The 57,671-nt window shown below is 63.4% G+C and carries 38 protein-coding genes; 20 read left to right on the top strand and 18 right to left on the bottom strand.

Translation table 11 applies throughout. The features are described from left to right. Positions 1 to 251 precede the first annotated feature (251 nt). Entirely contained in the window at positions 252 to 725 is a 474-nt protein-coding gene (locus WG899_RS19165; protein ID WP_339597264.1) for an MCP four helix bundle domain-containing protein, read from the bottom strand. Between the two features lie 122 nt (positions 726 to 847). Between WG899_RS19165 and WG899_RS19160 the strand changes: the two genes are divergently transcribed. Genes WG899_RS19160 through WG899_RS19150 form a run of 3 tightly spaced genes read left to right on the top strand, consistent with a single transcriptional unit; the run spans position 848 to position 4,193 of the window. After that, complete coding sequence (locus tag WG899_RS19160) at positions 848 to 1,093, top strand: response regulator (protein ID WP_339597263.1); 246 nt, start codon at positions 848 to 850, stop codon at positions 1,091 to 1,093. After that, positions 1,090 to 1,590 (top strand): EAL domain-containing protein, encoded by a 501-nt coding sequence (locus WG899_RS19155; RefSeq protein WP_339597262.1) that lies wholly within the window; start codon positions 1,090 to 1,092, stop codon positions 1,588 to 1,590. Before WG899_RS19160 ends, WG899_RS19155 begins: the two co-directional genes overlap by 4 nt. A gap of 11 nt (positions 1,591 to 1,601) precedes the next feature. Next, on the top strand, positions 1,602 to 4,193 hold the full coding sequence (locus WG899_RS19150) for a response regulator (RefSeq protein ID WP_339597261.1): 2,592 nt from the start codon (positions 1,602 to 1,604) through the stop codon (positions 4,191 to 4,193). Here WG899_RS19150 and WG899_RS19145 read toward each other — a convergent pair. Continuing rightward, a complete protein-coding gene (locus WG899_RS19145) occupies positions 4,190 to 4,810 on the bottom strand; it encodes a response regulator (RefSeq protein WP_339597260.1) in 621 nt (206 codons plus the stop codon). The two genes, WG899_RS19150 and WG899_RS19145, sit on opposite strands and share 4 nt — an antisense overlap. 268 nt (positions 4,811 to 5,078) lie before the next feature. On the opposite strand from WG899_RS19145, the gene WG899_RS19140 reads away from it, so the two are divergent. The 5 genes from WG899_RS19140 (at position 5,079) to truD (ending at position 12,375) form a co-directional block, all read left to right on the top strand. Continuing rightward, on the top strand, positions 5,079 to 6,821 hold the full coding sequence (locus tag WG899_RS19140; RefSeq protein WP_339597259.1) for a methyl-accepting chemotaxis protein: 1,743 nt from the start codon (positions 5,079 to 5,081) through the stop codon (positions 6,819 to 6,821). A 38-nt stretch (positions 6,822 to 6,859) separates the two neighbouring features. After that, positions 6,860 to 9,169: a putative bifunctional diguanylate cyclase/phosphodiesterase gene (locus tag WG899_RS19135; protein ID WP_339597258.1), complete on the top strand. Its 2,310-nt coding sequence runs from the start codon at positions 6,860 to 6,862 to the stop codon at positions 9,167 to 9,169. A 310-nt stretch (positions 9,170 to 9,479) separates the two neighbouring features. Further along, the gene (locus WG899_RS19130) at positions 9,480 to 9,920 is read left to right on the top strand and encodes a hypothetical protein (RefSeq protein WP_339597257.1); all 441 of its coding nucleotides are present in this window, start codon (positions 9,480 to 9,482) and stop codon (positions 9,918 to 9,920) included. A 146-nt stretch (positions 9,921 to 10,066) separates the two neighbouring features. After that, complete coding sequence (locus WG899_RS19125) at positions 10,067 to 11,068, top strand: diguanylate cyclase domain-containing protein (protein WP_339597256.1); 1,002 nt, start codon at positions 10,067 to 10,069, stop codon at positions 11,066 to 11,068. Positions 11,069 to 11,355: 287 nt separating this feature from the next. Next, positions 11,356 to 12,375, top strand: a complete 1,020-nt coding sequence (gene truD, locus WG899_RS19120) for a tRNA pseudouridine(13) synthase TruD (protein WP_339597255.1) — start codon at positions 11,356 to 11,358, stop codon at positions 12,373 to 12,375. 231 nt (positions 12,376 to 12,606) lie between these two features. Here the strand turns inward: truD and WG899_RS19115 are convergent, their stop codons facing one another. From WG899_RS19115 to WG899_RS19075, 9 genes are all read right to left on the bottom strand, one after another. Next, positions 12,607 to 15,222, bottom strand: a complete 2,616-nt coding sequence (locus WG899_RS19115) for a hypothetical protein (protein WP_339597254.1) — start codon at positions 15,220 to 15,222, stop codon at positions 12,607 to 12,609. Further along, complete coding sequence (locus WG899_RS19110) at positions 15,222 to 15,902, bottom strand: hypothetical protein (protein WP_339597253.1); 681 nt, start codon at positions 15,900 to 15,902, stop codon at positions 15,222 to 15,224. Before WG899_RS19110 ends, WG899_RS19115 begins: the two co-directional genes overlap by 1 nt. Before the next feature lie 241 nt (positions 15,903 to 16,143). Beyond that, a complete protein-coding gene (locus WG899_RS19105) occupies positions 16,144 to 17,904 on the bottom strand; it encodes a helix-turn-helix transcriptional regulator (protein WP_339597252.1) in 1,761 nt (586 codons plus the stop codon). Between the two features lie 139 nt (positions 17,905 to 18,043). After that, a complete protein-coding gene (locus tag WG899_RS19100) occupies positions 18,044 to 20,944 on the bottom strand; it encodes an ATP-binding protein (RefSeq protein ID WP_339597251.1) in 2,901 nt (966 codons plus the stop codon). 95 nt (positions 20,945 to 21,039) lie between these two features. Further along, positions 21,040 to 21,756: a proteasome-type protease gene (locus WG899_RS19095; RefSeq protein ID WP_339597250.1), complete on the bottom strand. Its 717-nt coding sequence runs from the start codon at positions 21,754 to 21,756 to the stop codon at positions 21,040 to 21,042. Positions 21,757 to 21,883: 127 nt separating this feature from the next. Continuing rightward, on the bottom strand, positions 21,884 to 22,711 hold the full coding sequence (locus tag WG899_RS19090; RefSeq protein WP_339597249.1) for a transglutaminase family protein: 828 nt from the start codon (positions 22,709 to 22,711) through the stop codon (positions 21,884 to 21,886). Between the two features lie 33 nt (positions 22,712 to 22,744). Then, positions 22,745 to 23,713, bottom strand: a complete 969-nt coding sequence (locus WG899_RS19085) for an alpha-E domain-containing protein (protein ID WP_339597248.1) — start codon at positions 23,711 to 23,713, stop codon at positions 22,745 to 22,747. Between the two features lie 138 nt (positions 23,714 to 23,851). Beyond that, a complete protein-coding gene (locus tag WG899_RS19080; RefSeq protein ID WP_339597304.1) occupies positions 23,852 to 25,237 on the bottom strand; it encodes a circularly permuted type 2 ATP-grasp protein in 1,386 nt (461 codons plus the stop codon). A 340-nt stretch (positions 25,238 to 25,577) separates the two neighbouring features. Beyond that, positions 25,578 to 27,566 carry a hypothetical protein gene (locus tag WG899_RS19075; RefSeq protein ID WP_339597247.1) on the bottom strand — a complete coding sequence of 663 codons (1,989 nt, stop codon included), beginning with the start codon at positions 27,564 to 27,566 and terminating at the stop codon, positions 25,578 to 25,580. Positions 27,567 to 27,856: 290 nt separating this feature from the next. Here WG899_RS19075 and WG899_RS19070 point away from each other — a divergent pair, with 290 nt between their 5' ends. Together WG899_RS19070 and WG899_RS19065 are read left to right on the top strand one after the other, a co-directional pair. Further along, complete coding sequence (locus WG899_RS19070) at positions 27,857 to 34,030, top strand: PAS-domain containing protein (protein ID WP_339597246.1); 6,174 nt, start codon at positions 27,857 to 27,859, stop codon at positions 34,028 to 34,030. Further along, complete coding sequence (locus WG899_RS19065; protein ID WP_339597245.1) at positions 34,027 to 34,992, top strand: diguanylate cyclase; 966 nt, start codon at positions 34,027 to 34,029, stop codon at positions 34,990 to 34,992. Before WG899_RS19070 ends, WG899_RS19065 begins: the two co-directional genes overlap by 4 nt. A 7-nt stretch (positions 34,993 to 34,999) precedes the next feature. Here WG899_RS19065 and WG899_RS19060 read toward each other — a convergent pair whose 3' ends face one another. The 4 genes from WG899_RS19060 to WG899_RS19045 form a co-directional block, all read right to left on the bottom strand. Next, complete coding sequence (locus tag WG899_RS19060) at positions 35,000 to 35,647, bottom strand: GNAT family N-acetyltransferase (protein ID WP_339597244.1); 648 nt, start codon at positions 35,645 to 35,647, stop codon at positions 35,000 to 35,002. Positions 35,648 to 35,745: 98 nt separating this feature from the next. Further along, positions 35,746 to 36,948: a GGDEF domain-containing protein gene (locus tag WG899_RS19055; protein WP_339597243.1), complete on the bottom strand. Its 1,203-nt coding sequence runs from the start codon at positions 36,946 to 36,948 to the stop codon at positions 35,746 to 35,748. 11 nt (positions 36,949 to 36,959) lie between these two features. After that, a complete protein-coding gene (locus WG899_RS19050) occupies positions 36,960 to 38,498 on the bottom strand; it encodes an AMP nucleosidase (protein ID WP_339597242.1) in 1,539 nt (512 codons plus the stop codon). A gap of 100 nt (positions 38,499 to 38,598) precedes the next feature. Beyond that, positions 38,599 to 38,892: a DUF1127 domain-containing protein gene (locus WG899_RS19045; RefSeq protein ID WP_339597241.1), complete on the bottom strand. Its 294-nt coding sequence runs from the start codon at positions 38,890 to 38,892 to the stop codon at positions 38,599 to 38,601. Between the two features lie 74 nt (positions 38,893 to 38,966). Here WG899_RS19045 and WG899_RS19040 point away from each other — a divergent pair, with 74 nt between their 5' ends. Further along, on the top strand, positions 38,967 to 39,905 hold the full coding sequence (locus WG899_RS19040) for a LysR family transcriptional regulator (RefSeq protein WP_339597240.1): 939 nt from the start codon (positions 38,967 to 38,969) through the stop codon (positions 39,903 to 39,905). A gap of 8 nt (positions 39,906 to 39,913) precedes the next feature. Here WG899_RS19040 and WG899_RS19035 read toward each other — a convergent pair whose 3' ends face one another. Together WG899_RS19035 and WG899_RS19030 are read right to left on the bottom strand one after the other, a co-directional pair. Continuing rightward, a complete protein-coding gene (locus tag WG899_RS19035; protein WP_339597239.1) occupies positions 39,914 to 41,359 on the bottom strand; it encodes a sensor histidine kinase in 1,446 nt (481 codons plus the stop codon). Beyond that, complete coding sequence (locus tag WG899_RS19030) at positions 41,359 to 42,027, bottom strand: response regulator transcription factor (protein WP_339597238.1); 669 nt, start codon at positions 42,025 to 42,027, stop codon at positions 41,359 to 41,361. Before WG899_RS19030 ends, WG899_RS19035 begins: the two co-directional genes overlap by 1 nt. A 183-nt stretch (positions 42,028 to 42,210) precedes the next feature. Between WG899_RS19030 and WG899_RS19025 the strand changes: the two genes are divergently transcribed. From WG899_RS19025 to WG899_RS19010, 4 genes are all read left to right on the top strand, one after another. Further along, positions 42,211 to 43,002 (top strand): chitinase, encoded by a 792-nt coding sequence (locus tag WG899_RS19025; protein ID WP_339597237.1) that lies wholly within the window; start codon positions 42,211 to 42,213, stop codon positions 43,000 to 43,002. A 75-nt stretch (positions 43,003 to 43,077) separates the two neighbouring features. Beyond that, positions 43,078 to 45,729, top strand: a complete 2,652-nt coding sequence (locus tag WG899_RS19020; protein WP_339597236.1) for a TonB-dependent receptor — start codon at positions 43,078 to 43,080, stop codon at positions 45,727 to 45,729. A 212-nt stretch (positions 45,730 to 45,941) separates the two neighbouring features. Beyond that, positions 45,942 to 47,183, top strand: a complete 1,242-nt coding sequence (locus WG899_RS19015; RefSeq protein WP_339597235.1) for a DUF5009 domain-containing protein — start codon at positions 45,942 to 45,944, stop codon at positions 47,181 to 47,183. A gap of 77 nt (positions 47,184 to 47,260) precedes the next feature. After that, positions 47,261 to 48,385 carry a lactonase family protein gene (locus WG899_RS19010; RefSeq protein ID WP_339597234.1) on the top strand — a complete coding sequence of 375 codons (1,125 nt, stop codon included), beginning with the start codon at positions 47,261 to 47,263 and terminating at the stop codon, positions 48,383 to 48,385. Positions 48,386 to 48,388: 3 nt separating this feature from the next. Here the strand turns inward: WG899_RS19010 and WG899_RS19005 are convergent, their stop codons facing one another. Further along, positions 48,389 to 49,216: a hypothetical protein gene (locus WG899_RS19005; protein WP_339597233.1), complete on the bottom strand. Its 828-nt coding sequence runs from the start codon at positions 49,214 to 49,216 to the stop codon at positions 48,389 to 48,391. Between the two features lie 202 nt (positions 49,217 to 49,418). Between WG899_RS19005 and WG899_RS19000 the strand changes: the two genes are divergently transcribed. The 5 genes from WG899_RS19000 to WG899_RS18980 all read left to right on the top strand — a co-directional run bounded on the left by WG899_RS19000 (position 49,419) and on the right by WG899_RS18980 (position 56,767). Next, complete coding sequence (locus tag WG899_RS19000) at positions 49,419 to 50,198, top strand: GntR family transcriptional regulator (RefSeq protein WP_339597232.1); 780 nt, start codon at positions 49,419 to 49,421, stop codon at positions 50,196 to 50,198. Between the two features lie 205 nt (positions 50,199 to 50,403). Next, positions 50,404 to 51,993, top strand: coding sequence for a magnesium transporter CorA family protein (locus tag WG899_RS18995; RefSeq protein WP_339597231.1), 1,590 nt, complete (start codon positions 50,404 to 50,406; stop codon positions 51,991 to 51,993). A gap of 53 nt (positions 51,994 to 52,046) precedes the next feature. After that, positions 52,047 to 53,297: a class I SAM-dependent methyltransferase gene (locus WG899_RS18990; protein WP_339597230.1), complete on the top strand. Its 1,251-nt coding sequence runs from the start codon at positions 52,047 to 52,049 to the stop codon at positions 53,295 to 53,297. A gap of 182 nt (positions 53,298 to 53,479) precedes the next feature. Next, entirely contained in the window at positions 53,480 to 55,534 is a 2,055-nt protein-coding gene (locus WG899_RS18985) for a TonB C-terminal domain-containing protein (protein WP_339597229.1), read from the top strand. Between the two features lie 132 nt (positions 55,535 to 55,666). After that, positions 55,667 to 56,767 carry an MORN repeat-containing protein gene (locus WG899_RS18980; protein ID WP_339597228.1) on the top strand — a complete coding sequence of 367 codons (1,101 nt, stop codon included), beginning with the start codon at positions 55,667 to 55,669 and terminating at the stop codon, positions 56,765 to 56,767. Positions 56,768 to 57,671: the final 904 nt, after the last annotated feature.

The following is a 57,671-nucleotide window of genomic DNA, read 5'->3' as shown; positions in this document are numbered from 1 at the left end:
GCCACAACGCTGGCCTGCCAGCAAGGCTTGGCAATCCAGGCCGCGACCTTTCCAGCGAAACCGCACCTCGCCAGCTATCACCGATGGCCCTGAAATCCGAGAAATACTGAAGCACCTTGGCGCTGATCCTGAAACCTTGCGCATCGCGCAGCTACGGTGCCGCGCCCAAGCGAGTGCATTGAAACTAGGACATTCGTCCGATGGCGCAAAACGCCTTGAGCTGAGAAAGTCCTGGCCACTTCGCTCCGTACTCACCTTGCCCATGAACCTCCTCTCGCTGAAGACCAGCGCCTTGGGGACCACGCTGGCAAAGCCAGCGGTTGTGCCGGCCGGGTAGGGCGACATCGCCAGCACGGTACCCCCGCGCTTGAAGAAGGCCGCTCGTCGGCGTTCTGGTTGTTGTCGAAGCGGATCAACAAGGCCTGCAACTCGCTGCGGTTCTTGCGGATGAGGTTGAGGTTGAGGTTTCCGCGGTTCTTGGCCTCGTTATTGCTGAAGGCCACATCGCGCACGCTTTGCGAGGCGATCAAGGCGGCCTTGATCAGGTCGTTCGACTGCGCGGCCTTGGGGTAGCGCTCAAGCTCCAACTCGACGGCCCCGGCTTTCATCTGCCGCAAGCTCGCATCGGCCTCCCACCAAAGCCCAGCCAGGGCCAGGATGATGATGCCAAAACCCGCCAGCAACTTGCTGCGGATGCTCAAGTTGCGATGCCAGTTGGAGTTCATGCCGGCCCTCATGGTCAAGTGCCTGCTTTTACCCAAATTTGTGCAGCTTGCCAGCCTTGTTTCCCATTCCCCGCAAGCGATTCGAAACGGGTAGCATTTGGACGCTGCCTAATTGGAACTCCATGAATCCAGCTCGCATCCTCTTGGTTGAAGACGAGGCCGTCGTCGCGCTGGAACTGGCGATGCGCCTGAAGAGCTATGGCTATGTGATCGTTGACACCGTCATCACCGGCGAGCAGGCGCTGCTGGCCGCAGTCGCGCAAGTGCCTGAACTGGTGCTGATGGACAACATGATTCAAGGCAGATCGACGGCATCGAGACCGCCCGCCAGTTGCAGTTGCGCCGAAGGGTCCCGGGGCTGTTTATGAGCGCTAACAGCGACACGGCGACGGTGGAGCGGGCGCGCTTTGAGCTGCGCTGGTTGCAGAGCGGCGGCGCGCCGGTCTGGCTGCAGCTTGATCTGGCCAGTCTGGTCTTGCCCGGCGGCGACTGTTGGATGGTCCATTGGCAAGACATTGACATACACAAGCAGGCCGAGTTGGCCTTGGTGCGCATGGCCCATTTCCATTCGCAGACCGGCCTGATCAATCGCGCCTGGTTGTTGGAGTTGGGTGCGCTGGCGTGCGCCGAGTCTGCGCTTCCGCCAGCCAAGCTGGAGCTGACGGAAAGCTACCTGATGACCGATCCGGACGGCTGTTCCGAGGCCCTGCATGAACTGCGTGCTTTGGACGTTAGCATCAGTGTCGATGACTTTGGCGCCGGCTACTCTAGCTTTGCCTACGTGAAACCGCATCGGGCGCCGCCCGCCGAGTTGCGGCCCATTTTGATGGGGCCGTTGGCGGCGGTCGGCACTGAACAGAACTGAGGATTGACGCGATGACGAGCCAGTTTGACGCATCCCCCTTGTTCGGCGACGAATCCGTCAGCAGTCTGATCCAGCCTGACGCTGTAAAGGAATCGCGCCAGGCCGGTTGGCGCATCTTGGTTGTGGACGATGATGCCGAAGTGCACCGCGCGACCGAGTTCGCTTTGCGAAAGGTCGAGATTCTCGGCCGCCCCCTTGAGTTGATCCACTGCTCTTCGGCTGCCGAGACGCGCGGGCTTTTGGCACAGGACCGGGACTTCGCGGTGGCCTTGCTCGACGTGGTCATGGAGCATGAAAGCTCAGGTCTTGAGCTGGTGACCTTTATCCGCGAGACCTGCGGCATGGACGTGTGCCGCATCATCTTGCGCACCGGCCAGCCGGGCTACGCGCCTGAGCTGGATGTCTTCAACGCTTACGACATCAACGACTACCGCACCAAGGCCGAATTCGGCCACGCACGGCTGGTCACCAGTTTGTCGGTGGCACTGCGTGCTTACGCGCAGATCAGGCGATGCATGGAGGCCGAAGCGCAGGCCCGCCAAAGCGAGTGGGAGCTCCTACAACTGAACGCCGAATTGGAGGCGCGTGTCAGCCGGCGCACCGCGGAGCTGGCGCAGGCGCGTGACGCCGCCCGAAGTGCGACCCAAGCCAAGAGCGAATTTTTGGCCAATATGAGTCATGAAATTCGCACACCGATGAATGCCATCGTTGGCATGACCGAGTTAACGCTGCGCAACACCGCGCCCAGTGCCAAGCAGCAACGCTACCTCGGCAACGTCAAGCTCGCTGCTGACGCCTTGCTGAACATCGTCAATGACATCCTTGATTTCTCCAAGATAGAAGCTGGTCAGATGCGGCTGGAATGCACCGAGTTTTCCTTGCAGCAGATGTTTGACCGGGTCGCCGCCGTGATTGGACTGAAGGCGCAAGAAAAGGGCTTGGAGCTTTTATTCAACACCCATCCGACAGTGCCTCATCGGTTGCTCGGTGACCCGCTACGACTGTCTCAGGTCTTGATCAATTTGTGCGGCAATGCGGTCAAGTTCAGTGATAACGGCGAGATCGTAGTGCTGACAGTGTCGGCCGAGCAACTGTCTGACGAGCATGTGACATTGCGCTTCGCCGTGCGCGACACCGGCATTGGTATGAGCGCGCAGCAGGTGGCCAGTTTGTTCAAACCCTTTCAGCAGGCCGACAGTTCGATAACGCGCAAATTCGGCGGCACCGGCTTGGGCCTGGCCATTAGTAAGCAGCTGGTAGAGATGATGGGCGGCAGCATCGGCGTCAAGAGCCGCATCGGCAGCGGCAGCGAGTTTGCGTTCACGCTGCGCTTCGGCCTGGTTGAGGATGCCTTGGCCAAGCCGGTGCCCGATGAAGGGCTGCGCAATCTGCGCAATTGGCGGCTGCTGGTCATCGACGACAGCGCCAATTCTCGCGAGATTTTGCAAGGCCTGCTAACTACCATGGGCTATCGGCCGACGCTCGCCAGCAGCGCCCTCGGCGGCATTGCCGCCTTGCAAAGCGCCCAGGCAGCGGGTGAACCCTTTGATCTGGTATTGCTGGACTGGCGCATGCCCGAGATCGATGGCCTGCAGGCGGCCGAACGGATACTGGCGCAGGGTTTGCTGAAGCCAGCACAGATCATCTTGGTAACAGCTTATGACGCCAATGCCTTGCTACCTGCGGCGCAGGCGCTGAACTTGGCCGGCTGTTTGGCCAAGCCGGTTTCCGAAGCGAGTTTGGCCGCTGCGCTGGATGCTGCATTTGGGACGGAATCGGGCGTTCAAGGCGATCGCGAGACCCATCGCCCCGGCGGACTCGACCCGCTCAATGACTCGGTTCTGGCGCGCATCAAGGGACAGCGGGTTTTGCTGGTCGAAGACAATGACATGAACCAGGAATTGGCGTGCGCCTTGCTGCAAGACCTCGGTGGCATGCAGGTGCAGATTGCCCATAACGGCCAGGAGGCGCTCGACCTGCTGCGTGCGCAGAGCTTTGATGTGGTCTTGATGGATGTGCAGATGCCGGTCATGGACGGGCTGCAGGCGACGCAGGCGATACGCAAAGACCCGGCGCTGGCTGGACTGCCCGTCATCGCTATGACGGCCCAGGCGATGAGCGATGATCGCTCCCGCTGCACGGCCGCCGGCATGAACGACTACATCAGCAAACCAGTGGCTTCACGGGAGCTGTTTGCGACCTTGGCCAAATGGCTGCCGGAGCCTGAAGGGGACTCTGCCGGCATGACAACGTCGCCCAGCTTGGCGGTGCTGGACCTGGACAAGGCCTTGCTGCATTGCCAAGGCCTTGGCGACTTGCGCGACAAATTTTTGCGCAAATTTCTGGCCACCCGCCTGCACGATGGCGTCGAGATCCGGGCTGCCATGGCTGCCGACCAACGCAGCACCGCCGCCCGGATCGCCCACACCGCCATCTCCACTGCCGCCATCATCGGGGCGGACGGTTTGTCGCAGGCGGCGCGTGAGTTGGAGGATCGATTGCAGCAAGAGGATGCCAGCGACTGGCCGGCCTTCCTGCAAGTGTTCGAACAGCAACTCACGGCGCTTGAGCGGGCGCTGCGGGCGGCAATCGGCGAGGCTTAAGTTTGCTGAGCTTCAGGGCTGGATCTGAGCGGTGCCAAGGCCTCGGCCAGCAGCGCCTGATCGACCGGCTTGGCCAGCAGCTTCAATTGCTCGGGCAGGCCGCCCAGGCGGGCTAGGTTCTCGCGGGTCTGGCTCGACACCGCAATGATCAAGGGTGGGGCCGCCATTGCTTGCAGTTCCCGGACCATCTCGATGCCGTTCATATGCGGCATCACCATATCGGTGATCACCACGTCGGGCGCGCTGCGCCCCACCGCCAGCAGGGCCTGAAAGCCATTTTCGGCCAGCAAGACATGGGCTTTGGGCAAGAGCATGCGTACCTGCATCTCCAGCAACTCACGGGCTATGTCATCGTCATCGACCAGCAGCAAGGTCAAGGTTTTTGCGGCAGGCGCAGAGGCGAGGGTAGGTAGTGACTCGGGCTCGCTGCCAGGCCCCACTGAGCCCGGTTTAGTCAGCAGTAGCTCGACGCTGGCGGCGTCAATCCGACGGTGTCCGCCCAGGGTCTTCCAGGCCTTCAAGTGACCCGCATCGACCCAGCGCTGCACGCTGGCCGGAGAAATCCCCAGGCGCTTGGCGGCATCGGCGGTGGTGTAGGACGTGGGGCGCGCGCTCATGTCTAAACGGTCAAAACGATCTAAGTGGTCAAAAGTTTAGCTTGTTGTGCGAATTTTGCTCGATAAATATTCACTATTGGCGCGATTTGATTGATTTAAATTTATTGGCGGATTTGAGTGATTTGACTTGAATGAATGATTTGATTGATTTAGTCTTGCTTCACCTGCCGCCCAGACTCTCAAAAAGCCGAAGCAGCAGACACAAAGTCAGTCCCGGCCCTTCCTCATTCAGCCGCCACGGCGGTGCCTACAGACCTTGGAGAACATCATGAGCAACACATTGAGCAATCTGAAGATCGGTACCCGTCTGACCCTGGGCTTCGGCCTCATGGGCGCCTTGATCGCGGCGGTGGCTACCGCTGGTTTTTACGCCAACAATCGCACCGAGAGCGCAATCCACAAGATCGTTGAGGACAATATGCGCGGCTTGAGTTTGGTCAATGACATGTCGGAATCGGTGCACATCGTTTCCCGCGTGACCCGCTCGATGGTTCTCTTGGACGACAAGTCGCTGATTGAGGGCGAGGCCCAAAAAATCGACGCGGCACGCGCCAAGTACGCGCAAGCCAGCGCCGAGATGGAAAAGATGGAAGCCAGCGCCGATGAGAAAGCCCTGCAGGCCAAGGTGCGCGAGGCTGCTGCAGTGGCCCGGCCCCTGAATACGCAGGTGATTGAATTGGCCCGCGCAGACCAGGACGACAAAGCTCGCGACTTGCTGCTCGGCAAGGCCAGCCCGGCCACCAAGATTTGGCAAGACCGCATGGACGACTTGTTGGCCTTCCAAGAGAAGGAGACTGCACAAGATGCCAATGCCGCTTTCGCGCTGGCCACGCTGATGGACCGCGTGATGCTGGGCGCGACGGTGATCGCTCTGTCCTTGGGAGGCCTGCTCGGCTGGCTGATTACCCGCAGCATCGTGCGCCCCATCATGCGCGCTGTGCAGGTGGCGCAGACGGTGGCCGCAGGGGACCTCAGCAGTGTGATTGAAGTGCAGGGCCGCGACGAAGTTGCCCAGTTGCTGCAAGCCTTGGAGGACATGAACATCAGCTTATTGAATGTAGTGTCCGAGGTGCGTGACGGCTCGGAATCGATCGCGACGGCCTCGGCGCAAATCGCCAGTGGCAACCATGACTTGTCACAGCGCACCGAAGAGCAGGCCGCCAACTTGGAGGAAACTGCCGCGTCCATGGAGGAGTTGACCGCCACAGTGCGCAATAACGCCGACACCGCTGCCCAAGCGAGCCGGGTTGCCATTGCTGCTACGGAGGTCGCCCAGCAGGGTGGCCTGGTGATCGGCAATGTGGTGCGCACCATGGACGAGATCAACACCAGCTCCAAGAAGATTGTCGACATCATCGGGGTGATGGACGCGATCTCTTTCCAAACTAACATCCTGGCGCTCAATGCCGCCGTCGAAGCAGCAAGGGCCGGCGAGCAGGGCCGTGGCTTTGCGGTGGTGGCCGGCGAGGTGCGTGCTTTGGCTCAACGCTCGGCCGCTTCGGCCAAAGAGATCAAGCAGTTGATCGCAAGCAGTGTCGAGAAGGTCGACGTTGGCACCCAACTGGTGGCCTCCGCCGGCAGCACCATGACCGAGATCGTCATGCAAGTGAGTCGCGTCAATGACTTGATCGCCGAGATCAGCGCCGCGACGGTGGAGCAAACCAGCGGCATCAGCCAGATCAATGAGGCGGTCGTCCAACTCGATCAGGTGACGCAGCAGAATGCCGCGCTTGTGGAAGAGTCGGCCGCTGCCGCCGAGAGCATGAGCCAGCAAGCGAGCAGTTTGGTCAAGACAGTCGGGGTCTTCAAGCTGCCTGAGGATGCTGTCAATGTGCGCTACATCCCCGAGTTGCCGGCCAGCTACCGCACCGGTAGCCCCGCTCAGCTGGCTCGCCAGACCTTGGTTAAGGCTGCGCAGAGTGCCACCAAGGCACGCCTGCCAGTGACAGCCCGCAGCAAGGTCGCCACAAGCGAAGGCGTCAGCTGCTCTGAAGGTTGGTCGACGGTTTGAGCGCATTCCAACGTGCTCAACTTGCACCGGAGCCGATCATGAACGCCCGCAACTTCAGCAACTTCAGCAGCCTGCAGATCCAGCTTGCTGCCAGCTGCGATGAACGATCTGCCGACAACGTTCCCGGTGAAGTCGTGGGCGAGCCAGCGCTGAGGCTGGCCGCCGACCCCAGCTGGAACGTTTTGGTGATGGAGCCCAATGTGGCATCCCAATGTGCGCTGAGTCGGGCCTTGCAAGGCAGCAATTTGTTGGGTCGGCCCCTTCGTTTGACGATGACTTCATCGGCTCAGCAAGTGATGGAGGCGCTGGAGCAGGGGGGAGAGTTTCAGCTCATCATGCTGCCAGTGGTGTTCGACGGCATTCACACCGGCCCTGTTTTGGTTGAATATGTTCGCGAAATCTGCCAACGCCGAGAAGTTCGCATCTTGCTGAGTACGCCGCAGCCCTATGGCTCGGCGCATGCAACACCGGGCCAGGGTTTCCTCAGCCGTTTTGACGTCAGCGGCTTGCGGTGCAGCAGTGACTTCAACCCGATATCACTGTTGAACGATATCGAGCCCGCCTTGCAGGCCTATGAACAGCTGATCACGATCAAAGAATGCCGGCGCGGCCTCAATCGGGTGGTTCATGCCATGGTGGATCTGATGGGAAGGCGTGGTTTGAGCAACTTCTCATCGGCGCTGCTGACGCAACTCGCCGCCTTGTTACGCCTGCCTGCCGATGGCATCGTGTGCATCCAAGCGGGAGCCGAGCAAAGTGGCCGCACAGACGCTCAAGACGTTCGCGTGATCGCGGCTGCAGGGCGCTTGTCCGAATGCATTGACCACCCCTTGAACCGTCTGCCCGATGTTCGCATCAAGGCCTTGATTGACCGGGCCTTGCGCGAACAGCAGCACATCTTCCTCGGCGATGCCACCGTGCTCCATCTGCGCAGCGATAAACATGCCATCGCCGTCTACTTGCGCTCGGCAACCTCGCTGCAAAACCTTGATTTGCAATTGATCGAGGTCTTCTGTGTCAATATTTCCTCCTGCTTTGACAATCTTCAGTTGATCGAAGAGCTGAACTATTTGGCCTATCACGACCCCTTGACCCACCTTGGAAATCGGGTGCATTTGCTGCAGGCGATCAAGAGCGCAGCCAAGTCTGAGCAAGGCATGGCCTTGACCTTGCTCGACATCCGCCGCTTTGCCGACGTCAACAATGCTTGGGGCCACGATATCGGTAACGAACTGCTGATTGCCATTGCCGAGCGGCTGCGTGGCAGTTTGCCGACTGCTTGCAGCTTGGCCAGACTCAGCGGCGATGTGTTCGGCATCGTCGGACCCAGAGACGCAGTTCACCCGTCCAAATTGCGGCAACTGTTCGACGAGGTGTTAGACATAGCGCAGCACCCTTTGAGCGTTGCCTTCGCTTGCTCCTTTGATGAGCTGAAGCATGCCAATGAGGATGCGGCCGATGTGCTCAGCCATGCCAATGTGGCGTTGGCGGCGGCCAAGGTGGCGACGCACTGCAGTCACATCAGCTATCGCCCTTCGATGGATGTGGAGTCACGCACGCGTTTAGAACTGGCGCGCCGCCTGCGAGTCGATTTCAAGGCCGGCAAGCTGGAGCTTTGGTATCAACCTCAGGTCTGCCTGCGCAGCGGTAAATTGCACGGCCTGGAAGCACTGTTACGCTGGCCCGATGGGCAGGGCAGCATGGTGGCAACACCCGATGTATTTGTGCCGCTGGCCGAGCAGTCCGGACTGATTGTTGACATCGGGCAATGGGCCTTGGAGCGGGCCTGCGCAGATTGGCGCAGCCTGCAAGACAGCCATGGACATCGAGGCGCTCCCACTCGCATAGGGGTCAACGTCAGCCTTGCACAATTCCGCAATGCTGACCTGGTGGCGCAATTGGACGCGGCCATTTTGGCGCAGCAGATGCCCGTCGGAGCACTGGAGTTGGAAATCACCGAGAGCCTTGCGATGGACGAGCCGCTGATGGTCAAACGCACCTTGAGTCAGGTACGCGCGCTCGGCGTGCGCGTTGCGATCGACGACTTTGGCACCGGCTATTCCTCGCTGTCGCAGCTGAGCGATTTGCCGGTCGACTGTTTGAAGGTGGATCGCAGCTTTGTGGCAAAAATTGGCCAAGACAACGGCAATGTATTTGCCGAAACCATTGTTCATCTAGGCCGCCGACTAGGTCTGGAGTTGGTCGCTGAAGGGGTTGAGACCGAAGCCCAGTGCGAGGCTTTGCGCGGGCTGGGCTGTCATTACGCCCAGGGCTGGCGTTATGCCAAGGCGCAGCCTTTGGCCGAGTTGCAGAGCTGGATAGAGGGCCGCAGCTATTCAGGTGCTTAGTTCTCCCGGCGGTTCCGCGCCGCAAATTTGTCGGTCGACAGCCTCGGAATGAACTGTAGGCAACCGAACCGCTGCCAGTGGCCCAAGTGAGCGTCAGCTAGATGGCGCTTACCGGAGGTTCCAGCGCCGTCGGCGACTGACAGCAGCCGCTGCACACCTGCCGGTCGCCAATGCGTTTCAGCTCCAGGCAGTCACCCCAAACCTACCCCTTGGCAACGATTCACCGGGCCCCAGGCAAAATCCGCATGATCGGGGTGAGTCTGGCGTCAGGCTTGCCCGGAAGCACACCTTGAAGAATGGAGCAGCATCTATGGCACTGACGAAGAAGGGCGAGTTCTGGTACGGGACGACGTCGGGCGACACGCAAGCCGAGTTGCGCAGCTATAGCGTTGCGAATCGCCATGAGGCCGTTCGGTTTGCCGCGTCCAAATGCGACTGCGGGTGCCGGACTTTCGCGCTGCAGACCGATGAAGAAGCCGGCGTGGCCATCCGCACCTGCACCGATTGCGGGCAGGAGCACCTGATGGGCGACAGCGCCGACCATCTTGAAGGGGCCGCGCCGGAGACGCACGAGTGCGTGTGCGAGAACGAGGTGTTCGAACTGATGTCCGGCGTCTCCGTGGTCGAGGGCACACACAAGGTGCGCTGGTACTACATCGCTTGTCACTGCGTGGAATGCAATCTGGTGGGGGTCTTCGCAGACTGGAAGTGTGAAGCGGGTGATGCGGCGGCCTTCCTCGCCAAGGTATGAGCGGCGGAACCCCGCAGAAATCAAGGAACTTGCCTAGAAGGCCCAACTGATCGCTACTCCCCGCTCCACACGCCATACTTCGCTCGGTGTAGTTGAATTTCTCTGTCGAGAGTTAGCGCCATTGCAATGCAAGGGGACCAAATCCAATGAAGATGCCACGGGAAGAGTTCCTTAAAGTGGTCATGGAGACGGCTGATTTGGACGTTTGGGAAAACGAACTCGTCAGCGGTAAGGTCACCCGAAAGGCCACCAAAGTCTATGCAGAACTCGGGTACACCGAGCAGGAGGCGGGCGACTGCATGGACAACATCTTTGCGATCATTCATCCGGAAGATGTCGACCGGATGAGAAATGCGCTCAATGACCATGCGGACGGAAAGACGGCCAAATACCAATGCGAATTCAGAATAAGAGCGAAGTCGGGCGCTTGGGTTTGGTACGCCAACAGCGGAAAAATCGTCAAACGAGCGGACCAACCGGAAGCCAAGCACTTGGTTGGCGTAACTTACAACATCCACGCACGGCGACAACAAGAGGAAGAACTGAAACGACTGAACCTCGAGCTGTCCGCCCAAAAGGAACAACTGGAACAACTGAACGCCAGCTTGCACCACATGGCAATGACAGATGCGTTGACCCAGCTTCCTAACCGCCGTCTTCTGATCGACCGCGTGAGCCAGGCTCTGCATAGCGCCAAGAGAAGCCAGCAAATCGGAGCACTGTTGTTTCTGGATGCTGACAATTTCAAGGCCGTCAATGACCAGTACGGGCATGAGGCGGGCGATATGCTATTGAAGGAAATCGCCACCCGTCTGCGGTCGGCGGTGAGAGAAGCCGACACGGTGGCGCGCATTTCGGGCGATGAATTTGTGGTGATGCTGGAAAACCTCGGCACAGACGCCATCGAAGCAGCCCAAAAAACCCGTGCTATTGCCGAGAAGATACTGGCCGCGCTGGCTTTGCCCTATGCGCTGGGTGAGGTTCGGTGCACAAACACGGTCAGCATCGGCGCGACCTTGATGAACCAAGGGCACCAAGGCTTCGACGACCTGTGCCCTTCTGCCGACGCAGCCATGTACGAGGCCAAAAAAGCGGGACGCAATACGTTCCACATGTTTGTGTCCTCCATAGAAAAAGGATTGTTTTGATCCTTAGGCATTCGCCCGCAGCAATGCCGAAGTCGGGTCGCCTTGTTCGGGCCAATGCAGGACTCATCGCCAGAAGTTCCAACCGCACTCGGGCCGTTTGTCGCCGGCGCCGTGAGTTGACGAGGTCGCCCGGAGCCCGCCAGCCTTAGCGCCCAACGGTTTCCACTGAGGTCGCCTCTGTTGACGTCTCGTCATGGCATGCGGCTAGGGGGAGAATCACGGTTTGGACTGCCCCTGGTCGGCGAGACAGCCTGTCCATTTCCACACTTGGTGCCATCAGACCACTCATGACCGACGCTCCTCAATACACGACCTTGCCGCAGTGGCCCAACGCTTATCCGGCCAGCGGCGCCAGCGCCACCTTGAAAGCCCTCAACGAGGATTTCATCGTGACCGAACTGCCGCTGCAGCTGCCTTCCGGGGCGGGCGAACATATCTGGTTGGACGTCGAAAAGAACGGGGCCAACACCGCCTTCGTCGCCCAGCAGCTGGCCGCGGCCGCTGGCGTGCAGGAATGGGACGTGGGCTATGCCGGCCTGAAGGACCGCTACGCCATCACCCGCCAGTGGTTCAGCATCTATTTTCCGAAGGGCGAGACGCCCGACCTGACCCAGCTTCAGCACCCGGAATTCAAGGTCCTGAGTCAGAGTCGCCACGTGAAAAAGCTGCGCCCCGGTGATCTGCAGGGCAACCGATTCCGCATCGTGCTGCGCGAGGTCGCCGGCGACCGCGAAGCCGTTGAAGCCAATTTGCAGGCCCTTGCGTCACACGGCGCCCCCAACTACTTCGGCGCGCAGCGTTTCGGCTTTGAGGGCGGCAACGTCGAGCAAGGCCGGGCCATGCTGGCGCGTGAGATCCGCGTGCGTAACCCGAAGAAGAAGGGCATCTACCTGTCGGCGGTGCGCTCCTTCGTCTTTAATGAAGTGCTGGCCCTGCGCATTCAGCAGGGACTCTGGGGCAAGACCCTGCCTGGTGACGTGCTGGACGAGGCAGGCCGGCCCACCGGACCGCTTTGGGGCCGGGGCCGGGTGATCACTACCGATCAAGCGCAGGCCCTGGAGAACGGTGTGGCTGAACGCAACGTCACCTTGTGCGACGGCATGGAACACGCCGGTCTTGATCAGGAGCGCCGCACCCTGGTGGCCAGCCCGGGGGAGATGTCATGGGAATGGCCGCAAGCCGATCAACTGGTGCTCACCTTCTCTTTGCCCGCCGGGAACTACGCCACGTCCGTTCTGAACGAAATCCTCCGCACCACGGAGCCTGAGCGGCACACCGGGAACAACGAGTCTGCGGCCGTCGAATGACGCTGCCTTCACCGCAACTCACCGTGGCTTGAAGGCGGTGGCCCAGTTCCTGGCACATCGTTTCCTGTCCGGTTGCTTTCCCCTCGGTGCCCGCCTTCGTCTGAGCTAACGAGGGAATTAACCGGGAATCCAAGGCCGTGTTGGCATTGGCGAGACAAAGAAAAAGGCCGCCCAACTGAACGTGGGCGGCCCGCAATGCGGAAGTCTGCGTCTAGGTGTCAGCCTTCAAGCTCACCCTTGCGTCTGCTTGGGTTGATGCTCGCAGCGGCCCATTCGCGCGCCTTTCTTGACCTGGTCCACAAACTCGTGGGGAAAGGCCGTTTCGACCGAGTTGCCATGTCGGCAGACAAAGGCCTTCTTCATGTCGACGTACCAGGTCAAGGGATAGCCCGGAATGCCGCCCACCAACTCGGTCCCGCGGCCGTTCAGCGAGGCCGGACCGTCCAGGCCAAAGCGATAGGCCTCGGCCACGCCTTGGGTGCGGAAGAAGTCGGTCAATTTGATCCAGCCCAGATCTTCCAGCCACAACATGCCGTGCATGCCGCTTTCCCAGAAGGTGCCTGCCCGAGCGATCATCACGCGGCCGTCGTCGCTGATGTCATTGGCCACCACCGGGATCGGCCCGAAGTCGCGCTCAATGGCTTCGGCGCCGCCCTCATAGCTGTCGCAACTCAGGCCGAAGTCCAAGAAGGGCAGGTCCTTGCACCACTGCAGCTTGCGGATCTTGGTGAAGGCGCCCGGATGGGTGCCCTTGTTGGCATTCCAGAACACCAGGCCATCGGCGCGCGAATGCAGCACCACGCGGCTGGCATCGGGCGTCATGGCATAACCGCCATCCACAGCGCCAATCGCCTTGAACAGGTCGATTGGACGACCTTCGTCGATCCAGGCCCAGGCTTGCTCCAGATTGCTGGTGCCCAGCACCACCCGGCCGTTGGCCGAGATGGCGTGCGCCCGGTACCAGGGTTGTTTGCTGGTGTCGACGCCGTCCAGGCTCAGCTGGCGCATGCCACCGGCCGCCGTCCAGATGAAGGGCACGATCTCGTTGCCCAGGAAGCCGCCGCTCTCGGACCAATTGCCTTCGCAGGCGCCGTCGCCATCACGGTCAATGAAGGCCGTGCCGACCGCCGTGCGTCCCTTGCCATCCAAGGCCCAGCCATAGCTGCTGGAGTAGCCAATTTGGCTGCCCCCAAAGCAGGTATTGCCATTGAGGCTGCGAAGGTCAACCACCCGTGCAGTGCGGGTGTCCCAGATGCCGGCCGAGTTGCTGGTGAGGGCCGCGCCGCTGAAGGGGTCAAAGCCCGCCACGACACCGTTCTGGTCGGTTTGCACGATCAATGAGCGGCCATCGCGTGTGATGCTGGCGTTGGTGCCCAACACGCCGGTCGGGGCCATCTCGACGCCCTTCTTGGCGTCCCAAACAAAGGGCTTGTTGTCGATGATGCCGGCCGCGCGCTCGCCGTCCTTGGACATGCTGCCCAGGAAGCCGTAGGTCACCGGGGTGTATTGCACGCCGTCTTTATAGCCGTTGAAGTAGAAGTTGGCCGTCTTGGTGACGCCGGCTTCGGCCGTGATGGCGCTGCGCGTGCAGGCCTTGTCCTTGGCCGCGTTGGACTGCTCATTCACGCTCCAGTACTCAGCCTCCGACACCAAGGCCGTGGGCGTGGTGGGGTAGCCGCCCGCCACGATCTCCTCGAGGTAGAGGACGTATTTTTGTCCCGGCGTCAGGTTGTTGATGCGAAAGCGCCCGTCGGGGCCAATCTTGCCCTGGGTCTTGTCGCCGGACATGGCGGAGATCGCGTCGCCCAAGGGGTCATTGACATTGCGCGCGATGATGTTGATGCCGCCATAAGGCGTCCGCCCGTCCTTCAGGTACAGGACGCCGGCGATGGCGCCGCGCGACTTGGCGTAGCTCGGCGTTGGATACAGATCGGAGATCGCTGCGATGTCATCCGGCCGGTCCACCGTGCTTTGCTCCAGCCCCGGGTTGTGTCCGTGCGCGTCCAGCGTGGTCGGGTTGATGAAGGGGAACATTGTCTCGATGTACTTGGGGTCGAGACGGTTCGCCGTCGGCTCCGGGTTGCGCCATGAGTGCACCGGCGCCACACAACCGGCAACGCCGGGGTACAGGTCCTGGCCATAGCCGGGCGAGCTGAAATAGCCCAGCTGACCATTGACCTGCGAATGCGACAAGTTGATCGCGTGGCCAAACTCATGGGTGAAGACACCGGCGATCCGTTTGCCGTCCAGGTCGGGCGGCGGCACACCGTTGTCCGGGTCGGCGGCCTCGTGCGAAACGATGTAGCCATTCATCACCGCGGTGGCCTTGACGATGGTCTCCGGGAAGCCATCGCCATCGCGGTCTTCGGCGATCTCGGCGAAAGCGATGCCCAGGACTTGGTCTTTCGGCGCGCCAAAGATTTCTTCAATCACCTGACCATGCTGGTCGTAGATGACGTACATACCGCCTTCGTTGTACTGACCGTAGACCCGCTGGGCCGTCTCGCCGTCCACCACGTCGATGCCGATGCTGGGCACCTCGCTGAACTTCTTGAACTGCTTGGGGTCGGTGACGGCCTTCCAGGTGGAGGTCTGCACGTCGCTCCACTGCTTCAGCGCAAAGGCGGTGATCTTGTCGGCCTGCGCGTTGCTCAGAAAGACCGAGCCATCGTCCTTGTAGGTGTACACGCCGATGTCGGTATAGACCTGAACCGGGCCCTTGCTGGTGTCCCAGCGCAGCGGCTGCGGATTGCGTGGGTGGTCGGTGGTCAGCAAGGGGCCGGCGGCTTGCGCCAGCGACAAGCCCGCCAACAGCGCGGCCGTCATAGAAAGTTTGATCGAGTTCATCAGCGCATCACTCCCTTTTCAATCCATTGCTCCTTGACCGCGCGTTTGACCAGATGGTTCAACACGCCGCTGTCCACCGCGCCCAACTGCTTGGACAGCATCTGGCTCTCCTTGTCGCTCAGCACGCTGGGGTCCACGCTCATGCCGCGAAACAGGTCTTGGTTGTTGAAGCTGTTGGACATCTGTGTGCCGCTGAGCGTGAACTTGCCCTGCGCCAAACCGACCGGCGTGCTCATGCCGCTGCGCGCGCTCGGCTTGTTCATGAAGGTGGTGACCTGCTCGCCGACCGCCCAGCTCGGCATGCCTTCCATCTTGGTGGCCAGCATGTAGCGGCCATCGGCCATGCGGCGGGTCTTCAGCAGGCCGTATTGGCGGAAGGTGTATTGGCTGTTGCTGAGCAAGTCACGCTTGACACTGCCCTTGACCTTCATCGTCACTTCGGTGAAAGGCAGGCCGTTGTCGATGCCGTCACTGACCTTGCTGACCTCGCCGGTGACGATGACGTCGGCGGCTTGAATCATCTGCTTCAGGTTTTGCGGCACCAGTTGCGAAGCCTGCGTGGGCAGTGTGAAGAGCCCTAGCAGGCCCAAGACACTCCATAGGGCGCTGCGCAAGGGCCTGCGCAGACTGGCGTGAGGGCCCGGACGGGCGGGCAAAGGACAAGGCGTGATTCGATTCATAGACCATGCTCGTGGCGGGTAAGCGAAAGGTGACGGGGGATGCCCCGCGAGCTTGCGGCGCGCTGCAACCCCGATCGCGACAACACCTTGGAGCGGCCCGCCGGATCGGCGGGCGCGCCCATCGCTTGTGGCGTCTGGACGCTCAAGCGGTGTATGAATTCAGCTTATCCAGCGCCCCCGAGACGGACCATCCCCCGCGGCGGGGGCACCCTGAATGAGGGTGGCACAAACCCGCAGGAACTCAGGACGACAGGCCGGGCAGGCCCAAGGTCCGGGCGCGGCTCACGGCATGCTTGCGCGAGCCCACTTCCAATTTGCCAAACAAGCGCTTCAGATGCGACTTGACGGTCTCGCCGCTGACGGCCAGCGCGATGGCGATTTCCTTGTTGGAGTAGCCGCGTGCCAGCAACTGCAGGACCTCCTGCTCCTTCGGGCTCAAGGCCCCGGCCACGGCGGGCGCTGCCGTGCTCGGCCGGGCATGCCCGGTCAACTGCGGGCGCCACAAACCCGCCTCGTCCAGGATCGGTTCGGCGCCGCCACCGCCGCCGTGGTCTTCTTCGCCCTCCAACTGCAAATGCGCCGCAGACCGCGCCATCTGCCGCAACAAGGCCTCGTCCTTCAGCTCCAGTGCAAGGCTTGCCGCTCGGTAGGCCTGCGCAAAATCACCGGCCGCGGCCCACTCTTCGGCCAGGCTAACAAAGAGCGCTGCAGGGGCTTTCCAGCCGGCAATGCGTTGCCCGGCCTCCAGGGTGGCCAGGGTGAAATGGAGGGCGCCCGAGGGTGCCGACATGCCTGCCGGTGGCGGCAGTCGGTGGCGCCGATGCATCTCTGCCATTGCGTCCAGCACGCCGACGTTCAAGGCGCTCAGGCTGTGCTGATCGATCAAGGCCTGGGCATCGGCAAGCGCCCGCAGCGCCGCATCGACCTGATCGGCCGCGGACAGCACGCGCGCCTGCAAAATCAAATTCAAGGCCAGGTTGTCGGTCGAGTTGAAGCCGCGGTACATCTGGATCGCATCGGCCAGCGGCGCGAGCGCTTCCACACCCCGACCCAGCGCCAACAAGGTCTGCGCCAATTCACCACAGGCATTCGCCTTGTTGATGCCAGAGGGCACCGGCGCCATCGAGACCAGCGCCTCGCAGAGCTGCTGCCGGCTGCGTTCCAACTGCCCGATCTCTCGCAGAAAGGCGCCAAGCCGGGTTTGGCTGGCGCCCAGCAAGGCCGGCCAGGCCGTGCGCCGCCCCACCGCAGCGGCCATGCCGTAGCAAGCTGCCGCGTTGTCGTATTCACCCAGGCCTTGCAAGGCCGCGCCGGCATTCATCGTGCACACCACGGCCAAGCGCAGCAGGCCATGGGCTTGCGCTTGCTCACTGGCCTGCAGAAAAGACGTGGCCGCTTGGGCCGGCTCTCGCCGGGACAGCACCAGGGCCTGGGCGGCGGTGTACAGCGTGTCGGTCACCGCCTGCGCCACCTCCTCGTCGGGCAACGGCGGTCGGCTCGGCAACTCGGGTTGCGAATAGGCCAGCTCCAGCACCAGCCAGGCCGCCGCGATGGCCGCGCGGCCGCCGTCGCCACCGGCTTGGTACTGCGCCTTGGCACGGCCATAGGCCTCCAACTCGCGCTCGCGCTGGCCGCAGGCCTTGGCCACTACCGACTCCGCCAGCAAGGCGTCGCCCTCAAGAACTTTGTCGCCGGCGCTGGGCAAGCAGGCGCGTGCCTCCAGCAAATACGCCTCGGCGGCATCGAGCTGGCTGTACAGCGCGGCAATCTCGCAGCGGGTCAGGGCGCTGCGAAAACGCAGGTCGAGCCAACGCTCCGCTGCTTGCTCCGAATCGCTCCAGGCCGATTCGGCCGCATCGAGCAAGCGCAGTGCCCGTGCGCAGTCGCGTTGCCGCAAATGCCAGGCCAGCTCGACCCCTAGCGGCCCCGCCTCGGCGTCAGCTAGCGCCTCGTGGCGGGCCTCCAACTGCAGGACAAAGGAGTTCGTGGCGTAGAGATCCATCGGGCAAATTGTAGGAGCGGCACACATGCCCGCAGCCGTTCGCGCGGGACTTCGGAATGGCACGCCGAAGCGCTGCTTGGGTCGGGCTAGCCGGTCAGCCCGACGGACAGGTGCTTCCCGGCCCAGCCCCGGACTTGCCTTAAAGCCTGAACAAGGCGCGCTGCGGAAAGCGCAGGACAAAGCGGCTGCCCTGCTCGGGCGTGGACAGCGCTTGCAAGTCCCCGCCCAGCACGGTGGTGGCGATGCGATGCGCCACCGATAGGCCCAGCCCTGATCCGCCTCGCCCCAGCTGGGTGGTGAAAAAGGGGTCGAACACATGGGCCAGCACCTCGGGCGGCATGCCGATGCCGTCGTCCACCACATGCAGGTGCAGCACCTCCTCTTGCAACCGCAACTCGATCTTGATGCGGCCGGTGTCGCGGCCCTTGAAGGCGTGAATCAAGCAGTTCTGCAGCATATTGCCCAAGGCCCAACTCAAGGGCCTGGGATAGCTGTCGCAGCGCAAGCCGTGGGGTACCTCGATGTGGATTTGCAAGCGGGCCGGATCCGGCGCCGGGCTCAATCCGGCCACACAGTCCTCCACCAGCGCCCGCAGATCAAACTCGCGGCGCTCCTCGGAGGCCTGGTCCACAGCCAGTTGTTTGAAGTCCGCGATCAAGCCGGCCGCGCTCTCCATTGCCGTGGTCACGATGGTTGAGCTGAGTTTGCCGTCGGCCACAAAGCCGAGCATCGCTGAGCGCCGCAACTGGCCTTCCGCCAGTTCCTGGGCGACTTGATCAAAGCGACTTTCCAGCGTCGTGCTGGCCATCAGCGCGTTGCCAATCGGCGTGTTCAGCTCATGCGACAAACCCGCCACCATGGCGCCCAAGGACGCCAGCTTTTCCTGCTGCAGCAGCAAGGTCTGGGTGCGCTTCAAGGCCTGCATCGACTCGGCATTCGCCAGCGCGATCGCCCCGTAGGCACACAGCGTCCGAAAGATCGCCATCTCGCGTTCGCCATAGGCTTGCGGCTGAGGAGACTGCAAGGTCATCGCCCCCAGACAGCGCGAGCCTACGGTCAGTGGCGCGAACAACATGCTGCACATGGGCGCCGAGCCGGGGATCAGGTTGGGGCTGATGAAACCCGCCTCCACAGAGCGCGCGATCTCGATGCCCTCGCGCACGCAACGCGCCAAATTGGCGTCGGGGTCATCCAGGGCGATGCGGTGCGGACTCAGTCGCTCGCCACTTTCGACACGGATAACGCTGTGCAGCGAGCGTCCTTGGGAGTCCAAGAGATAGATCGAAAAGCTGGCGGCGTCCAGCAGGCTTTGCACATGCCTGGCCATGGCCTGGCACACCGCCTCGGCGTCCAGGCTGGCAGTGATTTCCCGGCCGATCTTGCCCAAGTCTTCCAGCGTCGCATTGGCGCCCAGCAAGGCGTCGGCGCGGTGCGCCTCGGCCAGCGCGCGCTCGGCCTGCGCCTGGGCCAGTTGGCGCAGGTGCTCGGCCTCCAGCCGCGCGCGTTCCATCTCGTGCCTGATTTGCACCGCCGTGGCGCGGTTGCCCGCCTCCCTGGACTGGATGTGTTCGCGGGACAGCCCCGCCTGTAGCGCCAGCTGATAGGCCTGCTCCAGCTGGCCCAGTCGGGCGTATTCGCTGGCCGCGTCCTCCAGCAAGGTGTGGGGCACGATATAGCCGTCCAGCTGCGCGCCCAGGGCCAAGGCTTGCTTCAGATAGTGCAGGGCGGGGCTGCTCACGGCATTCAGCCCACCCGCGGCCTCCGGGCCAGACAGCGGCGCGCCGAGCAGATGCTGCAAGCTGGCCACCACCTGCAAGAGTTCGATCTGCTCGACCCGAAAGCCGCAGGCATGGCACAGCGCGAGCGCTTCCTGCGCATGGGCCAACGCTTGCGCCGCGAGGCCCAGTTGTTTCTTCGCCGTGGCCAGGCCGCGCAAGACATCGATCAAGCGGTCCTGTGCTGCCATGTCTCGACACATGGGCTCGGCCTGGCTGAACCAGTCCAAGGCCCGCGCCGGCTCCGCCAGGGCCAGGGCAATATCGCCCAGTTCGATCAGGGCGATCAGGTAATTGCGCGAGGCCTTCACCGGTTGCAAGGCCTGCAGGGCATCGAGCAGATGCGTCTGTGCAGCCGCCGGCTGACCCAGTTGCCGCAAGGCCTCGCCGGTGCGTTGCAGCATGCTGCCGGCCAAGATGTCCAGGCCCGCTGTACGCGCGATCTCCAACCCTCGCTCGGACCATTCAAGCGCCAGCGCCGGGTTGTTCAATTGCAGGAAGGCGAAGCTCATGCTCGCCGCAGCCGTAACCGCTTGTTTGATCTGACCGGTCTGCTGCGCTGTTGTGCAGGCCAGCTGGAAATGCCGGGTGGCTTGCCGATGCTGGCTGCCCAGCCCGGCCAGCAGGCCGATGGCTGCATGCAGCCAGGTCGCGGCGGCCGCATCCAAGGTCGGGCCTTCTTCAAGCCCGCAGTCGTTCAACTGGGCTTGGGCCGCCGCTGCATCCACATAGATCTGCACATAAATGCAGCGGGCCAGCGCCATCTGTTGGCGTTGAGTGTCGTCACCGGCTGCATAGGCTTCACGCGCGTGCTGCATGTCTTGCAGGGTCTGCCTGGGTGCGCCGCGGTCATTGCTGAGAAAGGCCGCCAGCCAATGCGCATCGCCGCAGCCCAGCGGATCTTGCAGACCCTCAAAGGCGGACCGCGCTGCTTCGAGCAGTTGCTGGGCAAGAGCCAGATCGCCGAGAGACCAAGCGACCTCAGCCCGTATCAGTCGCAGGCGCGCGCTTTGGCGTGCGCGTTCCGTGTCGCTGCTTGTGCCCGAGGCAACTGTGCGTTCCAGCTGTTCGGCTAACTGCAAGGCCCGGCGGGCATCGCGCTGGCGCAGCTGCCAGGCCAGGTCCAGCATCAAGGCGTGCTTGGTGTCGGGCGACGCCGCGGCCAAGCCGGCTTCCAGGCGGCCAAGATCTTCCGAATTGGCAAAGAAATGCATGCCGGCGCAACGCTCCCCGTGGACGCCGCAGTCTACAAGGCCGATTTGCATGTCGCCATGAGGGCTTGCCAGGGACTTCCCGGGTCAGCCAATGCCTGGGCGGAAAGCTCTGTCGCCGGCGCTTCAGGCTCGCCGCTTGATGCGGTTTATTGGCTGAACCAGTCTTCGTCCGGCAAGGCGGCGAAGACCTTTTTCAAGCCGCCGCCCCAGCCCTCGCGCAGCATATTGAAGTAAGGGTCGCTGGCGGTGATGCGGTGCGGCTCGGCCGGCGCAAAGCTGTCGGCCTTGTACAGCAGCATATCGATGGGCAAACCGACCGAGAGATTGCTGCGAATGGTGGAGTCAAACGAGATCAAGGTGCATTTGGCGGCTTCGCCCAGCGAAGTCTCCACATTGATCACGCGGTCGATGATGGGCTTGCCGTACTTGGATTCGCCAATCTGGAAGTAGGGCGTGTCGTCGGTCGCCTCGATGAAATTGCCTTGAGCATAGACATGGAAGATGCGCGGGTGCTCGCCGCGGATCTGGCCGCCGACGATGAAGTTGCCGCCGAAGTCCACGCCTTGGCCGAGGCTCTGCGCATTGGCATCTCGGGCCACGATCTCCTTGACCGTGCGGCCCACCAACTCGGCCACGTCGTACATCGAGCGGCGGTTGTAGAGATGATCTTTTTCAATCTCCAGGCGCTGCCGCAGCAGGCTGACCACGCTCTGTGTGGTGGCCAGATTGCCGGCGCTCAAGAGGGTGATCAGGCGTTCGCCCGGCACCTCAAAAAGGCTCATCTTGCGGAAGGTGGCGATCTGATCGACCCCGGCGTTGGTGCGCGAGTCCGAGGCAAACAGCAGGCCCGCATTGAGGCGCATGGCGACGCAATAAGTCATAAACGGTGAGAGGCTACAGCGTTGGGAACAAGGGGACGGCGCGCCGCACGAAGCCGTGCAGCTAGCGCCGCGCCGCCGATTATCCCGTCACGCTGGGCGAGGGCGACCTTCATGCCTGGCTTTGGTCCTGCGCCAGGGTGATGTGTACCGCGGCCTGCAGCGCTTCGAGGCCGCCGCCCAGGCGCATGCCGCGCACCGGGCAGGCATCCAGGTAGTCCAGGCCGATCGCCAATTTGACGTAGCGCGCATCGGCCAGGCATTGGTTGGAGACATCAAAGCCCAACCAACCGCCGCCCTCGGCCGGCGTGCCCGGCAGCCGCACCTCGGCCCAGCCGTGGCTGGCCACATGCTCGACGTCCGCCGCCAGGTAGCCGCTGACGTAGCGGGTCGGTAGGCCCAATAAGCGGGCACAGGTGGCGAAGACCTGGGCGTGGTCCTGGCAGACGCCGGAAGCGCGCGCAAAGGCCTCGGCGGCCGGTGTGGCCGCGTCGGTCGTGCCGGGGGTGTAAGGCATCAGCCGACCCAGCGCCTCCTGCAGGCTCAGCAAGCCTTGCATCGGGTCGGCCGCGATGCGCTGCGCATATTGCTGCGCGAAGGCCCGCAATGCCGCGTCGGCCTGGGTCAAGGGCGAGTCACGCAAAAAGACGGCCGGCGGGAAGGGCCCGTCGCCGGGCTGCGGCGCGGGAGGCAGCTCGGAGGTCTCAATCACGCCATGGGCGCAGAGATGAATCTCGCTGTGGGGTTTGTCCAGCGTCAGCACATGGGTCAGGTTGCCGTAGGCGTCCAGGCAACGGCTCGGATGGCCCGGCAGGTCCAATTGCCAATGCACGACCCGCTGGCCAGGCCCGTCCATGGGGGTCAGGCGCAGGTATTGGGTGCTGCGCTTCACCGGGCTGGCGTAGCGGTAGACCGTTTCATGGTGGATGACGAGGTGCACGGCGGTCCCTGTGGGTGCTTGCTGAAGGCGAAGTCAATTGGCTTCGAAATAGGCTTCGCGGACGGCGTCTCCGAGCTGCGCGGATTTTTGCAAAAAGGTGGTCAGCCAGTGATGCACGCCCAACTCCAGCACTTCGTCTACCGTGCCGTGCTCCAAACGCAGGGCCATGCGTCCCGCCAATTGCTTGGCGATGCGGCCAGCGTCCAGCGAGCCGCTGCGGGCCTCGATATGCGGCAGGATGTCGACAATCTCGGCGCAGCAGGCGCGCAGCGAGCGCGGCACATCGGGGCGCAAGATCAGCAGCTCCGCCACGCGGCGGGCGTCGAGCCGATCGCGGTAGACCGCATGGTAGGCCTCGAAGGCCGACAGCGAACGCAGCAGCGCGCTCCAGGTGTAGAAGTCGGGGGCACTCTCCACCGGCACATCCACCGGCACCAGGCTGGCCTGGGCGGGCTCAATCAGCTGCGACTTCACATCGAGCAAGCGCGCCGTGTTGTCGGCGCGTTCGATGAAGGTGCCCAGGCGAATGAACTGGTAGGCCTCGTTGCGCTGCAAGGTGCCTTGGGTGGCGCCGCGAATCAGGTGCGAACGCTCCTTCACCCAATCAAAGAAGCTCGACACATCGGCCACGCCGCGCTTGGGCATTTCGCGCCCTTCCAGCCAGGTGGCGTTGAGCGCCTCCCACATCTCGCTGGTGATTTGGCCGCGTACCGCATGGGCGTTCTCGCGCGCATGGCGCAGGCAGCTGAGCACCGAGGCGGGGTTGTTCAGGTCCAGCGCCATGAAGTTGAACAGGCGGCTGGCCTCCAGGGTTTGATGGCTGTGGTTGTAGGCCTCCAGCGTGCCGGTGACGGCCAGCGGCGCGGCCAGCTCGGTCATGGCGCCGCGTGATTGCGGCAGCAGCGACAGCGAATGGGTCACATCCAACATGCGAACCAGGTTCTCGGCCCGCTCAACATAGCGGCTCATCCAGTACAACTGGGCGGCGGTTCTAGAAAGCATTTCAGTACTCCATTCGATGAGCGGCGCATGGCTTGCCCGCGGGCAGCCGAGCCCAGTGGAGAGCGGGGATCCGGCTTTGCCGGGCCCTCGGGCTCGCCCCCTTGAGTGGGGAGTGCACAGCGCTTTGTGGGTGAGCCATCAGGCCTCCAGGATCCAGGTGTCTTTGGTGCCGCCACCTTGCGAGGAGTTGACGACCAGCGAGCCTTGTTTGAGCGCGACGCGGGTCAGGCCGCCCGCCACCATGGTGACCTCTCGGCCGGTCAGCACAAAGGGCCGCAGGTCGATGTGGCGCGGCGCGATGCCGCTCTCGACAAAGGTCGGGCAGCTGGACAGACACAGCGTCGGCTGCGCGATGTAGTTGCTCGGGTTGGCGCTGACGCGGGCGCGGAAGTCTTCAATCTCCGCAGCCGTCGAGGCCGGCCCCACCAGCATGCCGTAGCCTCCGGCGCCGTGCACCTCTTTGACCACCAACTCGCTCAGATGGGCCAGCACATGATCCAGGTCCGCGGGCTTGCGGCATTGCCAGGTAGGCACGTTGTGCAGGATGGGTTCTTCGCCCAGGTAGAAGCGAATCATGTCGGGCACATAGGGGTAGATGGACTTGTCATCCGCCACGCCGGTGCCGATCGCGTTGGCCAGGATCACATGGCCTTGCTTGTAGACCGACAGCAGGCCGGGCACGCCCAGCATCGAGTCGGCGCGGAAGGCCAGTGGGTCTAGAAATGCGTCATCGATGCGCCGATAGATCACATCGACCCGTTGCGGCCCCACGGTGGTGCGCATGTACAGGTACTCGTCTTTGACGAACAAGTCCTGCCCCTCGACCAACTCCACCCCCATTTGCTGGGCCAGGAAGGCGTGTTCGAAATAGGCACTGTTGAAGGGCCCCGGCGTCAGCACGACGACGGTGGGTTGCTCGGCCACGCTGGCGTGGCGCAAGGTATTGAGCAGCAGGGTGGGGTAGTGCGCCACCGGCGCCACCGGGTAACGGGCAAACAGCTCGGGAAAGAGCCGCATCATCATCTTGCGGTTCTCCAGCATGTAGGACACGCCGGAGGGCACGCGCAAATTGTCTTCCAGCACGTAGTAGCCGCCGTCCGAATGACGGATGAGGTCCACGCCGGTGATGTGGGTGTAGATGCCGTGGGGCAGATCCAGACCCTGCATGGCCGGCTGGTACTGGGCATTGGCAAACACCTGCTCCGCCGGAATCAACCCGGCCTTGACGATCTCGTGATCGTGATAGATGTCCCACAGGAATTTGTTCAGGGCAGTGACCCGCTGGCGCAAGCCGGCTTCCAGCATTTGCCACTCCGAGGCGGGCACGATGCGAGGCACCGTGTCGAACGGGATCAGCCGTTCGGCCCCAGCCTCATCGCCGTAGACGGCAAAGGTGATGCCCACCTTGTGGAACAGCAAATCGGCCTCGGCGCGTTTTTTCGCCAGCGCCTCGGGCGTCTGCGCGTGCAGCCAATTGGCGAACTGTTGGTAGTGCGGACGGAGGGCGCCGCTGTCCAGCAGCATCTCGTCGTAATGACCCGGGGCGGGCAGGGTGAGCGCATGCATGATGGTTGGAAACTCCGGGGCGTGAACTGGGTTTTGGACAAGACACTTGCAAGCCTTGTGCCCAGTTGTCCCCGAGGGCCGAATTCATGCGCTGCCCGCACGGCTTTGCCGCCGCCAGCCCTCCGGCTTGCCCTCTTGTGGCCTGGTTTGCACTCGCCTGGTGCGTGACGCACGATCGCGCCCATGACCTGCGGGCACTGCTGCACTGCGCGAGTGCAATGCACAAGGCTGAGGCGTGATGCTTCGGATTTGGGGCGCGAGGATCTAGGGCCCTTGATCGCTTCACTGCTTTACCGCTTCATCCGACCGCCAAGCAGCGCTTCAGCGACATCGCAGCGTCGATGCCTAAGTGCCGCAACACCGCCTGCTCGTCCTTGCCCCAAGGCAGCCCAGCGGCGAGCTCCAGGACCAGCACGCCCAGATTGGCTTCATCGTCCACCAGCGGGGCAAAGATGCGGGTCGCGCCCGAGTCCAATGCCTGGCTGCGCTCGGCCCAGTCGCGCCAGCAGGCGGCGCAAGGGTGGGCGGGATCATTCATCGCCAGGGTCGGCAGCAGGCCTTCGGGCACGGCCTTGGTCCAGGGCGCCAAGGCCAGCTGTTGGCTGCTGGCGGCGGGCTGGTAGGCGGCCAACAACTCGGCCTTGACGGTCGACTTCAGCTCACGCGCCAGCACGGTGAAGATCAGGCTCGGGCTGTGTTGGCGCCAAATCTCGCGCCCCAAAACCACCAGTTGCTGCAACTGCTCATGCGCGGCCTGCAGCTTGTTGAGACGCTCCTCTTTGGACAGTGCCAGCTGCCGCGCTTGCAGACGTTCATTGCGCGCCAACTCGGCTTGCTGGCGTGCGTGTTTGGTGGCCGTGCTCCAACTGGTCTGGCGTGCGGCGGAGGCGCGTCGCTCCATGGCATAGGCTTCTTGTGGCCGGCCAGCTTGAAACTGTGCTTCGGCCGCCGCCTCCAGCAGGCTGGCCGCGGGCTGATAGCCCTCGATGGTTTGGCTCAGCGCCAAGGCCTGGTTCAGCCAGCTGAGCACCGCTTCGGCCGAACCTGCGCCGCGTTTCTCGATCTCGGCCAAGAGCGCATGCAGCTCCACCAGGTCGGCTCTTTGCTTTTGGGCGGCCGCCCCTTTGCAGGCATCCAGCGCCACCTGGCGCGCCGCATCCAGGCGCCCCAGATGCATCAAGGCGCGGGCCTGGCCCAGTGCAACGCCGGTGCGCATATCGCTGGCGCTGGCTTGCTTTTCACGTTCACCAAGCAGCTCGAAATGCTTCAGGGCTTCGTCGTAGTGACCGTGGTCCAACTCGGCCTGGCCCAGGTAGTCCAGCGCCATCATGGCGGTACGGCTTTTGGGGTGCAGGACCAGGGTCTGCATGCATTCGCGCAGCAGTTCGCGCGCCGATTCGGTCTGGCCCACGCGTCGCAAGGCCTCGCCGGTTTGGGCCAGGCATAGGCCAATGGCGCCCGGCCAGCGCATCTTGCGAGCCAGCGCCAGGCCTTTCTTCAGCCAAACGAGCGCGGTGTCCACGTCCGACATGCTGGTGTAGCTGTAGCCCAGATTGGAGGCGGCCGCGATGGCCCGGCGCAGCTGGCCGGAGGCCAGGCTGGCCTCATAGGCCTGCTCCAGAGAGTGGCAGGCATCCACATAGTCATTGGCCAGGCCTTGCTCCAGCGCCCGATAGTCGGCCACGGCGGCTTGGCACTGGGGCGACAAACCTTCGCCGGTGAGCGGCAATTGCTCCGACCAGGTGGCGCGCGCCAACTCAAAGTCGCGGAACAAGTCGGAGCGCGCCAGCGTGGCGCGGAAGAAGAGTTGACGCTCGGCGTCGTCGGCCTGCTCGGCAATGTCGAGCGCGCTCTGCAAGGCATCGCGTTGCGCATCGACCTCACCACGGTCGAAGTACACACAAGACTGCAGCCAATACCAATCGGCAAGGACGGCCGGCTCGGGCTGCGCATCAAGATCGGGGCGGGCCAGGTCCAGGTGCTGCTGTGCCTCGTCCAGTCGCAACATCAGCATGGCCACTTCGGCTTGCACCAGCTGTAAGCGGGCGCGCAGGGGGTGCAGGTTGGCCGCGGGAATGGGGGGCGTGTCTGTCGACTGTTCGGTCTCTTGCGCCAGTTCTCGCAAGAGCGCGGCGGCCAGCGACTGGGCGCGCGGGCTGTTCAGCTGGCGCAGGCCCCAGGCGGCGTACAGGCGCGCTTGCCAGTCCGCACGCTCGTTCAGCGCCTGGGCCGCTGCCGTTACGTCCCGCTCGAGTGGATACAAGAGCAGTTCATCTGTGTTCGCCATCAGACCCCTCCGAAAGGATTGGACTCATTCAGTGACCGGAAACCTAAGCCGTGGGCGAAGCGTTCGCCGCACACCCCTTGCCGCGCCGGTCTTAGCGTAGCCCGGCCAAGGGGCGCTGGTTTGCTAGCAAACGGTACAACTGCGCAATTTGTTGTTTTCCGGTTGCCCCTGACGCGCCGAACCGCGGTTCTGGCTGGCTCGGCCCATCCTTATAGATAGGATGGCACGAACTGTCGCCCGCTGCACTAGACTGGGCGACACATTGGCAAAGCCCGACGGGTGCGGACTTCATGATGCTAAAGCGTGGGCATGGGCGAGGGCGTGAATCGGAGTCGAACCGGCAGCGCGGGTTCGCGCGCCTGCAGCGTGGTGCAGCCTTGGCCAAGCCGCTGATCGTGGCCGCCATCGTCTTGCTGGGCCTGCTGTTGAGCATGGGCCTGGCATGGTCGGCCCGCGAGCAGGCCGAGCGCGACGCGCAATTGCGGTTTGACCGCGTTGCCGAGCGCCTTGAAACCGAAGTGCTGCGACGCTTTAAGCAACCCTTCTATGGCCTGAAGGGCCTCCGCGGCGCCTACGCGGCCAGCCCGTCAATCGCGCGCGCGGACTTTCGTGCCTATGTGGAGTCGCGTCAGCTGCCGATTGAGTTCCCCGGTGTGCGTGGCTTTGGTTTGATCGAGCGGGTGCCACGATCACAGTTGGCCGCTTTCACCGCTGCCGCTCGCCGCGACGATGCGCCCGAATTTGAGGTGCGCAGCAGCGGTGATGCGTCGGACTTGTTCGTCATCAAATACCTCGAGCCGCTAGGCCCGAATCGCCAGGCCCAGGGTTTTGATGTGGGCCAGGAGCCGGTGCGGCGCGAGGCCGCTCAGCGCGCGATGTTGACGGGCCAGGATGCAATGACCGGGCGCATTACCCTGGTGCAAGACGCGCAGAAGCGCGTCGGCTATTTGCTGATGGTGCCCGTCTACCGGCGCGGCGCCGATCCGGTCTCGCCGGCGCAACATGAGCAGGCCTTGCTTGGCTTGGCTTACGCACCCGTGGTGGTGGAGGAATTGTTGGCCGGCGCCATTGATGTGGCGGAAAAAGGCCTGGACTTTGAGCTGTTTGACGGCACCGAAGCGCTGGTCGAGAACTTGGTGTTTGAGGCGATGGCCGTGGCGCCCAAGGCGGACTCGTCCGCCGGTCGGGCCAGTTCAGGCAACGAGACATTGGCCCCAGCCAAGTTGGCCCAAAGTGAAGCTCGCTTCGAGAACAGCCGCAGCCTGAGCATCGCCGGCCGCAGCTTGCTGTTGCGTGCGCGCAGTTCGGCGGCGTTTGATGCCACCATCGACACGCGGACTTCGCGCTGGATCGCTGCCGGCGGGACCGCGCTGACGCTGTCCTTGGCCTTGGCGGCCTGGCTCTTGTTGTCGGGGCGCGACCGTGCCGAGGCCATGGCGCAGCGCATGACCGGCGAATTGGAGCGCCTGGCCCGCGTGGCCCGCGGCACCAGCAATGCCGTGATCGCCACCGATGCCCAGGGCCGCATCACCTGGGTCAACGAGGGCTTTTCTCGCATCACCGGCTATAGCGTGGCCGAGGCTTTGGGCTGCCTGCGTGCTGAATTGATCGGCGGTGACACGGGCCCAGGCGCTGCCGCCCTGGGGGCGCAAGAACTGGCGGGCCTGGCCTTGAGCCGGGCTGGGCTGCGTGGCGAGCAGTTATGCCGACGCAAGGATGGCCGCCCACTCTGGGTGGATGCCGATATCCAGCCTGTTTTCGACGCAAATGGCCAGCATGCCGGCTTCATCGAAATCAGCCTCGACATCACCGAAGGCAAGCAAAATCAGTTGCAACTCGCCCAGGTCATGAGCGAGAACAAGGCCTTGCTGGACACCATTCATCAGCAGGCGATCGTCTCGGTCACCGACCCGACCGGGCGCATCATCGAGGCCAATGTGGCGTTTTGTCGCATCAGCGGCTACGCGCAAGAAGAGTTGCTGGGACAAAAACACAGCATCGTCAACTCCGGGACGCAGGGGGCGGACTTCTGGCCCGCTGTCTGGGCCACCATCAGCCAGGGTAAGTCGTGGCACGGCGAGGTCTGCAACCGCGCCAAGAGCGGCGAGCTGTATTGGGTCGACAGCATCATTGCTCCGGTACTGGGTCCGCAGGGGCAGGTGGAAAAGTACATCTCAATCCGCATCGACATCACGGCCGCCAAACGCGCGGCGGCCGATCTGGCCGAGCAGCAGGATCGCCTGAACCGCATCATCGAAGGCACCAATGCCGGCACCTGGGATTGGAATGTGCAGACCGGTGAGGCCCGCTTCAACGAGCGCTGGGCCGAAATGCTGGGCTGGACCCTGGAGGAGTTGGCGCCGGTGAGCTCGCAGACCTGGGTGGACCTGTGCCATCCGGACGATATGCACAAGGCCAAAGAGTCGCTGATGCGGCATTTCTTTGCCGAGACGCAGTTCTACGAATGCGAGCTGCGCATGCGGCACCGCGATGGCCACTGGGTCTATGTGTTGGCGCGCGGCAAGCTTTACAAGCGTTCCGCCGATGGTGAGCCCTCCTGGATTGCCGGCACCCATCTCGACATCAGCGCCGCCAAGGCGGCCGAAGAATTGCTGCTGCACAAGCAGATGGTCCTGGACCGGGCCGAGCGCTTGACCGAGCTGGGCGCCTGGGAGGTCGATATGGGGACCCAGCTGCTCAGCTGGTCGGAGCAGACCTATCGTCTGCATGACATGCCGCCGGACCGGCTGGTGACGCTAGAAGAAGCGCTGGCGCATTTCTCGGCGGCCGACAGCGCCAGATTGGCGGAGGCGATGCAGCGCGCCGTCGATCACAGCGAAGCGTGGGACATGGAACTGTCGCTGCGCACCGATCTGGGCCGCTTCATCTGGGTGCGCTCGGTGGGGGAGGCGGTGTTTGACGACAGTGGCGCGCTGCGTATTGTTGGCACCTACCAAGACATCACCGAACGCCGCGCGCTGGAGGCCGAAACCAAGCGCAGCCATCAGGTCTTGCAGAGTGTGCTGGAGAACCTGCCCTGCGCCTTGAGCGTGTTTGACGCCGACCTGAAGTTGCTGGCTCATAACCAGCAGTTCCTCAGCCTGCTGGAGTTCCCGCCGGAGTTGTTCGAGGAGCAGCCGGTGCGCTTCGAGAACATCATCCGCTTCAATGCGGCACGCGGTGAATACGGACAAGGCCCCGACCTAGAAGCCACCATTGGCCAGATCGTTGAAAGGGCCTTGCACCCGACCGAGCACCAATTCGCACGCACGCGCCCGAACGGGCGCACGCTGGAAGTGCGCGGCTCGCCGATGCCAGCGGGCGGCTTCGTCACCACCTATGTGGACATCACCGAACGCCGCGCCTTGGAGGACGAACAGCGCCGCAGCGCCGAGTTGCTGAAGGTGGTGTTGGAGAGCCTGCCTTGCGGCCTCAGTCTGATCGACCCAGAGCTCCGGCTGACCCTGTACAACAGCAAGTACGCCGAGCTGTATGGCCTGGACAGCGCCTTCCTGCAGGAGCAGCCCTTGACCGTCGAGCGGGTGGCGCGCTTGCTGCATGAGCGCGGTGAGGATGGCGCCATCGACATCGAGACCGCCTTGCAGCGCGCACGTCAACATGGCGAGGCGGCCTTGCTGGCGCCGCACCAATGGGAGCGCCAGCGTCCCAATGGCCTGAGCCTGGAAATGCACAGCAACCCGGTGCCCAGCGGTGGCTTTGTCACCACCTATATGGATGTGGGCGAGCGGCGCCGGGCCGAGGCCGAACTGCGCCGCGCCGAGAGCCTGCTGCGCGGATCCATTGACGCGGTCGGTGAGGCCTTTGTGCTCTACGACCCCGAGGACCGGCTGGTGTTCTGCAATGAAAAATACCGCCAGATGTATGCGGCCTCCAGCGACCTGATCGTGCCCGGCGCTCGCTTTGAGGACATCATCCGCGGCGGTGCGCTGCGCGGCCAGTACCGCGACGCCGAGGGGAGGATCGAGGACTGGGTCCGGGAACGCATGGCAGCCCACAGGCAAGGCGATACCTTGATGGTGCAGAAGCTGGATGACCAGCGCTGGATTCGCGTCATCGAGCGCAAGATGGTCGATGGCCACACCGTCGGCTTCCGCATCGACATCACCGATTTGATGCTGGCCACCGAGGCGGCCGAGGAAGCCTCGCGCTCCAAGAGTCAGTTCCTGGCCAATATGAGCCATGAGATCCGCACGCCGATGAATGCCATCTTGGGCATGCTCAAGCTGCTGCAAAAGACTCAGCTGACGACCCGCCAGCTGGACTACGCCAGCAAGACCGAGGGCGCGGCGCGCTCCTTGCTGGGACTGCTGAACGACATCCTGGACTTCTCCAAGGTCGAGGCCGGCAAGATGGAGCTGGACCCGCAGCCCTTCAGCATCGACCATTTGCTGCGCGATCTGTCGGTGATCCTGTCGGCCAATGTGGGCGCCAAGCCGCTGGAGATTTTGTTCGACCTGGATCCGGCGCTGCCGTCGGTGTTGATCGCCGATGCCATGCGCTTGCAGCAGGTGCTGATCAATTTGGGCGGCAACGCGATCAAGTTCACCCAGCGCGGCGAGGTGGTGGTGAGCGTCAATGTGCTGAGCTTGAGCGAGAGTGAGGCCGAACTCGAGTTCGCGGTGCGCGACTCGGGCATCGGCATCGCACCGGAACATCAAAAGCATATTTTTTCCGGCTTCAGCCAGGCCGAGGCCTCGACCACGCGCCGCTTCGGCGGCACCGGGCTGGGCTTGGCCATCAGCCAGCGGCTGGTCCATCTGATGGGCGGCACCCTAGCCCTGCAAAGCGAACCCGGCCGGGGCAGTTGCTTCTCCTTCAAGCTCCGCATGGGCATGGATGGCCAAGCGATCGCGAACCCAGGCACAAACGACGAGGCCGAGACCGACTTGCGCGTGCTGCTGGTCGATGACAACCCGATCGCGCTTGAGGTGCTGGGGGCCATGGCCGAGGGTCTGGGCTGGCGGGTTGATCTGGCCAGCTCGGGTGAGCTGGCCCTGACGCAGCTGACACGTGCAGCGGAAGCGGGAACACCCTATCAAGTGGTGTTGATGGACTGGCAGATGCCGGGCATGGATGGGTTTGAAACCACCCAGCGTATCCGCGCCTTGGGTGGTTTGCAGGCGATGCCCGTGGTGGTGATGGTGACGGCCCATGGCCGAGAGGTACTGAGCCAGCGCAGCGAGGCGGACCAGCAATTGCTGAATGGCTTCTTGGTCAAGCCGGTGACGCCGACCATGCTGTTGGAGACCGTGCTGGCCTCGCGCGCTGAGCCCGGCTCGGCGGCGTCAACGCCAAAGTCCGCGCCGGTCGCAGCCGCCAAGCCCTTGCAGGGCATGCGCATCCTGGTGGTCGAAGATAACCTCAACAATCAGCAGGTGGCGAAGGAGCTGCTGGAGGATGTGGGTGCCGCCGTCAAGCTGGCCGACAACGGGCAGGTGGGCGTGGATCTGTTGCGCGCCGACAGCCAGGCCTTTGACATCGTGTTGATGGACATGCAGATGCCGGTGATGGACGGCTACACCGCCGCCCGCTTGATCCGCAGTGAACTGGGCTTGACCAAATTGCCCGTGGTGGCCATGACCGCCAACGCCATGCCGGCCGATCGCGAGGCCTGCTTGGCCGCCGGCATGAATGAGCATGTGGGCAAGCCCTTTGACCTGGAGCGGCTGGTTGATCTGCTGCTGCAACTGACGCATCGCGGAGATGCGAGTGTGAGTGCTGCTTCGGGTGCAGCGCTCTCAGCTGGTGCTGCCGCCGATGTCGCCGATGCCGGCGCGGCCCCGCGTTTCGCCAGCTTGGCGGTACCGACCGAGCTGCGCGAGCGCGCCGCGGCCCAGGGTATCAATGTGCAAGCAGCGATGGATCGTTTCATGGGCAAGACCGAGCTGTTCCAGCGCATGGTGAAGTCCTTCTGTATCTCCGCCGCCGAGTTGCCGCCTAAATTGGATGCTTGGCTGCTGTCCGGGGCTACGCCGCAGCGAGGCGAGGCGGCGATGGCGCTGCATTCCTTCAAGGGCCTGGCGGCCACGGTCGGTGCCGAGCAAATGGCGAGTTGGGGCGCCGAGGGGGAGTCGGTGCTGAAACGTGGTGATAACCTCGGTGCCGAGTGGATCAGCGGTTTGGCTCAGCAGATTGAAGCCGGTTGTCGAGATATGCTCGGCTTGGCGCAGGCGCTTTGCGATCTGAGCCCCAAGCCGGCGACCAAGCCCGTACCGGCGGCACAAAGCCTGGATGAATTCAAGCGAGCGATGAACGACTTCATGCAACTGTTGAGCAACTTTGATTTGGGTGCCACCGACGCCTTCGCACGCTTGCGTGAGCAATTTGCCGATCGTCTGAAGCCCGAGATGGAGTCTCTCGATGCAGCCGTGGCCGGCCTGGATTTCGAGCGCGCCCAGTCGCTTTGTCAAAGCCTGTTGCGGGCAGCGGAGGTCGAGGCATGAGCAATGAGAAGAACAGCGGGGAATCGCCGCCTCAAATGTTGAACGCGTTCCAGCATCTTGGGCGTAAGCCTCGTCTGCTGATCGTGGATGACCAGCCGGTCAATATCCAGGCGCTCTATCAGGTGTTCGCCAACGATCACCAAGTGTTCATGGCCACCAGCGGCCAGCAGGCCTTGGCCATTTGCCGCGACAAAAACCCTGATCTGGTGTTGCTGGATGTGCAGATGCCGGTGATGGACGGCTATGAGGTATGTCGCCAGATCAAGGCCGATACCGCGCTGCAAGATCTACCGGTGGTGTTTGTGACCGCGCACAGCGATGCCCAGGCCGAGACGCTGGGCCTGGAGGTTGGCGCGGTCGACTTCATCTCCAAACCCTTCAATCCGGCGGTGGTGCGGGCGCGCGTCAAAACCCATCTGACTTTGAAGCTGCAAAGCGATTTGTTGCGTCAGATGGTCTTTATCGATGGTCTGACCGGGGTCTATAACCGGCGCTTCTTTGATGAACGGCTGGATACCGAGTTTCAACGCGCTCGCCGCAGCAATGGCACGCTGGCGATGTTGATCGCCGACGTCGATTTCTTCAAGCGCTACAACGACCATTACGGCCACCAGGCCGGCGATGAAGCGCTGCGCAAGGTGGCGATGACCATGCGTGCCCAGCTGAAACGGCCCGCCGATATGGTCAGCCGTTATGGCGGCGAAGAATTCGCCTGCATCCTGCCGGACACGCCGCTGGAAGGCGCGCTGGCCTTGGCCGGCGAGATGGAGGCGGCCGTGCGCGCTGCGCGTGTTGCGCATGCTGCGTCGGAGCTCGGGCCCTATCTGACGATCAGCATCGGGGTGGCGACGATGCAGCCGGCCTCGGGCCGCGTCGAGGCCGAGTTGGTGGTTGCCGCCGACGAGCAACTGTATTTGGCCAAGTCGCGCGGTCGGGGGCGGGCCTGCGGCGTGGCCTTGTGAGCGGCGATCAGGGTTGTTGCAGGCGTTTGTAATAGAGCGCCGCGCCCTGCAGTTGCCCCTCTGCGCAGGCGCCGTAATCTGGGATTTCACCGACGCGCTGCCAGCCCAGGTGCGCATACACGGCTTCGGCTTGTGAGCCACTTTGAGTCTCCAGCACCAGCAATGAGCGGCCATGCGCCAAGGCTGTGCACTCCAAGCGCGTCATCAATCGGCTGGCCAAACCTTGGCCGCGTGCCTGGCTGTGCACCATCAGGTGTTGGACTTCGCCACGATGGTGCGCGTTGGCCAGCGGGCACAGTGACAGCTGCACGGCGCCCAGCAGGCGCGCATCCGGCCCTTCGCCCGAGCATGCCACCCAAAGCTTGTGGCGCGGGCCTAGGCGGGCAAACACGCCGTGCCAATATTCCAGCGCCGCGTAGCGCGATAGCGGTGCCAAAAAGCCCAGACTGGCGCCACGGTGGACGCTGTCGGTCAGCAATTCGCACAGCTCGGGCAACCATTGCAGCTCATGGGATGCGAGCTTGCGCAGTTGGCAGTAGCCGTGCGGTGCCCGGGCCGCGCTGCTGACGGCCATATTGCCAAGTGCCAAGTGACCGGCTTGGAGGCGGGCCGGGACCGCCGCTGAAACGGAAGAGCTGACGTAGTGAAGCGACATGGGGATGGCCTTTGCTGAAGAGAAAGTACGCCGTCTCATGAACGGCGCTAGCTCTCCACTTGCAAAGCCTGTGCCAGCTTTGGCGAGGCTGGCTTGTCTTAGCCTTCCAGGCCGGGCTCCGCTTGTAGTCGCCCGTGGCCGGCGCGCTTGGCTTCGTACAGCGCGGTCTCGGCGCGCAGCATCAGGTCATCGATATTGCGGTCGCCAAAGCGCAGCTTGGCCCAGCCGGCACTGAAGTTCAGCGCGAAGCCCAACTCCGTCGGGGCACGTTCGGCCAGCGCCTGCCGCATACGTTTGTCCATGGCCTGCGGGCCCTCGGCTTCGCAGCGAGACATCAGCAAGCCGAATTGGTCGCGGCTGATGCGTCCGGCCAAATCACCCAGGCGCATCTGCGCCTGGATGGAACTGGCGAACAGCGCCATGGCGCGGTCACCGGCCTGGGTGCCATGTTCGGTATTGATGGCCTTCAGTCCGTCAATGTCCAGGATCAACATGGCCAGAGGTTCCTGATGACGACGGGCCATGGACAGCATGTCGACCGAACGTGCGGCGAAGGCGCGGCTGTCGGGCAGGCCGGTCAGACCGTCGGTTTGAGCCAGCCGGGCCAGTTCCGACTCGGTCTCGGCGCGCCACGCCAAGACCAGGGCCAAGAGCGCCAGGCTCAGGCCCCAATGTGAAGCAAGACCCAGCGTGGTGTTGATGGCATCGGCTGACAGCAGGCTCGGCAAGGCCTTGCCATATGCGCCCAAAATGCCGCGCAGCACGCAGACCACCAAGGCGGGTGCGCATGCCAGCAAGAGCATCATGCGCCAGTGCCGGTTGTCCACGCCGGGCACGGTGTTGGGCAGTGCATCCGACAGTGCGCGCGGTGCGGCCTCTTGTTTCGCCGGCCAAATCAGGGCCACCATCAACAGGGCCAGTTGCAGGGCCAACCAGAACTGCGCCCAGGCGACGCGGAAACTGGCGTCGTCAAACTGCAGGCCATAGACCAAAGGCATCAGCAGCGGGGCCAGCAAGGCCAGGGCGCGGCCGGGCTGCGGCTTCAGCCACAGTCGCAAGCTCCACCACAAGGCGCTCAAGCTGGCGCTGAAGGCCGCCATGGCCAAGGTCTGCCAGACCCGCGCCGAGCCCTGCTCAACCGCTGCCAGTGCCAACCAGGCCACGGCCTGCAAGCCCATGAAGGCCTGGGCCCAGCGCGCGGCCGGGCTGGCGCGCAAGCCCATCAGCAGCAGCAAGAGCAGGCTCGAGGAGAGGGCCTGCACCAGCAGCAGATTGAACAAGGTGGGGTTGTCGAAGTGCATGGCTGGATTCTCTATTGGAAAGCCACCTCGGCAAAGCTTCGCAGCTTGCGGCTGTGCAATTGGCTCATCGAACCGTTGCGCAGCAACTCCACGGTACGCAGGCCGATGCGCAGATGCTGGTCGACGCGAGCGCGGTAGAACTGGTCGGCCATGCCGGGCAGCTTGATCTCGCCATGCAGCGGTTTGTCGCTGACGCACAGCAAGGTGCCATAGGGCACGCGGAAGCGAAAGCCATTGGCGGCAATGGTGGCGCTTTCCATGTCCAGCGCGATGGCCCGACTCTGGCTGAAGCGGCGCTCGGGGCCGCCGTGGCGGTCATTCGGCAGCAGCTCCCAGTTGCGGTTGTCGGTAGAGGCCACGGTGCCGGTGCGCAAAATGCGCTTCAATTCATAACCGCTCAGTTGCGTGACATCGGCGACGGCTTGCTCCAGCGCCAGTTGAATCTCGGCCAAGGGCGGAATCGGCACCCACAGCGGCAGGTCTTCGTCCAGCACATGATCCTCGCGCACATAGGCATGCGCCAGCACATAGTCGCCCAGTTGTTGGCTGTTGCGCAGGCCGGCGCAGTGGCCCAGCATCAGCCAGGCATGTGGGCGCAGCACGGCGATGTGGTCGCTCATGGTCTTGGCGTTGGCGGGGCCGACGCCGATATTGATCATGGTGATGCCGCTGCGGTCGCGCCTCACCAAATGATAGGCAGGCATTTGCGGCAGCCGGGGCGGTAGGGCGCCGAGCGCATCGCCGGCTTCGGCGGCGCAGCCAACGCGCCGGGTCAGCAGATTGCCGGGCTCGACAAAGGCAATGCAGTCGTCCAACTCGCTGGGCTTGGCCGGGTCGGGGGCCGTGCTCATCAGCTCGCGCCCCATGCGCACGAACTCGTCGATGTAGAACTGGTAGTTGGTGAACAGCACGAAGTTCTGAAACACCTCGGCGCGGGTGCCGGTGTAGTGGCGCAGGCGGTGCAGCGAGTAGTCCACCCGTGGTGCGGTGAACAAGGACAAGGGCTGTGCAGCGCCGGGGGCCAGGTCTTGCGTGCCGTTGGCAATGCCGTCGTCCATGGCGGCCAGATCGGGCATGTCAAAGACTTCGCGCAACAAGCGGCGCCGCTCCGGGCTCAGATTGCCTTCGATATGTTCTTGCTCACCGAGTGCGAAATGCAGCGGGATGGCCTGATTGCTGGTGCCAATCTCCAGCCCCGCACCCTCGGCCCCATGGTTGGCCAGCAGCAACTCGAATTGCCGCAGGTCATAGGCCGCAAACAGGTCGGGGCGGGTCAGCGTGGTTTCATAGACGCCGGCATCGGCCACAAAGCCGTAGGCCAGGCGAGGGTCTGGGCCAGCCTCAGCGCGCAGACCGGTGCTGGTGCGCAAGCGCACAAAGGGGTAGCAGGCGCGCACCTTGGCGGGGAAGTCTTCGCCGCCGACAAAGCGCTGCAAAGCGTCGCGCAAATGGTTGATGCTGGCGCTGTAGATCTGTTGGGCCTGGGCCAGAGCGGCCGCGGCGTCTTGGGTTTGGATCGGTGCAAAAAAGGGCGGGCTGTGAAAGCTCATGGGGCATCAGGCACTTTGGGCGATGGCCCATTGTGGCGCTAGCGCGGCGAAGGCCGCTGCGGGTTTGCCTGCTGCTCGCTCGCCTGGCCTCCACGTGGTCTCAACGCCCTGCCTTGTGGTTTGTGCCGGCTTGTGCAAGCAGCTCGTCCACTTCGCCTTGTCCGATACCGAGGTCGCTCAAATCACGCGCGTTCATGGCGCGCAGTTCTGCCCGCATGCGTCGCTCGTGGCGAACTTGCTCGAGCTCGCGCAGCAGACGCTCAAACCGCTGGCGCAGGGCGCCGGGGAGCAGGCTTGAGCGCGATGCAGTGGCCGGAGTCTGGGCGAGAGCTGCGACGAATGATGGGCTAAATGTTGCACAAGATCTTGCGGTGGTGCCTTGGCTTTGCAGCATGGTGTTCTCCGGGTGGGCTGGCGATGGCTGCATCTTCTGCTCAGGCGTATGATTTGAAAAGTTGAATCATCTGAATGCAAAATTCAGAAAAACTGATGCGAGCATTGAATCTGGACCAAGTGCGCACCCTGGTGGCGATTGCCGATCTGGGCACGTTTGCCGCCGCAGCGCAGGCGCTTCATCTGGCGCCGCCAACGGTCAGCTTGCACATCAGCGAACTGGAGTCACGACTGGGGGCTCAGTTGCTGCTGCGAGGCAAACGCGGGGTGGAACTGACGTCGGCGGGGCAGGCCTTGGTGGGGCGGGGTCGGGCTTTGCTGCGCGATGCGCAGGCGGCCACCGAGTTGGTCGGTCGGCATGCGCAGGGACTGGCGGGCAAGGTGCGGCTGGCGGCTCAGACTGGGGTCTTGGTTTATCTCTTGCCGCAGGTCTTGCAGCGCCTGAAGCAAACCCACCCGGACATTGAGGTAGAGGTGTCGGTGCTGGGCACGCACCACACCCTAGAGGCCTTGCGCGAAGGGCGGCAGGACCTTGGCGTGGTGACCCTGCCCCTGCCGGCCGAATATGGCGACCTGCACCGGGAAGCCTGGCGCAGCGATCCGGTGCTGGCCTATCTGCCTTCGCATTGGGAGGCGCCGGAGGTGGTCACGCCTGATTGGCTGGCCGATAAATGCTTGATCATGAACGAGAGCGGCACGCAGATGTACCGCCACACCATGGCTTGGTTTGCCCAAGCCGGCTTCAGCCCAGTGACTGGCATTGAACTCAATTACACCGAGGCGATGAAGAGCATGGTGGCGGCCGGCTATGGCGCGACCATCATGCCGCAAGAGAGTGAGAGCACGCCGCATGTCTTGGCCTTGCATGAGCGCATGCAACTGCGTCCGCTCAGGCCGCCTATGACGCGCGAGTCGGTGTTGGTGCATGCCCGGCCCGAAGTGCTGCCACCCGGGGCTTTGCAGGTTTTGGCGGCACTCAGGTCCGTGGCCCACAGGCCGGAGGCCGCCCGCTAACGTAAATCTCAGACGGCGCGCGGAAAGCTCACGCTCACATTCAAACCCCGGCCATCAGGCCCCTCGCTCAAACGCACTTGCGCGCCATGCTGAGCGGCGGCGCGTTCAACGATGGCCAAGCCCAGGCCACTGCCGGATTGGCTTTGGTCGGGCAGGCGGAAAAAGCGTTCAAACACTTTTTGCCGAAAGGCGGCGGGAATGCCCGGGCCTTGATCCAGCACAGAGAGTTCAACGCTGCCCTCCTTGGGGCTCACGCTCACCCTCACCAGGCTGCCGCCGGGTGAGTACTTCACTGCGTTGTCGACCAGGTTGTCGACCAGCGCGCCGATGCTTTCGCGGTTCATCAAGAGCTCGCAGTATTCCGGCGCGTCAAGCTCCACCTCGATACTGCGTTGCAAGGCCAACTGGCTGCTCAGCACAATGCGGTCGCGCACCAGGGCCACCAAGTCATGGCGCTGCAGGTCAATGGCCTCATGGTCGGCGCCCGAGCGGGCCAAGGCCAAGAGTTGGTGCACCGTGTGGGTGGCGCGGCGCACGCCCTCGTTCATGCGCAGCACGGCCTCGCGGCGCCGTTCGGCCTCGTTCGGTCGCGGTGCCGCGTCTTGCAAGGACTCGGCATTCAACTGAATCACCGCCAGCGGGGTCTTCATCTCATGCGCTGCGTCAAGCAGGAATTCGCGTTCGCGCTCAAGCCGTTCCTGCAGGCGGGCCATCAAGCCATTGACCGCGTCGACCACCGGAGCCAATTCCTTGAAAGGGCTGGGTGGCAGTTGCGCCAAGTCCTTGGCCGAGCGTTGCGAAATCTGCTGGCCAATCCGGCGCAGTGGCGCAAACCCGGCCCGCAACAAGAGCCAGGCCACGATCAGCATCACCGGCAGGCTGTAGAACAGCGGCCGCGCGTAGTAGCTCAGGCCTTGCGCGCTGAAGTGCCAATCGCCCGGCACCTCTTGCCAGCGCCGCACGACGATGTCGCGTTCGGCAGCTCTGGCCTCGACATAGAGCCAGTTGGCATCGCTCTGGAAGCGTTGTTCATCCGGCGTCAAGCGTTGGTCCAACTCCGGCGGGCCTTGGCGGTAGAGCAGTCGGCCACCTTGCCAGACCTGCAGGGCGATGATGGGCGGCTCGTAGCCAATCTCCATCCACTCTTGTTCGCGCAGATGTTCTTGCTCGGCCAAGCCGCGCTGCAGCAACTCCGGTTCTTGTTCCCAGCGATCACCCCACAGCATCGCTTGCTGCTTGGCCTGTTCGGCCCACATCTTGTTGGCGGCCTGCCCATTGCGGGTGTTGACGACGCTGACCTCGCGGAATTCGCGCACCATCAGCACACACCAGATCGTGGCGGCCACCAGGAAAAAAGTACCAAAGGTGCGACCAAACAGCGAGGCATTGGCCGCCGGCGTGGCCGGCGCAGGGTGGGTGGCGCGGTCCGCCTGCAGCGAAGGATCTGGCGACATCAGGCGCGCTCAAGGACGAAGCCTACGCCCCGCACGGTGCGCACATAACCGTCGCCGATCTTCTTGCGCAGATTGAACATATGCACATCCAGCGCGTGGCTGTCGGCATTCGGCAGCGCGCGCGCTTCCAGTTCGCGTCGGGTGACGACCCGGTCGGGCAGTTTCAGCAGCGCCAACAGAATCGCGAACTCGGTCTTGGACAGATTGATGGCCGCGCCATTGCGGCTCACCGTCATGCGGCGCTCGTCCAGTTTCAGGTCCTTGACCTGCCAATCCTGCGAGTCGGCCTCGGCGCCCAGGCCCATCAGCCCCGAGCGTCGCGCCACGGCACGCAGCCGCGCCAACAACTCAGGGCCGGCAAAAGGCTTGACCAAATAGTCATCGGCGCCGCTGTCCAAACCGTGCAGACGATCTTCAATACCACTTCGGGCTGTGATCACCAAAATCGGCAGTTGCTTATTGGCTTGACGGGCGAGCCGCAGTAAATCCAAGCCATTGCCGTCCGGCAGCCCCAGGTCCAACACCAAGGCGTCGAAGCCTTTTTGATCCAGCCAAAAGCGCGCTTCGGTGATGCGCCGAACCCAAACCACCTCGTGGCCGCCGTCTTGCAGCAGCGCCTGCAGGCTGTGCCCGAGCTCAAGGTCATCTTCGACGAGGCAAATTCTCATGGGAGCCGACTCTACCAAGCGAGCCTGAAGGCCATGGGCCAGACGGCGTTGCATTAATGCAATCTTAAGAGAACGCTGATGTCGCACTGAGCTTTCTGCGGCGATAGTTGCTGCAGTCCAATTCCGTACCAGTGAGCCCAAGCGAAGCTTGCTGGACGTACTTCAAGGCAGAAAGCGCATCCGATGAAGGCAGGCTTGATTTCCAGTCCGATGATCCGAGCGGTGCTGCTGGTGTCTGGCTTGCTGGGCGGCTTGCAAGCGGGTTTGCTGGTCAGCAGCGCCCGCGCCGAGGCGCAGATCCAGGGCAAAGAGCAGGCGGCCGAGAAGCGCCAAACCGAGCGTTCCCAGTTCCTGCCCAGCCCGGCCCAGTTTGATGTCTTGTTTCCGGATCGCTTGCCCTTTTATACCTACGAGGGCTTTGTGCGGGCGGTGTCCGCCTTTCCTGCCTTCGCGGCCAGTGGTGATGCGACGCTGAGGCGCCAGGAGATGGCCGCCTTCCTGGCCAATATCGCGCATGAGTCTGATGAGTTGAAGGCGGTGCGCGAGTACAACCAGGCTAATTACGACAAGTACTGCAGCACCCAGAACGGCCAGCAATGCGCGCCGGGCCAGCAGTACTACGGGCGCGGGCCGATTCAGCTGTCTTGGAACTATCAATACCTGGCTGCCGGTCAGGCGATTGGCTTGGACCTGTGGGCCAACCCAGACCTGGTGGCGCGCGACCCCAAAGTGGCTTGGCAAACCGCCATTTGGTACTGGATGAGCCAGAACGGCCCCAACACCATGCCCGCCCATCAGGCCTTGGTTGAGGGCCATGGCCTGGGCGGCACCATTCGTTCCATCAACGGCGCACTGGAATGTGACCAGCCCGCCAGCAATGTGCATGCGGCCGAGCAGATTGCTCGCCGCGCCATGTTTTACCGCCGAGCCGTTCAGCTCTTCGGCGTGACCCCAGGAGAAAAGCTGGCCTGCTGAACGGCGCGAGTCCTTTTCGACCCAAGCTTTGTGTTCCCCCACCATCGATTTCCACAAAAAAGAGAGACAAACGATATGAGGAAAGATTCAAGGAAGTTTTTGCCCACGGCGGTTCGACTGGCCGTTTGCGCGACCCTCGGCCTGAGCCTGCCGGCTTGGGCGCAGCAGGCGGCCGCGGCATCGGACAAGCCCGTTGACAAGAGCGAGCTGCCCACCGTGACGGTGACCGCCACGCGCGTCAACACCACCTTGTTGAAGACGCCGGTGGCGGTGTCGGCCTTGAAGGGCGACGACCTCGTGCGCGACAACGTCAAGGAGTTGCTGGACCTGAGCGGCAGCATCCCTAACGTGCAGTTCGGTTTGTCGAACGGCGACTCGGGCGTGCAGGTTTCGATTCGCGGCGTGACCTCGACCAACTTCACCGAGATCGGTGACCCAGCGGTCGGCATCCACATCGACGGCATGTACTCGCCGCGTCCCCAGGGTTCGCTGGCGCTGATGTTCGACCTGGATCAGCTGGAAGTCTTGCGCGGCGCGCAAGGGACGCTGTTTGGCCGCAATTCCACGGCTGGCGTCATCAACATCCTGACGGCCAAGCCCGACTTCAAAGACAACTACGGCTGGACCTCGCTGCAGCTGGGTAACTACAACGCCAAGCAGGTGCGCAGCGTCTACAACCTCGCCCTGGGTGACAACTTCGCCCTGCGTGCCGCGGTGATGGTGGATAAACGTGACGGCTATATCAAGCAGGATCAAGACCTGACCGATCGTGGCATCAAAAAGCCCGACGGCACTTTCTCGCCCGATGGCAAGCCCGATGTGGACCAGCGCCTGAACCGTAAGCTCAATCCGTCCGAGTACTACAGCAACTCGAATCAATGGGGCGGCCGTCTGACCGCGCGCTGGGCCGCGACCAAGGATCTGGAGTGGACCGGCGCGTTTGAGCATTACAAAAACGATGGCGCCGGCGATGTGGGCCTGAAGGACTGCAAGATGGCCGCCGGCACCCGCTTTGCCTGCGGCCCCGAGGGCCAGTGGTACGCCAAGATCAATGTGCCGGGCAAGATCGATATGTCGATCGACACCTTTCGCAACAGCTTCACCTGGAAGCTCAGCGACACCACTGAGCTGGGCTACAAGGTGGCCTACGCGGTGCAAAAACGCTACCAGCAGCATGATGATGACGGCGGCCAGAACTGGTTGGCCGACGATGTGGGCAAGATGGAAGAGTGGGGCAACTGGGGCAACCAGCACGCGATCGACTGGGCCAGCTACACGCTCAGCTCCACTTACAAGTCCTTGGTCAATGAGCTGCAAATCAAGCAGAGCTTCAGCAACTGGCGCTATGTGGCCGGCCTCTTCGCCCTGGGCGAAAAGAACGCGATTGACTTCGCCCAAGACAATCTGATCGCCGCGCCCTACGCCATGCCGCAAGGGCAGTTTTACAACCAGGGCGACCGCCAGGTGGACTCCAAAGCCATCTTCGCTCAGGCCGATATCGCCTTGGCCGACAAGCTGACCGCCACCGCCGGCATCCGCTACAGCCGCGACAGCCGAACCGACAACGGTGGCGTCAGCGCCGGCCTCTGGGATGCCAGTACGCCTTGGTACTACAACGGCAAGTTCACCCCCGTCGCCCCGGGCACCGGCACGCCGCACAACGGCACCGACTTGACCAAGGACATGGGCCCCTTCGCTGGCGTCGGCGTCTACCCCTCGCCGGTGGTCAACTCGCACAGCGCTAACTGGCAAAAGACCACCTACCGCTTGGGCCTGCAGTACGACCTCTCGCCCACGCAAATGGTGTTCGGCTCCTGGGCCACCGGCTACCGGCCCGGCGGCTTTGGCGACAAGTTCGACATCTGCGGTGGCGGCACTTGCACCGATGGCAGCACGCAAAAGTACAGCTTCCTCGAATACAAGCCCGAGCTGACCAGCAATATCGAACTGGGCTACAAGGGCCGGCATTTCGGCAACAAGCTGGAGGTCAGCGCGGTCTACTTCCACACCGACTACAAAGATATGCACGCCACTGGCATGAACGCGGTCGGCCAGCGCAAGCTGCGTGTCGGTGAGACCTGCCCCGACTGGAACCCGGCTTGCGATGTGGTGACGGCCTGGAAGACCGAGAACATCGGCAACGCCTTGATCCAAGGTCTGGAGCTGGAGTTCAAGTCCAAGCCTTGGGCGGGCGGTAATTTGTCGGGCTATCTGTCGGTGCTGGACTCCAAGGTCAAGTCCTATCCCACTTATGACGACAACTGGATCTGCGGCTATCGGGAAGAGTTCAAGGCCGAGCCTTGCGCGCCGCTGTACCTGGGCGACGACCCGGCCAAGCGCGGCCGCGCCATCCGCGATGTGACCGGCAATCAACTGCCGAACGCCCCCAAGTATTCGTTCGCGCTGAACTATGGCCATGACTTCGAAATTGGCGGCGGCATGCGCTTGTCGCCATCGGTGGGCATGCGCTATCAAAGCCGCATGTACTTCTCGGTGCGCAACCTCGACAACCCGCATATCGGCGACTACCAAGACGCCTACACCAACTGGAACGCTTCTGTGAAGCTGGCCGGCGCCAATGACAAATGGGATGTCGAACTCTGGGGCACCAATCTGAGCAATAACGTGGTGAAGAATTGGATGGGCCAAGGCAACGCCGGTGGCTACACCTTCAACAGCTACAACCCGCCGCGCATGGTGGGTCTGCGTGCCACAGTGAACTACTGATCCTCAGCTTTTTTGAGACCTCCGTTCGGGCGCCCTAGGTTTCGGCCGGTGGGCGCCCGTTTTTTCCTTGTCGTCAACAGGGCGCTTGAACTTGGTGTTACGGAGTTCGGGTCGCCTGATATGAGTGAGTGCCTGTGTCACTGCCAAGGGGCGCACGGCGTGTTGAATTTTTGGCGGGGCTCGACACGAGTCCCGTTTAGCAGGAGTGTGATTTGGCGAGCAGCACTGAAACTGGGTTGAATCCTCTCGGCCGGCAACTGCCGTCGCTGCGGGGCGGGCGCATCTTGTCCATCGATGCGATGCGTGCCCTGACCGTGCTGGTGATGGTGATGGTCAACCAGTGGCATGGCGTCATTGGCCTGCCGCAGTGGATGAGCCATATGCCGGCCACCGCGGACGCAATGACGTTTGTGGACGCGGTATTCCCGTCCTTTCTCTTCATCGTCGGCATGTCGATTCCCTTTGCCTTGCAGCAGCGCTTCAAGGCAGGCGACAGCTGGCTGCAGGTGCAGGGCCATGTGTTGCTGCGCGCCGCCGGCTTGGTTTTGATCGGCTTTTTCATGGTCAATGCCGAAGGCGGCTTTCATGCCCCCTCGATGGCGCTGCCGATCGACCTGTGGGGCCTGCTCTGCTATGTCGCGGCCTTTCTGTTGTGGGGGTCTGTGTCGGGCGGCAACAACTTTGCAAAGCCCTGGCGCCTGGCTGGCTTGCTGCTCTTTGCGCTGCTGGCCGGCTTCTACCGTGGCGGCGAGACTGGCCAAGGCGGCATGACGCCGCAGTGGTGGGGCATTTTGGGACTGATCGGCTGGGCCTATCTGATCGCCACTGCGGGCTATCAGGCCGTGCGCGGTAGCTTGGCTGGCTTGCTGGGGGGCGTGGCCTTGTGCACGGCCTACTTCGTCGCCTCGCGACTGCCCAGCGTGGCTGCCAGCCCGGGCCTGAGCCTGCTGTTCAGCCAGGATGGGCATGTGGTTCACGCGTCTATCGTCCTGTGCGGCGTCATGACTGCGATGATATTTTTCAAAGAGGACAAGGGCCGCTCTCCTGCGGCGCGTTCGGCTCGCTTTGCTTGGGCGCTGGGCCTTGCGCTCTTGCTGGCGCTGGTGGCGACCTTGCTGCGGCCCGAGTACAAGATCTCCAAGATCTACGCCACGCCGAGCTGGGCGCTCTACAGCGCGGCCGCCAGCGTGTTGATCTTCGCCGCGCTCTATCTATGGATCGATGTGATGGGGCGCAAGCTTTGGCCCGCGCTGCTGGCGCCGGTGGCCGCCAACCCGCTGCTGGCCTATCTGATCCCCTTTGTCCTCAACGGGCTGATGCATCTGGCGGGCTGGGAGTGGCCCTTGTTTTTGCGCAGCGGCGGAGCGGGTATTTTGTTCGGCGCGGTCTATTCACTGGCCGTGGCCTTGCTGGTCAAACATTTGGCCGCCCGAGGCCTGCGCCTGAGCATCTGAAGACAAGCCTTGATTGAATGATGAAAGAATGCCGCCGGCCTGTTTGACCGCCGACGGCATGCCCTTTTGACACAGCCATGAACACACCAACGCCCCCTACCGCTCAAATCCACGCCTATGTCGGCAGCTATGCGCCGAATGGCCAGGGCCTGTATCGCTTCGTGCAAGAGGCTGGCGGCGGCCTGACATCGCTTGGCCTGGTGGCGGCGGACCCCAACCCCAGCTGGCTGACCCTCAGTGCGGATCAACGCCGTCTTTATGTGGCGCATGAGCATGAACTTGGTGAGGCCGGCCAGGGCTCGATCGGCAGCTATGTGCGTGATCCGGTTTCCGGGCACTTGCAGCGCTTGAGCGTGGTGAGCAGCGGCGGCGGCCGCCCCGTGTACCTGAGCCTGGATGCCGATGAGAAGCACCTGTTCGTTGCCAACTACGGCGCCGCCTCTGTGGCCGTCTTCGGCGTGGATCAAAACGGCCAACTGGGTGAGGCACGGGATGTACAAACCGCCGCGCAGTTTGGCGACCTGCCGCTCGGCCCACAGCCCGCGGCCCTCGCGCCACCGGGTAGCTTTGCGGTCAGCGACCATGATGGCTCGCATGTGCATATGGCGGCCTTGGACCCCAGCGGCCGCTTTCTGCTCAGCACCGACCTGGGTCTGGATCTGATATTCGTCTGGCCTTTTGATGCCGTCACGGGGCGCTTGCAGACGCCGCTGCGTACCGCCGCATCGCCGGGTGCCGGCCCGCGCCACCTCGTCTTCCACCCGCAGCGCCCCGAGCTTTGCTATGTCTTGAATGAAGAAGCATCGACCTTGGCCTGGTATGGCTTTGATGCCGCGACGGGGCGGCTGACGCCGCTCGGAGAACTCAGCAGCTTGCCGCCCGGATTTGTCGGCACCAGCTTCGCTTCTGAATTGCGCTTTGGCCCGGATGGGCGGCACCTGTATTGTTTGAATCGGCTTTTCGATTCGATCGCCATCTTCGAGATCGCCGCCGACGGCCGCCCGCGCCTGCAAGCCCATCAATGGACACACGGCTCTTACCCGCGCAGCTGTGCCTTTGACCCCAGCGGACGCTTTCTCTATGTCTGCAACCAACGCAGCGATCAGATCGCCATCTTTGCCCTGGGCGGCGATGGCGGGCTGAGCTTCACCGGCCAGTTTGTGGCGGTGGGCAGCCCAGTCGCCATTTGCTTCGCGGCTTGACGCTTATGCGGCGGCGCGTTGTTGGCATGGGATCGGCACCGGTGCATGCATCAGCGCAATGCTGAGCCAGACGGCGACGCTGAAGTAGGCCGTCATCCAGGTCATTTCGCTTTGCCAGTCTTGCAGACGGTGTGACACGGTCCAGCGGCCCGAGACGTCCATCAAGCCTTGCTGCAGGCTCAGGTAGTTGCGCCCGACCGCCTCATCGGCCAGCCAGCGGCTCCAGTACATGGGCACATCGACCATGAACATGAAGAGCACATAGACCACGCCGCAAGCGCACCAGGCGGCCAATAGCGGCCTTTGCCTTGGGCTGAGTCGCGGCCAGATGGCGATCAAGCTGGCAACCAGCAAGGCGGCGCTCAAGCCCCACAGCGACTCTTCCACCACATGGCCGATATTGGACGTGGTCAGCACCGAGTACCAAGAGAAGGTTTCGGCCACGGCGATCATCGGCACGATCATCAAGGCAGCGCTGCGGCCGACCTTGCTGCCGGTCGTGTGAGAGATTTCGCGCAGCATCAGCGCCCACTGGGTCACAAAGCAGAGTTCGGCAATGGTTGCCACCGAGCGGCCCACCACCACGCTGGACAGCCAGCTGTCCATCAGCACGATGCGGGGCACATCAAACACCGGCAGCGCCGAGCGGAAGGCGCAGCCAAACACATAGCCTGCGGAGAGCAGCAACTGCCATCGTCGCAGCGCAAAGGCGTCGGCCGGCAGGTGCTCCTGGCGCCGATACAAAGCCGCGGATGAAATCATCCAGGCGCTGATATTGAACACGGCCACTGCGCACAGCAAGGACCACCAGGTGGCTACGCTGAATGTCATCATCCGGTCATATTCGCATGGCACGCAACTGCCGCCAAGCGCTATTTGCTGGCGCCTGGTCTTGAGCGAGGCTTAAGCCAATCTTGCGCAAACGCTGAGGCATGAGCGGTGATAGTGGCGGCGTCCCAAACGCCGAAGCCTGCGCCAAGCAGGCGGGTCGGGGTGACACACCCCCTTGCGCGCCCCCAGGGACTCTCAAATCATGGACTCAATTGCTCAACAAGCCGGCCCTGACTCTGGGTTGAAGACTCGATCGAAGAACTCGGTGCGAGGCACCGACCCCGCTTGGCGGCGCGTCCGCCAGCCGCTGTACATGCATCTGGCCCAGCAGTTGCGGGACGGCTTGCGCCAGGGCCATTGGCCCGCGAAGTACGCATTGCCGTCGGAGCGAGATCTGGCCGATCTGCTGGCGGTTTCGCGTGAAACGGCCCGCAAAGCCATGGACTTGCTGTGCGAACGGGGGCTGCTGGTGCGGGTGCAAGGGGCCGGCACCTTTGCCATGGCGCCGCAGCAATCCCTACCGGCTTTGCCCTTGAGGACTGCGCCTGCCCCTGTTTTGCCGCTGGCCCCAAGCATTCAGCAGCTCGGCCGCCGGCGGCGCCCGGCCGAGGCGCAGGAGCGCCGGCTCTTTGGCCTCGCTGCAGGGCACGAAGTCTGGGAAGGTCTGAGCATGGCGTGCTCGTCCACGGGTGCGCCGGAGTTGCGGAGCCGCATCCAGCCCGCGGATCCACGCAATGACGCTTTGGCGCGGGCAAGTGTCGAGGTCGCGCAAGCCGAGGCGCTGCCGCCCCGGCTGTTTCGCATAGAGGCCTTGGCCGCCAACGCCCAGCAAGTCCATTACCTGGGCTTGCGTTCGGGCGAGGCGGTGTTGCGCCTCAGCCATCTTCAGTCCTCGCCCGAGGGCCAGGTCTTGGCGCTGCTGCACAGCGATTGCAAGGGGGCCGAGGCCTGCCTGAGCTTGGAAACGCCGATTCGTCCATAGTCCTTCGCTCTGGGCGCGCAAGAAGGCTTGACCTGGCCGGGTCAGCGGGCATGATGGGGGCATCGCGAGTCACCGGTGGATGCCTATGCCCAGCTCTCAGCCCGAGCCCCAGCCCCAGCCTCAGCCTCAGCCTCAAGCGCAGCCTGAGGCCGCCGGTACTCAGGTTCGCCGCCTGCACCAGTCCTTGTTGTGGCCGCTCAGGTTGATGCCTGTGGGGAATGCGCCGGGTGCGCCGCGGCGCCCTTGGGAGTTGCTGCCGCCGCCGGGTGCCGCCAGCCCCTGGGCCGAGTTGGTTGACGAGTACACGGGCGACGCGGCCCGCTTTCACGAGCGGCACTACCAGGAGTTCGTCACCTTCCTGCCCTTTGTGCAGCGCTTTTTGTATGGCGACGGTCGGCGCTCGGGGGCGGCCGGGGACGGCAGTGGCGAGTCGGGTATGAAGGTGTTCCGGCGCCATGATTTGAAGCAGTTGCGGGTCTGCTGCCGGGCCGGTGATGTGCCGCTCGTCTTGGACGTCATGCACGTCGATCTGTATTTCTTCTTCGACATCGATGTGGTGCTGCTCAACGTCGAAGTCAGCGCCAATGACCTGAGCCTGCACCAAGCCCAAGACCTGCTGTACCGACTCGGCCGCGCCTACCCCTCGGGCTGGGACGCGGCCGGCCTGCCGCTGCACAGCCTGGCCAGCGCCGAGTGGCTGGATGACCAGGGCAGGGTGCTCGCCGCGTCGGACTCGTTGGAGCGCGAGCGCTACATCGCCCATGTGCATGAGCACCGCGCGCCGCGTATTGCCGAGCATTGGGCTTTTGTGCTGCGACCCTTGGTGGTGGACTATTCCGATGAGCTGGGGCCGCTGCGCTACCGGCAGATCGAGTACTACCGCATGCCGGTGATGGCCTACCTGGCCTTGGAGGAGCCGAGAGCCTTGTCGCGCAGCGACTTTGTGCGCTTGGGCCTGGTGACGGCGCCGGCCGGCTTGTCGGACAGCGGTGGCCTGCCTTTTGGCGAGCAGCACCTGCATGACTTTGAAACCAAGTTTTGCTACGACCGTTTTTGGAGCGATATCGGACCCGCTCCGAATACGCGTTATCTGTGCAGCGGCCACTCGCTGGTGGTGGTGGGGCGCGCCGATGCGTCTTACTTCAGCTGCCGCGACCGCGGCGTGCTGGCGCAGTTCCGGCATCAGCACTTCCTGATCTTTTTGATCGCGCATTTTCAGAAGGCGGCGCTGCTGATGTTCTCGGACCGTCTGGTCGAGGCGCTGCGCCGGCTGAATATTCAGGATGCCGAAAACGTGCGCCGCTTCAAGCGTGCGATCCGGTCCAGCTTCGAAGGCTTTTTGCGCTTCTCGCACCGCTACTGGTTCCATGAGGTGGCCGAGCAGGCGCAGTCGCGCGCTCTGTTTCGTATGTGTGCCAAGCACCTTGAGCTGGACGGCTTGTACGCCGAGGTGAAGGAGCGCATCAGCGACATGAGCAATTACCTGGAGACCGACAGCATCCGCCGCCAGGCCAACACGGTGGTTCGCCTGACGGTGGTCACCATCTTTGGCCTGGTGGGCACCATCACTACCGGCTTCTTGGGGATGAATCTATTGGCCGAGGCCGACGCACCTCTGGGCCAGCGGCTGCTGTATTTCTTGGCGGTGTTCGTGGTGACATCCGGATTGACGATCTACACCATGGTCAAGTCCAAGCGGCTGTCCGACTTTCTCGATGCCTTGTCCGATGAGCGCCTGTCTGCTTGGGACAAATGGCGTGCTTTTGCTGCCGTCTGGCGCAGTGGGCCGGGGTGATAGAGCTGGGATGAGAAAATCAGCGATTGCTCACCCAAACTCCGGCCTTCTCCATGTTCACCGATCTGATTCCCGATGCCGCTCCGCCGGTGGCCAAGGCCGATGCCAGCGTCCGTTTCATGCGCTTGCTGGAAACGGCACTGGCCAATGGCAGCTTCAGCCGATTGCTGCTGAGCAAATACGTCGGGGCTGAGGTGCAGCTGGAGCGGCTGACGCTGCGCGAAGTGAGTCTGCGCGGCGAGCGGCATCTGAGTTTTCTGTGGCGCTATCAAACCCGCGACATCACCAAGAACCATGCCATCCCCGAGGCCTTGGCGATGCTGGCCGATTTGTTGGGTACGCAGTTCCACAGCGCCCATCTGCAAACGGCGCAGGGTGATGAGGTGCAGTTGGTGTTCAGCCGCAAGGGCCGGCCCAGCCTGCGCATGGGCAAGATGGCGCCGGCGGCCGTGCCGGTGGCGGCCGATGCCGGGCATGACAAGGAAAAGCTGCGTTATCTGGAGTTGACGCGCCCCTTCTGGCTCGACCTGGGCGTGACTCATCTGGTGCGCGCGGCCGGTGAAGAAAAGGCGCAGCTGGTGCCGGCCATGTCGCGCAAGTGGAAGCAGATCAACAAGTTCATCGAGATCTTTGCCGCGGCGATGAAGAGTTCGGGCCTGGTCGACAGCCCCGATGTGCATGTGGCCGACTTCGGCTCCGGCAAGGGCTATTTGACCTTTGCGATGCATGACTGGTTGCGCAGCCAAGGCAAGGATGCCCAGGTCACCGGCGTGGAGTTGCGTGACGATATGGTCAAGCTCTGCGGGGCGGCTGCGGCCAAGCACCAGATGAGCGGGCTGCGCTTTGACCAGGGTGATGTGCGGACCTACACCCCACTGAGGCTGGATGTCATGATTGCGCTGCATGCCTGCGACATCGCCACCGACTATGCGATCCACTTCGGCCTGCGCGCTGGCGCCAAGGTCATCATGTGCTCGCCTTGCTGCCACAAGCAGTTGCGCCCGCAGATGCAAACGCCGACGCTCTTGCGCCCGCTGCTGCAACACGGCATTCACCTGGGCCAAGAGGCCGAGATGGTGACCGACGGCCTGCGCGCGCTCTTGCTGGAGGCCGAGGGCTATGACACCCAGGTCTTCGAGTTCGTGGCGCTGGAGCACACCAGCAAGAACAAGATGATTCTGGCCGTCAAGCGCAGCCAGCCGGTGTCGGCGGCGCGCCGTGCCGAGCTGCTGGCGCAGATCGATGAGATCAAGCGCTTCTACGGCATTCGGGAGCAGGCACTGCAAGCTTTGTTGGCGGCCTGAGCGCCTGAGCTCTTTGGCCCAGCAAGGCACAATGCGGCGCTATCGTCTGCTGGCCTGCGCACTTTGCGCGGGACAAACTCAAAGCCCAAATTACGGCCCTTTCTTCATGCGAGCGAAGTGATGAATGGATCTGCGCCTCAAGCGCTGTTGCGACTGCTGCCATTGCTAGGACACCGGTTCTGATGAGGCAGGCGGGCGTTGAGGTGCGGCTCGAAGCCGGGCTGCAGGGGCAAACACGGCGGGTCAGCACGTCGCTGCTGGTGTCCTTGCTCGCCCATGCTTTGCTCTTGAGCCTGAGCTTTGGCGGCCAGGGCATGGGTCTGCCGGGCCTGGATTTGCCCTGGCAGAAGCGCCGCTTGGCGGCCGACGACATCCAAGTGCGGCTGCAGCCGGCGGCTCCGAAGGTGCAGGAGGAGACTGCCCCCCCTTCGCCAACGGAGCCTGAGTCTGCGGCGCCCGCCGAATCGCCCGCGAGCGCAGCGGGTGAGTTGCAAATCGTCCAACTGATTGTTTCCAAGGCATTGCCCCGAGCGGTTTCTGCGCCGGTGGTGCCCGGCAAGACAGACACTGTGTTGGGCTTGCCTCCGGCTGCGGCACTCCGCGACCCCTTGCCTGACCCGCCGCCTGAGGCCGCTGTGGCGCCCACTGCGCCGGCCTTGCTGGCCTTGGAGCAACCGGACCTGAATCTCTGGCGGGTGCCCAGCCCGCCCATCACCTCAGCCGCTGCACTGGCAGCCACCGCCAGCAGCCCGAGCGCTTCGATGCCAGACCTCAGCGCCGCCTATGCGCAGGCCTTGAAGGCTGAAAAGGAAGCGCAGGAGCGAGCGCAAGAGGAAGCTCAAAAGCTGGCGCGGGAACAAGCCGAGCGCGCCGAATTGCAGCTCAAGCAAGAGCGCGCAGAGGCCGAGCGTCGAGAGCAACTGCGCCAGCAGGCCCAGCGCGAAACGGCTGAGAAGCTGGAGTTGGCGCGCCAAGAGGCAGCTCGACTGGCGGCCGCTCGACAGGAAGCGGCTCGTATAGAAACTGCGCGTTTGGAGGCGGCCCGTTTGGAGGCCGCTCGTCTGGAAGCTGCCCGACAAGAGGCCTTGCGTCAGGATGCGGTGAAGCAGGCGGCGCTGCGCCAGGAATTGGAACGCCAGGCGGCGGATAAGCAGGAGGCCGCGCGCTTGGAAGCGGCGCGTCAGGATGCCGTCCGCGTACAGGCCGAGCGACAGGAATTGGCCCGCCAAGCGGCCGCCAAGCAAGAAATCGAACGCGCCGAGGCCGCCCGCCAGCAAGCCGAGCGACAAGAAGCCGCCCGTCTGGCTGCAGCCAAGCAAGAGGCCACACGTTTGGAGGCTGCGCGTGCCGAGGCCGCTCGCCTGGACGCTGTGCGCGCTGAGGCGGCTCGCTTGGAGGCTGCTAAGGTGGAAGCGGCTAGGTTGGAAGCTGCGCGGGTGGCCGCGGCGCGCCAAGCAGCCGCGCAACAAGAGGCTGCGAGGCAAGCCGCCGAGAGGCAAGAGCTGGCTCGGCAAGAAGCGGCAAGACAAGAGGCCGCAAGACAAGAGGCCGCAAGGCAGGAAGCCGTTCGCCAAGAGGCTGTGAAGCAAGAAGCAGCAAGACAGGAAGCCGCGCGCCAGGACGCCATCCGGCAGGAGGCCGCCCGTCAAGAAGCGGCCCGTCAGGACGCGGCTCGGCAAGAAAAGGCCAAGCAAGATGCCGCGCGTGCGCAAGAGGCGGCCGCTCGCGCCGAACAAGATGCCCGGCGCGAAGCAGCCCGCCGAGCCATGGGGCGGCAGTTGGACGAAGAAGCGGCCCGCCGGGATGCTGCAGCCGCTCAACAGCCATCGACGCGGCCCCTGGCCTCATCGGCCACGCCGCCGCCGCCGCTGCCTTCGGCCAGCAGCCTGCGCCGAGGGCGTTTGTTCGGTCGCACCGATCCGAACGCCGAGCTGATCCAGTACGCCGAACTCTGGAGTCGCAAGCTCCAGCTGAACCAGACCTTTGACATGGTCCGCGAAGTCGCCCAAAAGCCTCACCGCACGCCGCTGGTGACGGTGGCCGTGCGCAGCGATGGCTCGGTCGAGTCGGTCACCTTTGTGTTGTCCAGCGGCGTGCCCGAGATCGATGAAGCCATCCGCCGCATCATCCAAAGCCAGGCGCCGTATCCGCCGTTCTCCCCAGCCCTAGCGCGTGAATTCGACGTCATCGAGATCCGCCGCAGCTGGGGCTTTGACACCGCCATCCGCTTGTATTGAGGGCTTCGGCGTCAAGACCTGACCCTCGGGGCACCTGCAAGAGGCCTCACCCGAAGGGGGGTTGGTCAGAAGCCTTTGAACCGCCGATCATGCCAGCCCAAACAACAAGATTGGTATAGAGGGATGGACTCCATGAGCGGAAGATTCTTTGCAGCGGGCGCAACGGCCGCTCGTGCCTTGCCCCGGGCGGCCTTGTTCATCATGGCCCTGCAACTGAGCCCGACGCCGGCTTGGGCGCAAGACGCAATCGCCGGCGGCCCGCCATGGTTCAGCGACAGCAAGGGCTGCCGACACTTTGATGCCGAGGCGGGCCCGTCTTTTTCTTTGGAGTGGAGCGGGGCCTGTGTCAACGGTCTTGCCGACGGCACGGGGCAGCGTCAATGGTCTGTCGGCGGCAAGCCGATCGTGAGCTTTGTCGGTCCGGTGAAGGCGGGTCGCGCCGAAGGGCAGGGCATTCTGCGCCTGCCCGGCGGCGGTGTTTACGAGGGCGACTTCAAGGACGGACTGCGGCAAGGCCATGCCGTGCTCCGCGGCGGCAATGGATTCATCTATGAGGGTGACTTCGTCGGCGGCAAGCCTTCAGGCGCAGGCAAGGCCCGCTTTGGCAATGGCGACAGCTACGAGGGCGGCTATCGCGCCGGTTATATGGACGGCGAAGGCCAATACCGGTGGGCGCAAGGCGACGTATATCAGGGTCAGTTTTCGGCCAGCCGTCCTGCGGGCCAGGGCGAGCTTCGGTTTACCAGGGGCGGGGTGTATCGGGGTGACTTCGTCGCAGGCAGGGCACAGGGCAAGGGGGTGGCGCTGTCGCCGGAGGGCAATCGCTATACGGGCGAATTCCTCGATGGCCTGCCAACCGGGCAAGGCGTCATCACGACAGCCGCAGGTGAAGTCAAAAATCCTCCGCTGGCGGTAGCGCTATTGAGCGAATTCAGTTTTGCATTCCCGTCGACGGCCGTCTACGTCAGGCCCGGCAATGCCTCGATGTTTTGCACCAAGATGAGCCGGCCCGCGATACCGCTGCTCAACTGGACGGGCCAAGCGAGGTATCTGGCCCAGGCCACCATTCGTGGAGGGCGGGTCGTGTCGATCAAGCTCCAAACTTTGGTCGATCCCAAGAATGAGCACGTGAACGCAAGCCTCACCGACGCCATCACCCGTGTTTTGCATGAGGGCTACGAGTGCCCGGGTGACCACGTCATTGAGCAAGAGTTTCAGTTCAAGTTTGAGTGAGCATTGGAGGCTAGCGCCTTCACCATTCGCAAGTTCCCCAAAAAAAGACCCCGGCCGAAGTGATTCGGTCGGGGTCGGTCAAAAGCGCGAGACGCTGCCCTGAGGACATGGCCAGCTCGATGCAGGAATGATCTGGGCTGACTTGTGGGGCTGCAGCGTGGACGTTGAGGGCTTGCGCTGGCAGCGCAGGGCGGAGCTTGCCGGTGAGGGCAGGCAGCCTGGGCGCTGTAAAAAATGGGGGAAGAAGCTGGCTGGCGTGAGGCCGCGAGCGGAACTCGCCTCAGGCGCCGGGCCCCTGACTCAAAACAGGCATTCGGAAATGCGGCGTTTGGGTGGCAGTGCAGCGGGGTGGCGTCTTGCGGCGTGAGTTCATGTTGCACATCTTCGCACCGGCGCGGCGGCCAAATTCCCCAAGAACCGGGGGCAAATCGCGCCTGATTGTTGGCCGGTTTTCGCCGCCTTTTCTGAGCGCTATCGTAGGTCGCCGAAAGGTCTCCGACGCGCGCCACTTGTTTGCGACTGCCCTATCGCGTGTTGCGAAGGTCGCTTTGTGGCAAGGGATGCGGTGTTGAAATTGAACTGCGGCAATGTGCCCGGAGCGGTCTTTCCCCTGAAGTTCTGACATGCGCTTTGACTCGGCCCGCCGCCGTGCTCATGGTGCCCGGGTCGGCTCTGGCGAGCCGACTTCCCTCGGTGCTCACTGCGCGGGTCAGCGGCAGCCAACTCGCTTCGTTCGCTCAAGCTCACTGCGCTCAAACAGGGGCTGCCAAGTCAGAAGTTGATGCGCGCTGCGCGCGCCTGACCCGCTCCGCTGCGCTCTCGGCCAAGCACAAATCGCCCGTCGGCGGGCCGAGTCAAAGCGAATCAGGCTCTTGGCACGAGGGGAGAAATCCGACGTTCGCGA

Origin of the sequence: Paucibacter hankyongi, assembly GCF_037482915.1 — a bacterium.
Lineage (GTDB): Bacteria > Pseudomonadota > Gammaproteobacteria > Burkholderiales > Burkholderiaceae_C > Paucibacter_A > Paucibacter_A hankyongi.
Note: the sequence above shows the minus strand (reverse complement) of the source record. Positions and strands in the feature narration are given on the sequence as shown.

Coding starts and splice junctions, on each gene's coding strand:
- WG899_RS19165 (WP_339597264.1), bottom strand. CDS start 725: ATGAACTCCAACTGGCATCGCAACTTGAGCATCCGCAGCAAGTTGCTG.
- WG899_RS19160 (WP_339597263.1), top strand. CDS start 848: ATGAATCCAGCTCGCATCCTCTTGGTTGAAGACGAGGCCGTCGTCGCG.
- WG899_RS19155 (WP_339597262.1), top strand. CDS start 1,090: ATGAGCGCTAACAGCGACACGGCGACGGTGGAGCGGGCGCGCTTTGAG.
- WG899_RS19150 (WP_339597261.1), top strand. CDS start 1,602: ATGACGAGCCAGTTTGACGCATCCCCCTTGTTCGGCGACGAATCCGTC.
- WG899_RS19145 (WP_339597260.1), bottom strand. CDS start 4,810: ATGAGCGCGCGCCCCACGTCCTACACCACCGCCGATGCCGCCAAGCGC.
- WG899_RS19140 (WP_339597259.1), top strand. CDS start 5,079: ATGAGCAACACATTGAGCAATCTGAAGATCGGTACCCGTCTGACCCTG.
- WG899_RS19135 (WP_339597258.1), top strand. CDS start 6,860: ATGAACGCCCGCAACTTCAGCAACTTCAGCAGCCTGCAGATCCAGCTT.
- WG899_RS19130 (WP_339597257.1), top strand. CDS start 9,480: ATGGCACTGACGAAGAAGGGCGAGTTCTGGTACGGGACGACGTCGGGC.
- WG899_RS19125 (WP_339597256.1), top strand. CDS start 10,067: ATGAAGATGCCACGGGAAGAGTTCCTTAAAGTGGTCATGGAGACGGCT.
- truD (WP_339597255.1), top strand. CDS start 11,356: ATGACCGACGCTCCTCAATACACGACCTTGCCGCAGTGGCCCAACGCT.
- WG899_RS19115 (WP_339597254.1), bottom strand. CDS start 15,222: ATGAACTCGATCAAACTTTCTATGACGGCCGCGCTGTTGGCGGGCTTG.
- WG899_RS19110 (WP_339597253.1), bottom strand. CDS start 15,902: ATGAATCGAATCACGCCTTGTCCTTTGCCCGCCCGTCCGGGCCCTCAC.
- WG899_RS19105 (WP_339597252.1), bottom strand. CDS start 17,904: ATGGATCTCTACGCCACGAACTCCTTTGTCCTGCAGTTGGAGGCCCGC.
- WG899_RS19100 (WP_339597251.1), bottom strand. CDS start 20,944: ATGCAAATCGGCCTTGTAGACTGCGGCGTCCACGGGGAGCGTTGCGCC.
- WG899_RS19095 (WP_339597250.1), bottom strand. CDS start 21,756: ATGCGCCTCAATGCGGGCCTGCTGTTTGCCTCGGACTCGCGCACCAAC.
- WG899_RS19085 (WP_339597248.1), bottom strand. CDS start 23,713: ATGCTTTCTAGAACCGCCGCCCAGTTGTACTGGATGAGCCGCTATGTT.
- WG899_RS19080 (WP_339597304.1), bottom strand. CDS start 25,237: ATGCTGCTGGACAGCGGCGCCCTCCGTCCGCACTACCAACAGTTCGCC.
- WG899_RS19075 (WP_339597247.1), bottom strand. CDS start 27,566: ATGGCGAACACAGATGAACTGCTCTTGTATCCACTCGAGCGGGACGTA.
- WG899_RS19070 (WP_339597246.1), top strand. CDS start 27,857: ATGATGCTAAAGCGTGGGCATGGGCGAGGGCGTGAATCGGAGTCGAAC.
- WG899_RS19065 (WP_339597245.1), top strand. CDS start 34,027: ATGAGCAATGAGAAGAACAGCGGGGAATCGCCGCCTCAAATGTTGAAC.
- WG899_RS19060 (WP_339597244.1), bottom strand. CDS start 35,647: ATGTCGCTTCACTACGTCAGCTCTTCCGTTTCAGCGGCGGTCCCGGCC.
- WG899_RS19055 (WP_339597243.1), bottom strand. CDS start 36,948: ATGCACTTCGACAACCCCACCTTGTTCAATCTGCTGCTGGTGCAGGCC.
- WG899_RS19050 (WP_339597242.1), bottom strand. CDS start 38,498: ATGAGCTTTCACAGCCCGCCCTTTTTTGCACCGATCCAAACCCAAGAC.
- WG899_RS19045 (WP_339597241.1), bottom strand. CDS start 38,892: ATGCTGCAAAGCCAAGGCACCACCGCAAGATCTTGTGCAACATTTAGC.
- WG899_RS19040 (WP_339597240.1), top strand. CDS start 38,967: ATGCAAAATTCAGAAAAACTGATGCGAGCATTGAATCTGGACCAAGTG.
- WG899_RS19035 (WP_339597239.1), bottom strand. CDS start 41,359: ATGTCGCCAGATCCTTCGCTGCAGGCGGACCGCGCCACCCACCCTGCG.
- WG899_RS19030 (WP_339597238.1), bottom strand. CDS start 42,027: ATGAGAATTTGCCTCGTCGAAGATGACCTTGAGCTCGGGCACAGCCTG.
- WG899_RS19025 (WP_339597237.1), top strand. CDS start 42,211: ATGAAGGCAGGCTTGATTTCCAGTCCGATGATCCGAGCGGTGCTGCTG.
- WG899_RS19020 (WP_339597236.1), top strand. CDS start 43,078: ATGAGGAAAGATTCAAGGAAGTTTTTGCCCACGGCGGTTCGACTGGCC.
- WG899_RS19010 (WP_339597234.1), top strand. CDS start 47,261: ATGAACACACCAACGCCCCCTACCGCTCAAATCCACGCCTATGTCGGC.
- WG899_RS19005 (WP_339597233.1), bottom strand. CDS start 49,216: ATGACATTCAGCGTAGCCACCTGGTGGTCCTTGCTGTGCGCAGTGGCC.
- WG899_RS19000 (WP_339597232.1), top strand. CDS start 49,419: ATGGACTCAATTGCTCAACAAGCCGGCCCTGACTCTGGGTTGAAGACT.
- WG899_RS18995 (WP_339597231.1), top strand. CDS start 50,404: ATGCCTGTGGGGAATGCGCCGGGTGCGCCGCGGCGCCCTTGGGAGTTG.
- WG899_RS18990 (WP_339597230.1), top strand. CDS start 52,047: ATGTTCACCGATCTGATTCCCGATGCCGCTCCGCCGGTGGCCAAGGCC.
- WG899_RS18985 (WP_339597229.1), top strand. CDS start 53,480: ATGAGGCAGGCGGGCGTTGAGGTGCGGCTCGAAGCCGGGCTGCAGGGG.
- WG899_RS18980 (WP_339597228.1), top strand. CDS start 55,667: ATGAGCGGAAGATTCTTTGCAGCGGGCGCAACGGCCGCTCGTGCCTTG.